The organism is Polaromonas sp. CG_23.6 (assembly GCF_029892315.1).
In the GTDB taxonomy this organism is placed as follows: Bacteria; Pseudomonadota; Gammaproteobacteria; order Burkholderiales; family Burkholderiaceae_C; genus Polaromonas.
The window spans coordinates 1364006-1419712 of sequence record NZ_JARXUY010000001.1 but is presented as its reverse complement, the minus strand read 5'-3'; the positions used below and the strand labels follow the sequence as shown (position 1 = coordinate 1419712).

59 protein-coding genes (2 of these 59 only partly in view) are annotated in these 55707 nt (G+C 60.2%); 39 read left to right on the top strand and 20 right to left on the bottom strand.

Annotated features, from left to right (window positions below):
- The 3 genes from H4V98_RS06755 to nadB form a co-directional block, all read left to right on the top strand.
- Nucleotides 1-61: the 3' end of a DUF3460 family protein gene (locus H4V98_RS06755; RefSeq protein ID WP_196861526.1), read on the top strand. The gene continues 158 nt to the left of window position 1, outside the view; 61 of the gene's 219 nt are visible here — the last part of the coding sequence; the start codon falls outside the window, past its left edge; the stop codon is at nucleotides 59-61.
- 105 nt (nucleotides 62-166) lie between these two features.
- Nucleotides 167-1051, top strand: a complete 885-nt coding sequence (locus tag H4V98_RS06750) for a ScpA family protein (RefSeq protein WP_231376495.1) — start codon at nucleotides 167-169, stop codon at nucleotides 1049-1051.
- Nucleotides 1052-1091: 40 nt separating this feature from the next.
- Entirely contained in the window at nucleotides 1092-2669 is a 1578-nt protein-coding gene (gene nadB, locus H4V98_RS06745) for an L-aspartate oxidase (RefSeq protein WP_196861525.1), read from the top strand.
- An 887-nt stretch (nucleotides 2670-3556) separates the two neighbouring features.
- Here nadB and H4V98_RS06740 read toward each other — a convergent pair.
- The 4 genes from H4V98_RS06740 to H4V98_RS06725 are packed head-to-tail and all read right to left on the bottom strand — an operon-like array spanning nucleotide 3557 to nucleotide 5998.
- Complete coding sequence (locus H4V98_RS06740) at nucleotides 3557-4042, bottom strand: DoxX family protein (RefSeq protein ID WP_196861524.1); 486 nt, start codon at nucleotides 4040-4042, stop codon at nucleotides 3557-3559.
- A complete protein-coding gene (locus H4V98_RS06735) occupies nucleotides 4039-4842 on the bottom strand; it encodes a DNA-binding domain-containing protein (protein WP_196861523.1) in 804 nt (267 codons plus the stop codon). Before H4V98_RS06735 ends, H4V98_RS06740 begins: the two co-directional genes overlap by 4 nt.
- Entirely contained in the window at nucleotides 4839-5693 is an 855-nt protein-coding gene (locus H4V98_RS06730) for a DUF692 domain-containing protein (protein WP_196861522.1), read from the bottom strand. Before H4V98_RS06730 ends, H4V98_RS06735 begins: the two co-directional genes overlap by 4 nt.
- 20 nt (nucleotides 5694-5713) lie before the next feature.
- Nucleotides 5714-5998: a DUF2282 domain-containing protein gene (locus tag H4V98_RS06725; RefSeq protein WP_196861521.1), complete on the bottom strand. Its 285-nt coding sequence runs from the start codon at nucleotides 5996-5998 to the stop codon at nucleotides 5714-5716.
- Between the two features lie 187 nt (nucleotides 5999-6185).
- Here H4V98_RS06725 and H4V98_RS06720 point away from each other — a divergent pair, with 187 nt between their 5' ends.
- The gene (locus tag H4V98_RS06720) at nucleotides 6186-6761 is read left to right on the top strand and encodes a sigma-70 family RNA polymerase sigma factor (RefSeq protein WP_196861520.1); all 576 of its coding nucleotides are present in this window, start codon (nucleotides 6186-6188) and stop codon (nucleotides 6759-6761) included.
- Nucleotides 6758-7399 (top strand): DUF1109 domain-containing protein, encoded by a 642-nt coding sequence (locus H4V98_RS06715; RefSeq protein WP_196861519.1) that lies wholly within the window; start codon nucleotides 6758-6760, stop codon nucleotides 7397-7399. Before H4V98_RS06720 ends, H4V98_RS06715 begins: the two co-directional genes overlap by 4 nt.
- A 121-nt stretch (nucleotides 7400-7520) precedes the next feature.
- Here the strand turns inward: H4V98_RS06715 and H4V98_RS06710 are convergent, their stop codons facing one another.
- Both H4V98_RS06710 and H4V98_RS06705 read right to left on the bottom strand, forming a co-directional pair.
- Entirely contained in the window at nucleotides 7521-8492 is a 972-nt protein-coding gene (locus H4V98_RS06710) for a tripartite tricarboxylate transporter substrate binding protein (RefSeq protein WP_280757359.1), read from the bottom strand.
- Between the two features lie 186 nt (nucleotides 8493-8678).
- On the bottom strand, nucleotides 8679-9155 hold the full coding sequence (locus H4V98_RS06705; RefSeq protein ID WP_196861517.1) for a MarR family transcriptional regulator: 477 nt from the start codon (nucleotides 9153-9155) through the stop codon (nucleotides 8679-8681).
- 205 nt (nucleotides 9156-9360) lie between these two features.
- Between H4V98_RS06705 and H4V98_RS06700 the strand changes: the two genes are divergently transcribed.
- The 14 genes from H4V98_RS06700 to H4V98_RS06635 all read left to right on the top strand — a co-directional run bounded on the left by H4V98_RS06700 (nucleotide 9361) and on the right by H4V98_RS06635 (nucleotide 24840).
- A complete protein-coding gene (locus H4V98_RS06700; protein ID WP_196861516.1) occupies nucleotides 9361-11052 on the top strand; it encodes an FAD-dependent monooxygenase in 1692 nt (563 codons plus the stop codon).
- A 14-nt stretch (nucleotides 11053-11066) separates the two neighbouring features.
- On the top strand, nucleotides 11067-11261 hold the full coding sequence (locus H4V98_RS06695; protein ID WP_196861515.1) for a DUF2783 domain-containing protein: 195 nt from the start codon (nucleotides 11067-11069) through the stop codon (nucleotides 11259-11261).
- Between the two features lie 49 nt (nucleotides 11262-11310).
- The gene (locus tag H4V98_RS06690) at nucleotides 11311-11850 is read left to right on the top strand and encodes a VOC family protein (RefSeq protein ID WP_196861514.1); all 540 of its coding nucleotides are present in this window, start codon (nucleotides 11311-11313) and stop codon (nucleotides 11848-11850) included.
- Nucleotides 11851-11855: 5 nt separating this feature from the next.
- Nucleotides 11856-13181 carry a fumarylacetoacetase gene (gene fahA / locus H4V98_RS06685; RefSeq protein WP_196861513.1) on the top strand — a complete coding sequence of 442 codons (1326 nt, stop codon included), beginning with the start codon at nucleotides 11856-11858 and terminating at the stop codon, nucleotides 13179-13181.
- Nucleotides 13182-13384: 203 nt separating this feature from the next.
- Nucleotides 13385-14056: a tRNA-uridine aminocarboxypropyltransferase gene (locus H4V98_RS06680; RefSeq protein ID WP_196861512.1), complete on the top strand. Its 672-nt coding sequence runs from the start codon at nucleotides 13385-13387 to the stop codon at nucleotides 14054-14056.
- A gap of 548 nt (nucleotides 14057-14604) precedes the next feature.
- Nucleotides 14605-15687, top strand: coding sequence for a beta-1,6-N-acetylglucosaminyltransferase (locus H4V98_RS06675; protein ID WP_196861511.1), 1083 nt, complete (start codon nucleotides 14605-14607; stop codon nucleotides 15685-15687).
- Nucleotides 15688-15738: 51 nt separating this feature from the next.
- Nucleotides 15739-16512 carry a glucose-1-phosphate cytidylyltransferase gene (rfbF, locus tag H4V98_RS06670; protein ID WP_196861510.1) on the top strand — a complete coding sequence of 258 codons (774 nt, stop codon included), beginning with the start codon at nucleotides 15739-15741 and terminating at the stop codon, nucleotides 16510-16512.
- A 45-nt stretch (nucleotides 16513-16557) separates the two neighbouring features.
- Complete coding sequence (gene rfbC / locus H4V98_RS06665) at nucleotides 16558-17103, top strand: dTDP-4-dehydrorhamnose 3,5-epimerase (protein WP_196861509.1); 546 nt, start codon at nucleotides 16558-16560, stop codon at nucleotides 17101-17103.
- Nucleotides 17100-18428: an NAD(P)-dependent oxidoreductase gene (locus H4V98_RS06660; protein ID WP_196861508.1), complete on the top strand. Its 1329-nt coding sequence runs from the start codon at nucleotides 17100-17102 to the stop codon at nucleotides 18426-18428. The genes rfbC and H4V98_RS06660 overlap by 4 nt, the downstream gene beginning before the upstream one ends.
- Entirely contained in the window at nucleotides 18425-19462 is a 1038-nt protein-coding gene (locus H4V98_RS06655; protein ID WP_196861507.1) for an SDR family oxidoreductase, read from the top strand. The genes H4V98_RS06660 and H4V98_RS06655 overlap by 4 nt, the downstream gene beginning before the upstream one ends.
- 525 nt (nucleotides 19463-19987) lie before the next feature.
- Nucleotides 19988-21583, top strand: a complete 1596-nt coding sequence (locus tag H4V98_RS06650) for an MBOAT family protein (RefSeq protein ID WP_196861506.1) — start codon at nucleotides 19988-19990, stop codon at nucleotides 21581-21583.
- 34 nt (nucleotides 21584-21617) lie between these two features.
- Nucleotides 21618-23543: an HAD-IIIC family phosphatase gene (locus H4V98_RS06645; protein WP_196861505.1), complete on the top strand. Its 1926-nt coding sequence runs from the start codon at nucleotides 21618-21620 to the stop codon at nucleotides 23541-23543.
- Entirely contained in the window at nucleotides 23540-23788 is a 249-nt protein-coding gene (locus H4V98_RS06640; protein WP_196861504.1) for an acyl carrier protein, read from the top strand. The genes H4V98_RS06645 and H4V98_RS06640 overlap by 4 nt, the downstream gene beginning before the upstream one ends.
- A 5-nt stretch (nucleotides 23789-23793) precedes the next feature.
- Nucleotides 23794-24840, top strand: a complete 1047-nt coding sequence (locus H4V98_RS06635) for a hypothetical protein (RefSeq protein WP_196861503.1) — start codon at nucleotides 23794-23796, stop codon at nucleotides 24838-24840.
- 32 nt (nucleotides 24841-24872) lie between these two features.
- On the opposite strand, the gene H4V98_RS06630 is transcribed toward H4V98_RS06635, so the two are convergent.
- The 3 genes from H4V98_RS06630 to nadC form a co-directional block, all read right to left on the bottom strand.
- Complete coding sequence (locus H4V98_RS06630; protein ID WP_280757358.1) at nucleotides 24873-26639, bottom strand: chorismate-binding protein; 1767 nt, start codon at nucleotides 26637-26639, stop codon at nucleotides 24873-24875.
- Nucleotides 26640-26784: 145 nt separating this feature from the next.
- Nucleotides 26785-27909 carry a quinolinate synthase NadA gene (gene nadA, locus H4V98_RS06625; RefSeq protein ID WP_280757357.1) on the bottom strand — a complete coding sequence of 375 codons (1125 nt, stop codon included), beginning with the start codon at nucleotides 27907-27909 and terminating at the stop codon, nucleotides 26785-26787.
- A complete protein-coding gene (gene nadC, locus H4V98_RS06620) occupies nucleotides 27906-28784 on the bottom strand; it encodes a carboxylating nicotinate-nucleotide diphosphorylase (RefSeq protein WP_280757356.1) in 879 nt (292 codons plus the stop codon). Before nadC ends, nadA begins: the two co-directional genes overlap by 4 nt.
- Before the next feature lie 158 nt (nucleotides 28785-28942).
- Between nadC and panD the strand changes: the two genes are divergently transcribed.
- The 9 genes from panD to H4V98_RS06575 all read left to right on the top strand — a co-directional run bounded on the left by panD (nucleotide 28943) and on the right by H4V98_RS06575 (nucleotide 37949).
- Entirely contained in the window at nucleotides 28943-29323 is a 381-nt protein-coding gene (panD, locus tag H4V98_RS06615; RefSeq protein WP_196861499.1) for an aspartate 1-decarboxylase, read from the top strand.
- 26 nt (nucleotides 29324-29349) lie between these two features.
- Complete coding sequence (bioA, locus tag H4V98_RS06610; protein WP_231374367.1) at nucleotides 29350-30696, top strand: adenosylmethionine--8-amino-7-oxononanoate transaminase; 1347 nt, start codon at nucleotides 29350-29352, stop codon at nucleotides 30694-30696.
- Nucleotides 30693-31370: a dethiobiotin synthase gene (gene bioD, locus H4V98_RS06605; protein WP_280757355.1), complete on the top strand. Its 678-nt coding sequence runs from the start codon at nucleotides 30693-30695 to the stop codon at nucleotides 31368-31370. The genes bioA and bioD overlap by 4 nt, the downstream gene beginning before the upstream one ends.
- Complete coding sequence (gene bioF, locus H4V98_RS06600; protein WP_196861498.1) at nucleotides 31367-32563, top strand: 8-amino-7-oxononanoate synthase; 1197 nt, start codon at nucleotides 31367-31369, stop codon at nucleotides 32561-32563. Before bioD ends, bioF begins: the two co-directional genes overlap by 4 nt.
- Before the next feature lie 398 nt (nucleotides 32564-32961).
- Nucleotides 32962-34203 carry a sodium:proton antiporter gene (locus H4V98_RS06595; protein WP_196861497.1) on the top strand — a complete coding sequence of 414 codons (1242 nt, stop codon included), beginning with the start codon at nucleotides 32962-32964 and terminating at the stop codon, nucleotides 34201-34203.
- A gap of 238 nt (nucleotides 34204-34441) precedes the next feature.
- A complete protein-coding gene (gene bioB / locus H4V98_RS06590; RefSeq protein ID WP_231374271.1) occupies nucleotides 34442-35464 on the top strand; it encodes a biotin synthase BioB in 1023 nt (340 codons plus the stop codon).
- Nucleotides 35465-35556: 92 nt separating this feature from the next.
- Nucleotides 35557-36471 carry a 3-methyl-2-oxobutanoate hydroxymethyltransferase gene (panB, locus tag H4V98_RS06585; RefSeq protein WP_196861496.1) on the top strand — a complete coding sequence of 305 codons (915 nt, stop codon included), beginning with the start codon at nucleotides 35557-35559 and terminating at the stop codon, nucleotides 36469-36471.
- 76 nt (nucleotides 36472-36547) lie between these two features.
- Complete coding sequence (panC, locus tag H4V98_RS06580; RefSeq protein WP_196861495.1) at nucleotides 36548-37399, top strand: pantoate--beta-alanine ligase; 852 nt, start codon at nucleotides 36548-36550, stop codon at nucleotides 37397-37399.
- Nucleotides 37400-37619: 220 nt separating this feature from the next.
- Entirely contained in the window at nucleotides 37620-37949 is a 330-nt protein-coding gene (locus tag H4V98_RS06575; RefSeq protein ID WP_196861494.1) for a cupin domain-containing protein, read from the top strand.
- 46 nt (nucleotides 37950-37995) lie between these two features.
- Here the strand turns inward: H4V98_RS06575 and H4V98_RS06570 are convergent, their stop codons facing one another.
- From H4V98_RS06570 to H4V98_RS06555, 4 genes are all read right to left on the bottom strand, one after another.
- On the bottom strand, nucleotides 37996-39087 hold the full coding sequence (locus H4V98_RS06570; protein ID WP_280757354.1) for an NAD(P)H-dependent glycerol-3-phosphate dehydrogenase: 1092 nt from the start codon (nucleotides 39085-39087) through the stop codon (nucleotides 37996-37998).
- 40 nt (nucleotides 39088-39127) lie between these two features.
- Nucleotides 39128-39595: a protein-export chaperone SecB gene (gene secB, locus H4V98_RS06565; protein ID WP_196861492.1), complete on the bottom strand. Its 468-nt coding sequence runs from the start codon at nucleotides 39593-39595 to the stop codon at nucleotides 39128-39130.
- Between the two features lie 141 nt (nucleotides 39596-39736).
- A complete protein-coding gene (gene grxC / locus H4V98_RS06560) occupies nucleotides 39737-40000 on the bottom strand; it encodes a glutaredoxin 3 (protein ID WP_196861491.1) in 264 nt (87 codons plus the stop codon).
- Between the two features lie 107 nt (nucleotides 40001-40107).
- Nucleotides 40108-40518, bottom strand: coding sequence for a rhodanese-like domain-containing protein (locus tag H4V98_RS06555; RefSeq protein ID WP_196861490.1), 411 nt, complete (start codon nucleotides 40516-40518; stop codon nucleotides 40108-40110).
- 121 nt (nucleotides 40519-40639) lie between these two features.
- Here H4V98_RS06555 and gpmA point away from each other — a divergent pair, with 121 nt between their 5' ends.
- The 3 genes from gpmA to H4V98_RS06540 all read left to right on the top strand — a co-directional run bounded on the left by gpmA (nucleotide 40640) and on the right by H4V98_RS06540 (nucleotide 43962).
- Nucleotides 40640-41392 (top strand): 2,3-diphosphoglycerate-dependent phosphoglycerate mutase, encoded by a 753-nt coding sequence (gene gpmA / locus H4V98_RS06550; protein ID WP_280757353.1) that lies wholly within the window; start codon nucleotides 40640-40642, stop codon nucleotides 41390-41392.
- A gap of 258 nt (nucleotides 41393-41650) precedes the next feature.
- Nucleotides 41651-43090 (top strand): S41 family peptidase, encoded by a 1440-nt coding sequence (locus tag H4V98_RS06545; protein ID WP_196861488.1) that lies wholly within the window; start codon nucleotides 41651-41653, stop codon nucleotides 43088-43090.
- Between the two features lie 110 nt (nucleotides 43091-43200).
- Nucleotides 43201-43962, top strand: coding sequence for a HesA/MoeB/ThiF family protein (locus tag H4V98_RS06540; protein WP_280757352.1), 762 nt, complete (start codon nucleotides 43201-43203; stop codon nucleotides 43960-43962).
- 177 nt (nucleotides 43963-44139) lie between these two features.
- Here H4V98_RS06540 and H4V98_RS06535 read toward each other — a convergent pair whose 3' ends face one another.
- A complete protein-coding gene (locus H4V98_RS06535; protein WP_196861486.1) occupies nucleotides 44140-46146 on the bottom strand; it encodes an AsmA family protein in 2007 nt (668 codons plus the stop codon).
- A gap of 360 nt (nucleotides 46147-46506) precedes the next feature.
- On the opposite strand from H4V98_RS06535, the gene H4V98_RS06530 reads away from it, so the two are divergent.
- The gene (locus H4V98_RS06530) at nucleotides 46507-46896 is read left to right on the top strand and encodes a response regulator (protein ID WP_196861485.1); all 390 of its coding nucleotides are present in this window, start codon (nucleotides 46507-46509) and stop codon (nucleotides 46894-46896) included.
- A 129-nt stretch (nucleotides 46897-47025) separates the two neighbouring features.
- On the opposite strand, the gene H4V98_RS06525 is transcribed toward H4V98_RS06530, so the two are convergent.
- Complete coding sequence (locus H4V98_RS06525; RefSeq protein WP_011800333.1) at nucleotides 47026-47658, bottom strand: response regulator transcription factor; 633 nt, start codon at nucleotides 47656-47658, stop codon at nucleotides 47026-47028.
- A 135-nt stretch (nucleotides 47659-47793) separates the two neighbouring features.
- Here H4V98_RS06525 and H4V98_RS06520 point away from each other — a divergent pair, with 135 nt between their 5' ends.
- The 7 genes from H4V98_RS06520 (at nucleotide 47794) to H4V98_RS06490 (ending at nucleotide 51836) form a co-directional block, all read left to right on the top strand.
- Nucleotides 47794-49134 (top strand): CHASE3 domain-containing protein, encoded by a 1341-nt coding sequence (locus H4V98_RS06520; RefSeq protein ID WP_196861484.1) that lies wholly within the window; start codon nucleotides 47794-47796, stop codon nucleotides 49132-49134.
- 204 nt (nucleotides 49135-49338) lie between these two features.
- Nucleotides 49339-49503, top strand: a complete 165-nt coding sequence (locus tag H4V98_RS06515) for a DUF1328 domain-containing protein (RefSeq protein WP_196861813.1) — start codon at nucleotides 49339-49341, stop codon at nucleotides 49501-49503.
- Between the two features lie 75 nt (nucleotides 49504-49578).
- Nucleotides 49579-49983 carry a DUF883 family protein gene (locus tag H4V98_RS06510; RefSeq protein ID WP_196861483.1) on the top strand — a complete coding sequence of 135 codons (405 nt, stop codon included), beginning with the start codon at nucleotides 49579-49581 and terminating at the stop codon, nucleotides 49981-49983.
- A gap of 52 nt (nucleotides 49984-50035) precedes the next feature.
- Nucleotides 50036-50401, top strand: a complete 366-nt coding sequence (locus H4V98_RS06505; protein ID WP_196861482.1) for a phage holin family protein — start codon at nucleotides 50036-50038, stop codon at nucleotides 50399-50401.
- A gap of 24 nt (nucleotides 50402-50425) precedes the next feature.
- Complete coding sequence (locus H4V98_RS06500; RefSeq protein ID WP_196861481.1) at nucleotides 50426-50887, top strand: hypothetical protein; 462 nt, start codon at nucleotides 50426-50428, stop codon at nucleotides 50885-50887.
- 5 nt (nucleotides 50888-50892) lie between these two features.
- Complete coding sequence (locus H4V98_RS06495; RefSeq protein ID WP_231374270.1) at nucleotides 50893-51426, top strand: ferritin-like domain-containing protein; 534 nt, start codon at nucleotides 50893-50895, stop codon at nucleotides 51424-51426.
- Nucleotides 51427-51521: 95 nt separating this feature from the next.
- Nucleotides 51522-51836, top strand: coding sequence for a BON domain-containing protein (locus H4V98_RS06490; RefSeq protein ID WP_196861479.1), 315 nt, complete (start codon nucleotides 51522-51524; stop codon nucleotides 51834-51836).
- 167 nt (nucleotides 51837-52003) lie between these two features.
- Here H4V98_RS06490 and H4V98_RS06485 read toward each other — a convergent pair whose 3' ends face one another.
- From H4V98_RS06485 to clsB, 5 genes are all read right to left on the bottom strand, one after another.
- Nucleotides 52004-52537 (bottom strand): BON domain-containing protein, encoded by a 534-nt coding sequence (locus H4V98_RS06485; RefSeq protein ID WP_231374361.1) that lies wholly within the window; start codon nucleotides 52535-52537, stop codon nucleotides 52004-52006.
- 283 nt (nucleotides 52538-52820) lie between these two features.
- Nucleotides 52821-53654, bottom strand: coding sequence for a DUF429 domain-containing protein (locus H4V98_RS06480; protein WP_196861478.1), 834 nt, complete (start codon nucleotides 53652-53654; stop codon nucleotides 52821-52823).
- Nucleotides 53655-53719: 65 nt separating this feature from the next.
- On the bottom strand, nucleotides 53720-54142 hold the full coding sequence (locus tag H4V98_RS06475) for a BLUF domain-containing protein (RefSeq protein ID WP_196861477.1): 423 nt from the start codon (nucleotides 54140-54142) through the stop codon (nucleotides 53720-53722).
- Nucleotides 54143-54145: 3 nt separating this feature from the next.
- Entirely contained in the window at nucleotides 54146-54868 is a 723-nt protein-coding gene (folE, locus tag H4V98_RS06470; RefSeq protein ID WP_196861476.1) for a GTP cyclohydrolase I, read from the bottom strand.
- Between the two features lie 149 nt (nucleotides 54869-55017).
- On the bottom strand, nucleotides 55018-55707 hold the 3' portion of the coding sequence (gene clsB, locus H4V98_RS06465) for a cardiolipin synthase ClsB (protein ID WP_280757351.1). Its footprint extends 546 nt past the window's final position; only the last 690 of its 1236 coding nucleotides appear in the window; the start codon falls outside the window, past its right edge; the stop codon is at nucleotides 55018-55020.

Genomic DNA, 55707 nt, shown 5'->3' with positions numbered 1-55707 from the left:
GGCGCGCGTGGCGCAGCAGGCCTATGTCTATGGCACCAGCGCGCACCCGAACGGCGACTGATTCCCGTATTTCGCATGGCGCCTTCAGCCGGCAGCCTACCGGCTGAAGCCAGCCTGTTTTCCATGGCGGCCAGCCCATGAACCGATTCCCCCCGCTGCTGCCCTGATGCTACCCATCCCCTCCTTGGCTATTCCCGTGCAGGAACCGCGCACCCCTGGCGACGCGCCCCTGCCCACAGCGGTCAACCCTGAACCGCCGGGACTGATCGACCCGGTCGCGCTGGCGCGGCTGTATGGCGAACCGATGTTCGCCATGCCCAAGGACCTGTACATTCCGCCCGATGCGCTGAAGGTCTTTCTCGAAGCCTTTGAAGGCCCGCTGGACCTGCTGCTGTACCTGATCCGCAAGCAGAATTTCAATATTCTCGACATTCCGATGGCGGCGGTGACGCGGCAGTACCTGGCCTATGTCGATGAAATCCGCGCCACCAACCTGGAGCTGGCGGCCGAATACCTCTTGATGGCCGCGATGCTGATCGAGATCAAGTCGCGCATGCTGCTGCCGCCGCGCAAGGCCGCCGAAGGCCCGGAGGCCGACGACCCGCGCGCCGAGCTGGTGCGGCGCCTGCTGGAATACGAGCGCATCAAGCTCGCCGCGCACCGGTTGAACACCCTGCCGCAACGCGGCCGCGATTTTGCCGTGGCGCAGGTGCATGTGGAGCAATCCACCGAGCCGCGCCTGCCCGACGTGACGCTGGTCGATTTGCAGGAAGCGTGGCAGGGCATCGTCAAACGCGCCAAACTGGTCCAGCACCATGTCATCAGCCGCGAAGAACTCTCGGTGCGCGAGCACATGAGCATCGTGCTGCGCCGGCTGCAGGGCCGCAAGTTCCTGGAGTTCGAGGAACTGTTCGATGCTTCGCGCGGCATGCCGGTGCTGGTCGTCACCTTCATCGCGCTGCTGGAGCTGGCCAAGGAATGCCTGCTGGAAATCACCCAGGCCGAATCCTTTGCGCCGATCTATGTCCGGCTGGCCTACACGCCCGCGTGATGCTTAACCCCACCCTCAACGTCTTCAACCCGGCTCTGCAATGACACATGATTTTGATGTTTTGATCGTCGGCAGCGGCTTGGCCGGCTTGAGCGCCGCGCTGCATCTGGCGCCCACGCACCGGGTGGCCGTGATCACCAAGCGCAGCGTCAGCGACGGCGCCAGCGGCTGGGCGCAGGGCGGCATTGCCGCCGTGCTGGCCGACGGCGACAGCTTCGACGCGCATGTGCAGGACACGCTGGTGGCCGGCGCCGGCCTGTGCGACCTGGCCGCCACGCGCTTTGTGGTCGAAAACGCGCCCGGTGCGATTGCCTGGCTGCGCGCGCTGGGCGTGCCGTTTTCGCTGGAAGACGGCGAATTGCACCTGACGCGCGAAGGCGGTCACGGCGCGCGGCGCATTGCCCATGTCACCGACGCCACCGGCGCGGCCGTGCAGCGCACGCTGATCGACGTGGTGCGGCAAACGCCGGGCGTCACGCTGTTCGAGCAGCACACGCTGGTCGATGTGATCACCGCGCGCAAGCTCGGCTTGCCGGGCGCGCAGCGCTGCCTGGGCCTGTACGCGCTGGACGACGCCACCGACGAAGTGCTGACCTTTCGTGCGCCGCAAACCATCCTGGCCACTGGCGGCGCCGGTAAGGTCTACCTCTACACCACCAACCCCGACACTGCCACCGGCGACGGCATCGCGGCCGCCTGGCGCGCCGGCTGCCGGGTGGGCAACATGGAGTTCATCCAGTTCCACCCGACCTGCCTGTACCACCCGCATGCCAAGTCGTACCTGATCAGCGAAGCCGTGCGCGGCGAAGGCGGACAGTTAAAACTGCCCGATGGCACGCGTTTCATGCTGGACCACGACGCGCGCGCCGAACTGGCGCCGCGCGACGTGGTGGCACGGGCCATCGACTTCGAGATGAAAAAACGCGGCCTGGACTGCGTGCTGCTCGACATCTCGCACCAGAGCCCGGCGTTTTTGCATGAGCACTTCCCCAACATTCTGGCGAAATGTGCCGAGCTGGGCATCGACATCACGACCCAGCCGATTCCCGTGGTGCCGGCCGCGCACTACACCTGCGGCGGCGTGCTGACCGATTTGGCCGGCCGCACCGACCTGCCAGGCCTGTTCGCCGTGGGCGAGACGGCCTGCACCGGCCTGCACGGCGCCAACCGGCTGGCGAGCAATTCACTGCTCGAATGCATGGTGTTTGCGCAGGCTGCCGCCCAGGCGATTGGTGCCGCACCCGCCGCGCCAGCGGCCAAGGTGCCGCGCTGGGACGACAGCCGCGTGACGGACGCCGACGAATGCGTGGTGATCTCGCACAACTGGGACGAGCTGCGCCGCTTCATGTGGGACTATGTCGGCATCGTTCGAACCAACAAGCGGCTGGAGCGCGCGGCGCACCGCATCACGCTGCTGCAGGCCGAGATCCAGGAGTTCTATGCCAATTTCCATGTGACGCGTGACCTGCTGGAGTTGCGCAACCTGGTGCAGGTGGCCGACCTGATCGTGCGCTCGGCGCAGCTGCGGCGCGAAAGCCGGGGCCTGCATTTCAGCCGCGACTACCCCGACATGGCGGCGCCGGCGGCGGCCACCATTCTGGTGCCGCCCGTGGCCTGATCCTGTCTGGGGGGGGTCTTGCTTGACGGAGCACGCGATTGCGTTTTCAGTCTTGGGGCTTTGGGGCTTTGGGGCTTTGGGTGGGTTCTTCTGTGGATTGAGGGGTGAGCGCCTTCCCGGCGGGGGTAACTTTCTTTTCTGGCAAAAAGGAAAGTCACCAAAGAAAGTTGCCTGTGAAAGCGGGAGCGGGTTGGAGCTGAACGCTCCGACGGGCCAACGCTTCGCTAGGCCCTGGGCATGTAGGATGTGGCCTGGAGGGCATTCGCCGTCACTGGCTGGTGCTACCTTTCCCTCGCCAACAGCTTCACGCTCTGCTTGATCTGCATTGCTTGCGCGGCGCGGGTTGCTGTCTGCTGCCAGCCACGCCATTTTTTCTTCCTTGTCCGCTGGATCTGGTCAGCAGGCCAGCCGCTGTTGTACAACGATGGGCCTTTTGCCTGTCCGCTGTTAGCCCCATGACATGCCTTGACTGAGTAAAAAAGCAAGAAACTGCCAGCAGTGTTTGAAGTGCAAAGAAACGATCAGGCAGAGCGTGAAGCTGTTGGCGAACGAGCGGTAGCACCAGCCAGAGACCGCCCTGGCCGCCTGCCCGTAGCTCCAGGTGCCCAGGGCCTAGCGAAGCGTTGGCCCGTCGGAGCGTTCAGCTCCAACCCGCTCCCGCTTCCCAAGGCAACTTTCTTTGGTGACTTTCTTTTTTGCCAGAAAAGAAAGTTACCCCCGCCGGGAAGGCGCTCACCCCTCAATCCACAGAAGAACCCACCCAAAGCCAAAGGAAAAAACAGCGCTCAAACCGGAATCGCCAGCAGTTACTTTTATTAAAAAAATAGGGCTTATCCGCACATCCTTATTGCATTTTCAGCTATTTTTTTAATAGCAAACGAGCCAGCCTACCGAATCCGCAGCCACCGGTCCAACGACAGCGTTCCAGCGCCACGCCCGACCAGGTAAAGCAGCAAACCGGCCCAGGACAGGTGCGTTGCCCAGGCGTCGGGATAGACAAACACCTGGATCACCAGCGTCATGCCCAGCAGCGCCAGGGCGGACAGGCGGGTAAACAGGCCCAGCACCAGCAGCAAGGGGAACAGGTGTTCGGCCCAGGCTGCCAAATTCGCGGCGATTTCGAACGGCACCAGCGGCACCTGGTACTCGTACTGGAACAGTGAATAGGCGCTGTCGTTGACCGTCAGCCAGCCATCCACCTTGGTGCGGCCGGACAGGAAAAAGATGGCGGCGATGGCAATCCGGTTCACCAGCGCCAGAGCATCGTGCGGCACCAGGCGGGTAAGCCCGCCGGCCAGGCTGTGCCAGAGGCCACGCAGCCCGGTGGGTTCGGGACGGGTGACGGCGGTCGTCGTGGACAAAACGGGGTTCATGTCAGCTCCTGATGGTTCGGGGTGGGATATGTCCGGGCGCTGCAAAAAGCACCCGCCTGCAGCAACGCGGTCATCAGTTGCTCCAGGTCGCAGTCGGCCTGCCGGGCCAGCGCTGCATCCGCTGCCAGTGCCAGCGGACGTCCGGCGGCACAGGCATCCAGAAATGCGCAGCCGCCCGCGTCCAGCGCGGTCCAGACAACGTCGCCCTCCGGCCGGGTCAGCAGCGCGCCCTCGCCGATCCAGTCCAGCGCATCGTCACTGTCCATGCCTTGCGGGACGTCCTGCCGGTTGCGCTGCCAGAGGGTATAGATGGGCTGGTCTTCAAACCAGGCCCAGCGCGCAGCCGGGTGTGGTTGAAGCACCAGTTCGCCCAAGCCTTCCGGCGGCGCATCCGCCAGCGCGGAGGGCGCCAGTGCCGGGGCATCTGCCGCCACATGCGCTTCGGTCCAGAAACGGTCGAGCCGGGCCACGCCGGCCAGGTAGGGCAAGTCTGCCGCCGGTGCAAAGCCTGCCAGGAAACCGGGGAAATCCGCGCCATACACCAGCAGCCGGGTATCGACAGGCGGTTGTGCGCGCGCATGCAGGGCGGCAGCGGCGCGGAACCAGTCCTCGCCCACCAGCCGCAACACCGCCGGGTAGTTGGCTTGCAGCGCATCGATGCAGCCCCTGACAACGGTGTTGCGGTACACCGCAAAGCCGGGCTGGTCCGTCAGGTCGCGCAAGTGGTCGGGCACTGCATCGGGCAATGTCCATAGCGCCTCGGCAAAGCGGTCCTGGAAACTTGACAGTTCGGTGCTCATGGCACCAACGCCTCTTTTTCGTGCGGCTGGCCCTGCAGCAGCGCCTGCGCCTGCCGGCGTTCGGCCAGCAGTTCGGCGAAAGGCGGCAACTGGTCATCACGCTCGATCAGCGTCGGGCGCGGGCCGATGCGCGCAATCAGGCGCTCATACAGCGCCCATACCTTGGGCGAAACCGGCGCATCGTGCGAATCCACCAGCAGCGCCTGGCCCAGCACGGGGTCGGGCGTGTGGCCCGCCAAGTGGATTTCCATCACCTCGTCGCCGGGAAAAGCGTCGATATAGGCCTCGGCGCAAGTCCCCAGATTGCTGGCGCTGAGGTACACATTGTTCACGTCGAGCAGCAGGCCGCAGCCGCTGCGGCGCGCGAGTTCCTGCAAAAAATCAACCTCGTCCCAGGCATGGCCTTCGATGCGCAGGTAGTGGGACGGGTTTTCAATGGCGATGCGCCGCCCCAGCGCATCCTGGGTGCGGGCAATGTTGCCGGCCACGCGCAGCAAGGCCGCCTGCGTGCGGGCAAAAGGAAGCAGGTCGGGCAGGTAACTGCCGCGCCAGGCCGACCAGGCCAGGTGCTCGGACACCAGCGCCGGCTCGATGCGGTCCGCCAGTGCGGCCAGCCACGCCAGGTGGGCCGCGTCAGGCGGTGCATCGGCCGCCAGCGAGAGCGACACGCCATGCAGCGACAGCGGATGCCGGGACCGGATGGCGTCGAGCCAGGCCAGCCTCGGGCCACCGGCCACCGCATAGTTTTCCGGATGCACCTCGAACCACAGCCCGGCGTCATCGCAGGTCAGGGCCTCGTCGAAATGCGCGGGCTTCAGGCTCAGGCCGGCGCTTGGTCGGGCGGCATTCACGGGGTGCGTCCTGACGACGCTCAGGCCTTGATGGCGTTGAGCGAGCCCATGCCCTTGGGCGTCTTGATGGTGGTGCAGGTACCGGCAGGCACCTGCTTCCAGGCATTGCCCTGGTAGTCCACTTTCGACGTGCCGGCGCAGGTGGTGCCGGGTCCGGCGGCGCAGTCGTTCTTGCCGGCCAGGGAAACGCCGAAACATTTTTCCATGGCTGGCTTGGCGTCCATGGGCTTGTTCTGGGCAATGGCGGCACCCGAGGCGAGCGCGGCAAGGGCCAGGGTGCTGAGTGCGATGGAACGGATGATCATGAGAGTAGCTCCGGTTGATGACAAAGGGTTGAACAGGCAGGCAGCGCGGGTGGCGCGGGTCTGCGGACCTGGCGGAAGGACTCCGCTACAGTCTGCCCAGTAGTTCGGCGCAACCCGGCCGCTGGTTACACACCAGCGAATCTTTTTTTAAACTATTTTTTTATCGACGCTGTAACCCAAAGCCTGCATGGACCGAATACAAGAAAGAGACCGCCGGTTCACCGACACCGAAATCCGGTTACGCGGCCTGATGCTGCAAGGCCTGGAAGGCGATGCAGCGGCCTACCACCAGTTCCTGAAAGCATTGAGCGCACACCTGCGGGCTTATTTCCGGAAGCGGCTGTTCCAGCGAACCGATGAAGTGGAAGATATCGTGCAAGACACCCTGATCGCGGTGCACAACCAGCGACACACCTACCGAACCGACCAGCCCCTGACCGCCTGGGTGCATGCAATTGCACGCTACAAGCTGATCGACCTGCTGCGCGCCCGGGCCTCGGGCGAGTCGCTGAACGTTCCGCTGGACGACGAGCTGGAACTGTTTGCCGCGTCCGACACCGAAGCCAGGGAGGCAAAAAGAGACCTCGACGCGCTGCTGGCCGGGCTGCCCGACCGCCAGCGCCTGCCTATCGTGCATGTCAAGATCGAAGGCCTGTCCGTGGTCGAGGCGGCACAGCTGACCGGCATGTCGGAGTCGGCCATCAAGATCGGCGTGCACCGGGGCCTGAAGGCGCTGGCCGCCAAAATCAGGGGAATTGCATGAAAACCGATGAACTTGTCAGCCTCCTGTCGGCCGGGGTCGCGCCGGTGCCGGCCAACAGCGTCGGCCGGCGCTTTGCGCTGGCCATGGGCTGGGGCCTGCCAGGCGCGATGCTGCTGCTGGTCATGGTCCTGGGCATTCGCCCTGGCCTGGCCGAAGAGGCCGGCACGCTGATGTTCTGGCTCAAGCCGGGCTTTGCGGCCGCGCTGGCGCTGGCCGGGCTGGTCGCCGCCGAGCGGCTGGCCCGCCCCGGCATGCGGCTGGGACGGGTGAATGCCGCGCTGGCCCTGCCGGTGGTGCTGCTGTGGCTGATCGCTGCGCTGGCGCTGGTCAATGCAGCGCCGCCGCAGCGCGCCGGGCTGATTCTGGGCGAGACATGGAAAAGCTGCCCCTTCAACATCGCGCTGCTCTCGCTGCCGCTGTTCGCGTCCACGCTGTGGGCGCTCAAGGGCCTGGCGCCGACACGCCTGGCGCTGGCCGGGGCCAGTGCTGGCCTGCTGTCCGGAGCGCTGGGCGCGCTGGTGTATTCGCTGCACTGCCCGGAATCGGCCGCGCCCTTTCTGGCGGTCTGGTACGTTCTGGGCATTGCGATTCCGACGCTGGCCGGCGCGCTGCTGGGGCCGCGCGTGCTGCGCTGGTAAGCGCGGTTGCGCAGAAGCTGGCAGTCAGGTCAAGCGCTGCCTTATAAGCCAAATCTGCCTTCAGCGCTTTCCTCAGTTGCATCTACAGCTCTGCTTTTTATAGCAAAACAAGCTTGCCGTTTCAATCCAGCCGGATATTGCTGGCACGAATCACCTTGGCCCATTTTTCGCGCTCGGCTTTGGCATAGGCATCCATTTGCGCCGGCGTGCTGGGTATTGCTTCCAGCCCCAGCGTCTGGAAGCGCGCCTTGACCTCGGTAGAGTCCAGCGCCGCCAGCAAGGCCTTGCTTAGCGCGTTCACAGCTTCGGGCGGCGTGGCGGCAGGCACCACCAACCCTTGCCAGGCATAGGCTTCAAAGCCCTTCAAGCCCTGTTCGGCCAGCGTCGGCAGGGTGCTGAAGGTGGCAATGCGCTTTGGGCTGGCAACGCCAATGGCCACCAGCCGGCCGGACTGGATGTGCTGGTAGCCGCTGGCGGTGTCGACGAACATCATCGGCACCTGGCCGCCAATCACGTCCTGCACTGCCGGAGCCGCACCCCGGTAGCCCACATGCACCATCTTGAGCCCGCTGCGTTCGCGGAACAATTCGGTCGCCAGGTGGTGCGGACTGCCGGCGCCCGGCGTGGCGAAGTTCACGCCATCGGGCTGCTTTTTAGCCCAAACCATGAACTCGGTCAGGTTCTTGGCCGGCACACCCGGGTTGACCACCAGGATCAGCGGGAAGCGGGCCATCAGGCCGACCGGCGTGAAGTCTTTGTCGACGTTGTAGCTGAGCTTTGAATACAGCGCCGGGTTGGCCGCCATGGTGGCCGTGTCGCCGGTCAGCATGACATAGCCGTCGGGCCTGGCCTTGGCGGCATAGTCGGCGCCAATGTTGGTGGCCGCGCCGGGCTTGTTGTTGATGATGATGGGCTGGCCCAGCGTCCGGCTCATGGGCAGCGACAAAATTCGGGCCACCACGTCCGAGCCGCCGCCTGCCGGGTAGGGAACCACCCATTCGATGGATTTTTCCGGATACGCTGCAACTGCTGCCAGCGGCAAGGCCAGCAGGGCGACGCTGATCCAGCGGCGCAGGGTGCGGGGGTAGTGCATGAAAACTCCAGTGATGTCAGGTCATTCAGATCAGGAAAATCTGCACCGTTTCAGCGAAGGAATGCATCACCGGGCAGACAAGGCAGGCCGATGATAGAAAAATATGGTTGCGCTCACAACTGGGGTATGTACTCACCCTGAAGCCGGTTTCACTGGGGAATAAGCCCATGTCGCGCCTCTCCCATTTCACTTATCAGCGCCTGTATCGCCCTCAACCGCCGTTCGCGCATGGGCAACCAGCCGGTCGAGCAAATTGTCGAGTTGCCCGCGCTCTGCGGCATTCAGGCATGAAACGATTTCTTCATTGCGCCGGCCGATGACGCGCATCAGGCGCTCGCACACCACCTCGCCCGCCGTTGTCAGGGTCAGCAATACGCCACGCCCGTCGGTGATGCTGGCCTGTTTCAACACCAGGCCCTGGTCGACCAGCGACTGGGCGGCGCGGCTGGCCTGGCCCTTGTCCAGGTTGGCCCGATAGGCCAGGTGCTTGATCGACAGCGGCGTGAAACTCCCAATGGCCGACAGACAGCGCCCTTCGCTCAAGGCAATGCCCGCATCGCTCAGGTAAGCGCTTTGGGTGAGCCGGTCGGTGAGCTTGGACAGCGTGTGCAGCCGGTGGGTGAACATGCGTTCGAGAGAAATCGAATCAGGTGGGGAGGACATCGCAGCGCCAGACGTTCAGAAAAAATGGTCAACGAATCACTATACGTGAGGCCAGCCGCCGCTGCCTGACGGGGGCATCAAGCCACGCCAGCGTCCGAAAAACCTGAGTCAAACAACAGGGTAATTACCGAGGTCGATATTGTTAAAGCCTTCAATAATGGTTGTATACGCAACCAGTTAGCATCATCAGCGCACCCAAACCTCCATGCACCAACCCGCCACCCAAGCCCGCCCGTCGATTTATTACCACTACCAGGTGTTCAAAGCGTGGCTGCCCTCGGCGCATGCAGCGCAGAGCCGCCAACAGGTGGTGATTGCCGGCGCCGGCCCGGCCGGCATGGTGACGGCGCTGGAACTGGCCCGTCTGGGCGTGGCCAGCGTGGTATTGACGCCAGAATTGCAGGTCTCGCAGGGCAGCCGCGCCATCGTGTTCACCCGCCGCTCCATGGAAATCCTGCAGCAGGTGGGCGTGGCCGGCCGCATGAGCGAAAACGGCCTGCCCTGGCGCTTCGGCAACTCCTACTACCGGGGTCAGCGCGTGTTCCGCATGGAAGCGCCGCACGACGCGGACGACCGTTTCTTTCCAATGCTCAACATCCAGCAGCAGTACCTGGAGGAATACCTGATCGACGCCTGCCAGGCCAGCCCGCTGATTGACCTGCGCTGGGGCAACAAGGTCGTCGGCGTGGCGCAGGCGCCCGGCCTGGCCCGCGTGAGCATCGATACGCCCGAAGGCCCCTACACCTTGGAAACCGACTGGCTGGTGGCCGCCGACGGGGGCCGGTCCGACATTCGCGCGGCCCTGAAGCTGCAGATGGAAGGCTCGTCGTATGAGGGCCTGTTCGTCATCGCCGACATCCGTATCGACCTGCCGCTGCCCACCGAGCGCCTGGCTTATTTCGACCCCGAATGGAACCCCGGCAACACCATCCTGATGCACCGCGAGCCGCACGGCATCTGGCGCGTGGACTACCAGCTGCCACCCGGCGAAACGCCCGAGCAGGCGCTCAGACCGGCGTCGCTCAAGAGACGCATCGATGCGCAGCTGGCCATGATCGGCCACGCCGGCACGCCGTGGGAAATGGACTGGAATTCAGTCTATTCAGCCCGTACGCTGACATTGCCAGATTATGTTCAGGGCCGCGTGGTCTTCACCGGCGACGCGGCGCACCTGCTGCCGATCTTCGGCGTGCGCGGCGCGAACACGGCGTTTCAAGACGCGCAATCGTTAGGCTGGCACCTGGCCTTTGTCGTGCGCGGTCTGGCAAGCGACAAGCTGCTGGCCAGCCACAGCGCCGAGCGCGTCGGCGCGGCGCGCGAGATCATCGACGAAGCGGGCAAGAGCACGCGCTTCATGGCGCCGCCGAGCCGGGGCTTTCGGCTGCTGCGCGATGCGGTGCTGTCGCTGTCGCTGACAGAGGCATTCGTGCGGCCGCTTTATCACTGGCGCACCTCGCGTCCGCACGCGTACAGCGGCTCAATGCTGAACAGCCGGGGCGACGACAACGCTTTGTTCAGTTCGGGACCAGCCCACGGCGCGCCGCCGCAAAACATTCGCCTGGCGCCCGACGACTTTTTGCTCGACCACCTGGGCGGCGGCTTTGAGCTGCTGTACTTCACGCAGGAAGCGGCGATTCCCGAAGCTTTGCGGCAGGTGATCGCGGCCACCCGCGCCCGGGGTGTGCCTCTCAGGGTGACAGCCGTGGGCGCCACGCAGCCCGTGGACGGCGCCGACCTGACGCTGGCAGACGCCGACGGCCACTTCCGCCAGCGCTACGGCGTGCAGGCCAGTGGCGCCGCCTTCCTGCTGCGGCCCGACCAGCATGTCTGCGCGCGCTGGCTGACGCTGGACGCCACGCGCCTGCAAGCCGCCTTTAACATCGCCCTGCCCCAGTGAACCGGATTGCCTCCATGACTGCCCACAAAAATACCCTGCCCCTTGCCGGTCTGGAAACCGTGTACGACGCCCTGGCGAGCGCCATTGACCAGGCCGGTCCTGGCAAGACCGAACTGTTTTTGGTAAAACTGGCCTTGCTCAATGCCAACGCACTGGCCGATGCCCGGCTGTTTGAAACCCATGTTCAGGCCGCGCTTCGCGACCTGTGACACTTGTGCAAGCCTGTCACCCCCTGACAACCCAACGTTTGAGGTCATCATGAACATCCAGAAAATCCACCACGTCGCCTACCGCTGCAAGGACGCCAAGCAAACCGTCGAGTGGTACGGCAAGTACCTGGACATGAAATTCATCCTGGCGATTGCCGAGAACGAAGTGCCCTCGACCAAGGCGCCCGAACCGTACATGCATGTTTTTCTCGATGCCGGCAATGGCAATGTGCTGGCTTTTTTCGAGCTGCCGACCCAGCCGCCCATGGGCCGCGACCCCAACACCCCCGAGTGGACGCAGCACCTGGCGCTGCAGGTTGAATCGATGGACGCCCTGATGGACGCCAAGGCCCGGCTGGAGGCCGGCGGCATTGACGTGCTGGGCCCGACGGACCACACCATTTTCAAGTCCATTTACTTCTTTGACCCGAGCGGCCACCGGCTGGAGTTGTGCGCCAACACCGGCACGCCGAAAATGGCGAAGATGCTCGACGAGGCCAAGTGGGACATGCTCAACGAATGGGCCGTGACCAAGAAAGCGCCCCAGCATGCGCGCTGGATGCATGACGGCAGCATGGCCGGACAATAAAGCCCATGACAACCCTGACGCCACTCGACGAAACCCACGACACGGCGCTGCGCAGCTGGCTCGCGTCCGCCCACCAGGCGGGCACCGACTTTCCGATCCAGAACCTGCCGTTCGCGGTCTTTCGCCGCCAGGGCACGCTTGAGGCCTTTCGCGGCGGCGTGGCCATCGGCGACCAGATCCTGGACCTGGCGGCACTGGCAGCAACTGGGGTGTTCAGCGGCGAGGCGGCCATGGCGGCGCAGGCGGGCGCGCAGGACACGCTCAATGCCCTGATGGCATTGGGCGCTGACGCCTGGCATGCCCTGCGCCTGGCGCTGTCACGCGCCTTGCGAGAGGGCGCAGCCGAACAGGCCGTGCTGGCCGCTTGCCTGGTGCCGCAGTCCAAAGCCGAATACGGCCTGCCGGCACGCATCGGCGACTACACCGATTTTTATACCTCGGTACACCACGCCACCAACATTGGCCGTCAGTTTCGCCCCGACAACCCGCTGCTGCCGAACTACAAATGGGTGCCCATTGGCTACCATGGCCGGGCTTCGAGCATTGGTGTGTCCGGCCAAAGCTTTCACCGCCCCGTGGGCCAGACGCTGCCGCCCGGCGCCACGCAACCGGTGTTCGGCGCAAGCAAGAAGCTGGACATCGAACTCGAACTGGGCATTTTTATCGGCTCTGGCAATGCGCTCGGCGAGCCGGTTTCCATCATGCAGGCCGAAGCCCATGTGTTCGGCCTCTGCCTGCTGAACGACTGGTCGGCGCGTGACCTGCAGGCCTGGGAATACCAGCCGCTCGGGCCTTTCCTGTCGAAGAACTTCGCCACCACGATTTCCCCGTGGATCGTGACGCTCGAAGCGCTGGCGCCTTACCGCACCGCCTTCGTGCGCCCTGAAGCAGACCCGCAGCCCCTGCCCTACCTGGACTCCGAGGCGAACCGCCAGCAAGGCGCGCTCGACATCCAGCTGCAGGTCGGCCTGCTGACACCCAGGATGCGCGAAGCCGGCCAGACTAACGCCACGATTTGCCGCACCAGCTACCGCCATGCCTACTGGACCGTGGCGCAGCTGGTGACGCACCACACGGTCAACGGCTGCAACCTGCAGCCCGGCGATCTGTTCGGCAGCGGCACGCTGTCGGGCCCGACGCTCGACCAGGCCGGTGCGCTGATCGAGCTGACCACCGGCGGCAAGCACCCGCTGCTGCTCCCCAATGGCGAAAGCCGCAGCTACCTGGAAGACGGTGACGCCGTGGTGATTCACGGCTGGTGCGAAAAAGCCGGCGCCGCACGCATCGGCTTTGGCGAATGCCGGGGAACCGTGCTGCCGGCGCGCAGCTGAAAGGCGACAGGATGCGGACTGCATTCCCTGCCCCGGACTTGATCCTGGTCCCGATGACAGAGGTTATGTTTTGTGCGGCAACCTGAAAAGTGACCTGCGTAGTCTCTCTTTTATTAATTAAATAAGGCTAAAGCGCACGTCCAGCCTCTACCTATAGCTCTCTTTTTGATAGTGAATAAGTTGCGCCACGCACAAACCTGCCCATGACACCCACCCCCCGCAAACGCCTGGCCTGCGCCATTTGCCTGCGCCCGCAAAGCGCCTGCATCTGCCGCTGGGCCACGCCTGTCGAGCATCCGGTCGAGGTGCTGATCCTGCAGCATCCGCTGGAAGTGGACAACCCCAAGGGCACTGCGCGGCTGCTGCACCTGAGCCTGCCGGGCAGCCGGCTGGTGACGGGCGAGGTGTTCGATGACCTGCCCGCCCTGCTGGCCGATCCGCCAGGCACCGGAGGCGCCCCGGGCAGCGCGAAGCTCAACCTGCTGCTTTACCCGGAAACGCCGCAACACCAGACGCCAGGCATTACGCCCAGGCAGCTTGCCCCGGGCGACCTGGACGATCCTGCCCGACTGCGGCTGGTCGTACTGGACGGCACCTGGCGCAAGAGCCTCAAGATGCTGTACGCCAACCCGCTGCTGCAGCAACTGCCGCGCCTGGCATTGCAGGACGTCGGGGCGTCGCATTACCTGATCCGCAAGGCGCACCGGCCCGAACAGCTTTCAACACTGGAGGCGACCTGCGCAGCACTCGCCCAGTTGCACGCGAACGCCGGACGGCTCCAGCCCTTGCTCGCTGCTTTCGATGGCTTTGTCGCCCAGCAGATGGATTTGCGTCGGCTGCGCGGCGCCGGCAGCCCGCGCATGCCGAATTTTTGAAGCAATCGGGCATTTCACCTCACCCTGAGGTGTTTTTTGCTATTTTTTCAATAGCAAGTTTCGCCGGTTTGCAATGGCTTTAATGTGGCATCCAGGGTCAAATTTCGCCCTTGCCAAGACTGCCGTTGGCAACTGCCGCATCACACGGCTGACGCCAGGTGTAAGTTACCTGCTTTTTTCGAAACAACCTTGATTGCGTATCACCTGGGCGATGAACATCCACGGTTTGATGTCAAACGATTGCCATCGGCTTTCCGACGTGAATTCAAGCAGCGGATGAGAATCTTCCTCCCCGGAAATGGTTGTTTTTGAAATTGTCAATAGTCCATTTATGAGACCTGATTAGTCCGTTCATGAGATTGACGACTTTTACTGTTTTCGCAAACACTTAAGCCAATCAACAAATCTTCACGAATTAGGCAAAAACGTAATGCACCGACCCGCAATTTCAGGCATCAGATTGAACGGATTTGTTAATGCAACGACATGCCTGGCAGACCTACGGACCGCTCTTTGAATCCCCAAAAGCCGTCAACAAACACTAAAAAATGAAACCCAATATTGTTTTTCTGGTGATGTCTGCAGTTGGCAAGCCAGAAACGCTTGACCAACTGGCGCATTCACTGGCACCCCATACGGTGCTGGTTCACCATGATTTTTCCCAGACGCCGGACTTTGTGCTGACCGCACCGAACGTCCGGTTTGTCCCGGATCCCAAGCGCACGGGTTGGGCTTTCTTCGGGTTTGTAGACGGGATTTTCCACTCCATGAAGTACGCACTGGCCAACCTGGAGTTTGACTATCTTCAGTTGCTCAGCCCGAGTTGCCTGCCCATCAAATCCATTGAAGCTTTCGAGACACACATCTCGGGCCGCGAGGAAGCCCATTTTGACTGCATTGACCTGTTTGCCGACCAGGACGCACTGATGTCGGTTGGCTACAGAGCCCTGACGCCTGAAAAATCGTTACGCCACCGGATCGTGCGGCGACTGGGCAATGCCTACTTTGACGCGGCAAGTGGCCGACGCGACGAGGCCGGTATCTGGCTGCACAGTGGCGGCAAGAAAAGCATTCTGGCGCTGGTGGCGCTGGGCTTGTTCAAGGCGCTCAGCCGGCCATCGATCGGGCAGCATATTTTCAACGAGAAATTCCGGCCTTATTACGGCTCGACCTGGTTCGGTGCCAGTCGCCACGTCGTGGCCGCCATGCTGGAAAAATTCCTGCATCCCGGCGTTCGCGACTATTTCAGCCGGCTGTGCATTGCCGACGAGTTCCTGATTCCCACCTTGCTGATGCATGTCGCACCCGCCAAGGGTCCGATGAACCATTACATCCAGCGATTCGACCATGCGCACCCGGGAAGAATCGACGAACAGGCCATGGAGCAACTCAAGGCCACGCCCGCTTTTTTTGCCCGCAAGTTCCCCGACGATCCGGCCGCGCCGATTCGTGTGCGGGTGCTGGCTGAACTGGTAGGCAGCGAATTGCCTTTTCAGAGTCTCGAAAAGGCAGCCGAAATACCGCAGGACATCAGCGCTTTGACGCCACCTGGCACGACAGCATCTGTCAGCCAGTCAGCAGACGGCAATTTTCTGGCCGGAATGTTTGGCCAGGGCAAGGTTGCGCACTAGGGGCAAGCCGCCCCGTGCGCTTACAACAACATTAACAAAAGGGAAATTAAAATGCAGGCATTGATTCTGGCCGGTGGACTGGGAACGCGCATCAGCGAGGAAAGCGCCGTTCGCCCCAAGCCCATGGTCGAGATTGGCGGCAGGCCGATCATCTGGCACATCATGAAGATGTACATGGCGCACGGCGTAAGCGACTTCGTGATCTGCTGCGGCTACAAAGGCCACCTGATCAAGCAGTTTTTCCGTGACTACGCCATGGACGGGGCCGACATCACCTTTGACATGCGCGACAGCACCACGACCATGCTTCGCACCTCGACCGAGCCGTGGAAGGTCACGCTGGTCGATACCGGACTGGACACGATGACCGGCGGGCGCATCCGGCGCGCGGCACGTTACCTGAACGACGGGCCGTTCTGCTGCACGTACGGCGACGGCGTCAGCGATGTGGACATCACCAAGCTGATCGCCTTCCACCGTGAGCAAAATGTGCTGGCAACAGTGACGGCAGTGCAGCCGCCAGGCCGCTTCGGCGCCTTCAACCTGCATGCCGACAACGCGCTGGTGCCGAGTTTCAAGGAAAAGCCGGGCGGCGACGGTGCCTGGATCAACGGCGGCTTTTTTGTGCTCGACCGAACAGTGGTCGAACTGATCGAAGGCGACGACACCATCTGGGAACGCGGTCCCATGGAGCACCTGGCCGCCCACCACCAGATGGCCGCCTTTCGCCACGAAGGCTTCTGGCAGCCGATGGACACGCTGCGCGACAAGCAGACGCTCGAATCCCTGTGGGCTGCGGACAAGGCACCCTGGAAATCCTGGTGAGTGCGGACTTCCGATTTTTTATACCCCTGTTTTTCAAGGCAACCCATGATTTTCACTAAAACCGCGCTGTCTGGCGCGACCCTCGTCGACATGGAGCGGCGCGAAGATGCGCGCGGCTATTTCGGCCGCACTTATTGCGAACGCGAGTTCGAGGCCAATGGCCTGCCGACCCGCATGGTGCAGACCAACATGTCGCTGACACGCCGGGCGGGCACCCTGCGCGGCATGCACTACCAGATGGCGCCGAATGCCGAGGACAAGCTGGTGCGCTGCGTGCAGGGCGCGATCTGGGACGCGATTGTCGATATTCGCCCCGAGTCGCCCACCTACTGCCAGTGGATCGGCGTGGAACTGAGTGAAGCCAATGGCCGCATGCTGCTGGTGCCCAAGGGCTTTGCCCATGGTTTTGTCACGCTGACAGACGATGCGGCCGTCACCTACCAGGTGTCGGCCTTCTACACGCCGCAGTCCGAACGCGGCGCCCGGCATAACGACCCGGCGTTCGGCATCGCCTGGCCGGTGCCGGTGATCGACATGTCCGACAAGGACCGCAGTTGGCCCGCCTTCGTGGCCGAAGGAGTGGCGGCATGATCATTGTTGACACCGCCCTGGCGCAAAGGGCACGCGAAGGACGGCCGATCCGCGTCGGATTGATCGGCGCCGGATTCATGGCACGCGGCGTGGCGCTGCAGATTGCCCTGTCGGTGCCCGGCATGCGCGTGGCCGCCATTGCCAACCGCACGCTCGAAGGTGCCCGGCGCGCCTACCGCGAGGCCGATGTTTCAGGCGTTTGCGTCGTCGAGACGGTCACCCAGCTGGAACGCGCCATCGAGTCCGGCGTGCCGGCCATCACCGAAGACGCCATGCTGCTGTGCCGCGCCGCTGGCATCGACGCGATCATCGAAGTCACCGGCACCATCGAGCATGCTGCGCATGTGACCCTCGAAGCCATTGCCCACCGCAAGCATGTCGTGCTGATGAATGCCGAGATCGACGGGACCATCGGCCCCATCCTGAAAACCTATGCCGACCGCGCCGGCGTGGTGCTGACCACCGCCGACGGCGACCAGCCGGGCGTGATGATGAATTTGTACCGCTTTGTCAAAGGCATTGGCGTCAAGCCGGTGATGTGCGGCAACATCAAGGGGCTGCACGACCCCTACCGCAACCCGACCACACAGGAAGGCTTTGCCCGGCAGTGGGGCCAGAATCCGGCCATGGTCACGTCGTTCGCCGACGGCACCAAGATCTCGTTCGAGAACGCCATCGTCGCCAACGGCACCGGCATGCGGGTCGGCCAGCGCGGCATGTACGGCCCCACCGTCGCCCCCGGCACGCCCATTCAGGAGGTCGCCGAGCGCTACCCGCTCGAAGCCATGATTGAAGGCCCGGGCATCGTTGACTATGTTGTCGGTGCCATGCCCGGCCCTGGCGTGTTCGTGCTGGGCACGCACGACCATCCGCAGCAAAAGCATTATTTGTCGCTCTACAAGCTGGGCAACGGACCGCTCTACTGCTTCTACACGCCCTACCACCTGTGCCATTTCGAGGTGCCCAACACCGTCGCGCGGGCCGTGCTCTTCCAGGACGCCGCGCTGTCCCCGCTGGGCGCACCCTGCGTCGAAGTGCTGGCCACGGCCAAGATCGACCTGAAGGCGGGTGAGTCCATTGACGGCCTGGGCGGCTACATGACGTACGGCCTGGCTGAAAACGCCGACACCGCCCGGTCGCAAAACCTGCTGCCCATCGGCCTGGCCGAAGGCTGCACCCTGAAGCGCGATGTGCCCAAGGACGCACTGCTCACGTTTGACGATGTCGAACTGCCGCAGAACCGGCTGTGCGACCAGCTCTGGCGTGAACAGATGGCGCGCTTCTTCCCCGAATACTCAGAAACCTCCTCAGGAGAAAACAAATGAAACTGCTCGTCACTGGCGTCGAAGGCTATATCGGCTGCCTGCTCGCCCCTTTTCTTCAGGCTCGCGGCCATGAAATCGTCGGCCTGGACACTGGCTACTACCGGGACGGCTGGCTGTTCAGTGACAGCCAGCTGGTGCCGGGTTTCCCGCGCACCGTCAACCGCGACATCCGCAACATCCAGGCCGAAGACCTCGAGGGCATTGACGCGGTCGTGCACCTGGCCGAACTGTCCAATGATCCGCTGGGCGAAAACGTTCCGGAACTCACCTTCCAGATCAACCACCAGGCCTCGGTGCGGCTGGCCGAACTCGCCAAGGCGGCGGGTGCCAAGCGCTTTGTCTACACCTCGTCCTGCAGCGTCTATGGCGTGTCCACCGGCGACGAGCCCATGACCGAGCTGTCGCCGACCAATCCGCAGACGGCCTATGCGAAATGCAAGACACTGGTCGAGCGCGACGTGATGGCGCTGGCCTCGCCGGATTTTTCGCCGACCTTCCTGCGCAACGCGACCGCTTACGGCGCCTCGCCACGGATGCGCTTTGACATCGTGCTGAACAACCTCTGCGGCATAGCCGCGACCACCGGCAAGATCGTCATGACCAGCGACGGCACGCCGTGGCGTCCCCTGGTGCATGTGCTCGACATCTGCCAGGCCGTGGCCAGCGCGCTGGAAGCGCCGCAGGATGCAATCCACAACGAGATCTTCAACGTCGGCCATGACGAGGACAACTACCAGGTCCGTGAAATCGCCCAGATCGTCGCTGACGTCTATCCAGGCTGCGAGTTGAGCTTTGGCCAGGCAGGCGGCGACAACCGCAGCTACCGCGTCAGCTTTGCCAAGATCCATGAAAAGCTGCACGGTTTTCAGTGCGCCTGGGACGCACGCAAGGGCGCGCAGCAACTGCATGATATTTACGAGCGCATCGGCATCGACGCTGCCACATTCAGTGCGCGGCCCTTCACCCGGCTCAAGCAGCTCAAGTACCTGAGCGCGACGGGACAGATTGACGACCGGTTTTTCTGGAAGTATTGAAAACTTCAGGTGCTGGCCGAATTTCCGGCCAGCACCTGAAATGCACTCCACCAGCCTGTTCGGTTACTTGAACAGGCTGTTTGTTTTTAACGGACACCCAGCCTTCAAAACCAACTCTCAAGCCCTGCATTTGCTAAAAATTCCTTGATAAAGACATGCAAAACAGTACGTTCGGGCTATCGGCATGCGCTACTACCCACGCTTTTGAAGCGTACAGTTACACCATGCAAATACGCGGCAACAAATCCTCCACCACGGCAGCCCTGTGTCGCGGCCGCGAGTTACCACGCGGCTATTTTTGCTCAGTGACGCCGCCTTAGGTTGTTACCCCTTGCGTCACGCGCCTTGCGTTTCTCACGGAACGCCTTGCCACTGCGTGACTTGAGACATTTCATTACCCCCCCTGCTGATCTCTGAATTTTTTCGGTCTGCCTTTGCGCGTTCGTTTTTCGCGAACGACTGGCCTACCTAACTTCATCAATTGCTGCGCGGTCAACCCAGCGCCGTTTCCCCAAGGAGACTGCAGTGCTTTTCAACTCTGCCATTTTTATTGCCGGATTCCTGCCCCTGGTGCTACTGGGATTTTTTTTGCTGGCAGGCATGGGCCAGCAGCGACTGGCGGGCGTCTGGCTGACGATTGCATCGCTGGTGTTTTATGGCTGGTGGAACCCGGGCTATGTGCCGCTGCTGGTGGGCAGCATGGCCTTCAATTACCTGCTGGGCGGCTACCTGCTCAAGCGCCCGTCCCGGGTTGCGCTGGTGCTGGGAGTCATGGCCAATCTTTTATTGCTTGGCTATTACAAGTACACCGGTTTTCTGGTGCGCACGCTTGACCAGGCCACTGGCCTGGGCTGGTCGATGAACGAGATTGTGCTGCCGCTGGCCATTTCGTTTTTCACCTTCCAGCAGATCGCCTACCTGGTCGATGCCCACGACGGCGCGGTCGTGGAACACGATTTCCTGAGCTATAGCCTGTTCATGACCTTTTTTCCACAGCTGATCGCAGGCCCCATCACGCATCACCGCGAAATGCTCGACCAGTTCCGCGATCCTGCCCATTTCCGGCCCCGGCTGGACAACATCGCCTTGGGCTCCACGCTGTTTTTGCTGGGACTGTTCAAGAAGGTCATCCTGGCCGACCCGCTGGGGGAGACTGCGTCCCCGGTCTTTGCCGCCGCTGCCGGTGGCATGGCGCTTTCGATGCATGACGCCTGGGCCGGTGCGCTGAGCTATACCCTGCAGATCTATTTCGATTTTTCCGGCTACACCGACATGGCCATCGGACTGGGCCTGCTGTTTGGCATCAGCCTGCCGGCCAACTTCGACAGCCCCTTCAAGGCGCGCAACGTGATCGAATTCTGGTCGCGCTGGCACATGACGCTGACGCGCTTTCTGACCGCCTATATCTACAACCCCATTGTGCTGCGGGTCACCCGTGCCCGGATGGCGGCGGGCAAGCCGCCGCCGCGCCGGGGCAAGATGACAGGGGGTACCTTTTTTGCGCTGGTCGCCTACCCAACCTCGCTGACGATGTTCATCTCGGGCGTCTGGCACGGTGCCGGCTGGCAGTTCGTGGTGTTCGGGCTGCTGCACGGTTTTTACCTCGTGGTGGCCCATGGCTGGCGGGCATTCAAGGCGACACGCGGCTGGAAGCTCGACAGCGAAGTTGCCTGGCACCGGGCCAGCGCTGTACTGCTGACTTTTTTATGCGTGGTCGTCGCCATGGTGTTTTTTCGTGCGGCCGACGTGCCCGCTGCACTGTCCGTGCTGGCTGGGATGACCGGCTTGAGCAACACGGTGCCGGTGGTCGATGCCTTCATCGCGCCCATGGTGAACCTCACGCTGCTGCAATCGCTCGGCCAGATCGCGCGCTCCGATTTCACGCCTATCGCGTTGCTGATGGTGTTTGTCTGGAGTTTGCCGAACACCCAGCAATGGATGCGCCACTACCGCACCGCACTCAACTGGCGGCCGCGCGAACACTGGCTGGAAAAGTCGCTGTCCGTCATCACTTGGCGCCCTGCGCCTGCCATCGGCATTGCTGTCGGCGTGCTCGGCTTCTTTGCGCTGGCCCGCGCATTTTCGGCCGCGCCTACCGAGTTTCTTTATTTCCAATTCTGACCTTCCTTCAGACCTTCACCCGGAGCAATTTTCAGTGGACTCACTTTTCTGGCTTGTGCAACATCCCGACCTCGGCGCAGCCATCAGCCAAGCGCGACAAGAGGCAGACCCGGCGGTGCGCCTGGCGCTGGCGGCCCGTCTGGCCGGATTCCAGCGCGACTTCACCCTGACGGGCCGCCTGGACCGCCTGGCCGCCGAAGGGCTTGCCAGCTTGGCTGAGGAAAAAACCCAGCACCCCAGCGGCTTCACGCTGCTGCGCATGGCGATCCTGGCATCGCACACCGTAGACCACCTGCTGCCGGCCATCCGCGTGGCCGGGCTGCAGCGCCGGCTGGCCCTCTCGACCTGGCTGGCGCCCTACGGACAGTACCGGCAGGCGCTGCTGGCAGGCAATGCCGAACTGGCCGACTTTGCGCCGCAGGTGGTGGTGCTGGCGCTGGACGCCCGCGACGCACCGCTGCAGTTGCCGCTGAACGCCTCCGAGGCCGAAGTCGCCGCCGCCGTCGAAGCCCGTGTCGACGAATTGCGGCTGTTGTGGCGCCAGGCGCGCGAGCGCCATGCCGCCCAGGTGGTGCAGCAGACCCTGGTGCCCGCCGACCCGCCGGTCTTCGGGTCTTTTGAAGGGCTGGTTCCGGCCGCGCCGCATGCGGTGATTGAGCGGCTCAACGCCGGCATTCGCGCCGCAGCGCGGCAGGACGGCGTATTGCTGCTCGACCTCGCCTGGACAGCGGCGCAGGGCGGTCACGGGCAGGGCATCGCCGACCCGGTCCGCTGGCACCAGGCCAAGCAGCTGGTCAGCCCGACCTTAGCGCCGGTCTACGGCGACCTGCTGGCGCGCATTGCCGCTGCCGTGGCTGGCCTGTCGCGCAAATGCCTGGTGCTCGACCTGGACAACACGCTGTGGGGCGGCGTGATCGGTGATGACGGCCTGGACGGCATCCGCCTGGGCCAGGGAAACCCGACCGGCGAGGCGTATCTGGCCTTTCAGCGCTACGCCGGCCTGCTGGCGCAGCGCGGCATCATTTTGGCGGTGTGCAGCAAGAACGACGCGGCCGTGGCCGAGGCAGGATTTGCTCATCCGGAAATGGCGCTCCGGCGCGCCGACATTGCAGCCTTTGTCGCCAACTGGGACGACAAGGCAGGCAACCTGCGCCGTATCGCTGGCATGCTCGACATCGGTCTGGACAGCTTGGTGTTTGTCGACGATAACCCAGCTGAGCGGGACATCGTCAGGCGCGAGCTGCCCGAAGTCGCTGTGCCGGAACTGCCCGAGGACGTGTCCGGCTACCCCTCCTGCCTTGCTGCAGCCGGCTATTTCGAGCCCGTGTCCTTCACGCTGGACGACGCCGCGCGTGGACGCAGCTATGCGCTGAACGCCGAACGCAAAGCGGCGCTGGGCGAGTCCACCGACATCGCCGGCTATCTGCGCGGCCTGGACATGACGCTGACCGCCGCACCGGTCGGCAAGGCCGAACTGCCGCGCGTGACGCAGCTGATCAACAAGACCAACCAGTTCAACCTGACCACGCGCCGTTACACCGAAGCCGAGGTAGCACAACTCGCCGGCGACCCGCAAGCGGTGGCGCTGGCGCTGCGCCTGTCAGACAAGTTTGGCGACAACGGCCTGATCAGCGTGCTGCTGGCGCGGCCCGATGCGGGCTTGCTGCCTGACGAGCTGCTAATTGACACCTGGCTCATGAGCTGCCGCGTGCTCGGCCGGCAGGTTGAGGAAGCTGTGCTGGGCGTGTTGGCGGCTGCGGCAGCGCAGCGTGGCAAAAAGGCGCTGATCGGCCAATACCGCGCCACGCCGCGCAACGGCATGGTCGCCGGGCATTACCAACGGCTGGGTTTTGTGGCGCGGCCGGCACCGCAAGGCACTGATCCGGGCTCGACCTTCTGGCAGTATGCGCTGACATCGAACCTTCCTTCCACACACTTTATCAAGGTGAACAACACATGACCGAAACAGAAATCCTGCACACGTTGAACCAAGTCTTCAGGGATGTGTTCGACAACGATGACATTGCACTGACCACCAAAACCACGGCCGAAGACATTGAAGGCTGGGACAGCCAGGCGCACGTCAACCTGATCGTCGCGGCCGAAGTGCGCTTTGGCATCCGCTTTCGAACTGCGGAGCTGGAGTCACTGCACGATGTAGGTCAGTTTGCCCAGCTGATCCAGACCAAGCTGGCGGGACGCTGACCGCCATGGCCCAAATCGCGAAAAAATTCAACACGAACAGGCCTGACGCGTCAACAGACACCAACGCCGGCAACGCAGCCGCTGCGCCGGCATTCGCCTTCAGGCGTTACCTGGCTTTTGTTCTGCTCGGCGTGTCTGGCGCACTGGCGGCGTTTTACGGCGCGCTGCTTATGCTCCAGTCCACTGACAACCTGCCGCCGCCGGCCTTTGCCAACTCGCTTTGCATCGATGAGAAGCTCTCTTTCATGCGCGAGCAACCGGCAGGGTCGCCGAATCTGCTGGTTATCGGCTCCTCGGTCGCGTGGCGCCATTTTGATGGTGCAACCGTGGCCAGCCAGTCAAAAGGCGTCCTCAAGCCGCTCAACGGCGCTTTTTGCGGCCTGCATGTCAACCAGTCGGCATTCACCGCCAACTGGTTGCTCGACCGCCTGCCGTCCATCCGGCAAGTGGTGCTGATCGCGGCGCCGCAAGATTTTTCTGAATGCAGCATCAACCGACAGGCAATTTTCAACCGGCAGGATGCAGACGACTACGTCTATGGCGGTGCCTCGCCATGGCCCTACTACCTGCGGTATTTTTCGCCGGTATCGCTGATGGGCAACGCACGTCGGGTCAAGGCCCGGCGCGCCAACCTCGTTGAGCTTGATCCGCTGGTTTTCACCGCCTATGGCGATGGTCCGCTCAAGACCGCAGACAGCCTGCTTGGAATGGGCTATGGGCAGTCCAAGCCGCTGGACCCCACGTGTTTTCAGGCACTGGAATCCCTGGCGCAACGCCTGCAAAAGGAAGGACGGCCATTCACCGTGGTGTCCTCGCCCCTTCATCCTGACTGGAAGACCACGGAAGACGCCAGCGGCGAGTTTATCAACGACTTCGACGCCAGGCTCGTCCAATCGTTGAAGGCTACCTCTGCCCGCTTCTGGGACGCTGACTCGGAATTGAAAACCTCGAACGCGGCGTTCACAGACGCCCTTCATCTGCGCTGGTCAGCGGCGCAGGACTTTTCTATAGCGCTGGCAAAACAGCTTTTACCTGCCCATTCTTCCCAATAAGCCTTGACGCTTTTTGCGCGGCTGGCCGGCGATCAGGCAAGTTCGGCTGACAGCCAGCCGCGCAGGCTGTTGACAAAAGCCCAAGCCTTTACACACGGCAGGTCGTCCAGCCGAACCACCGACTCAACCATCTGGCCCGCCTGCAGTGCCAGCGCCCGGCCCACGCCGGGCAGCAGCCCGCAGGCCAGCGGCGGCGTGACCCAGCGGTCATCCATCAACATCGCCAGGTTGCCGCGCGTGCATTCGGTGATTTCGCGCTGTTCATTCCACAGCACGGTGTCAAAAACATCAGGCACGGTGGGCGTGAAGGCGTTGTAATGGGCGCGCCGCGTGGTCTTGAAGCGCACAAATTCACTCTGCGCGTCGATGAGCGGACTGGCAGCGAGTTGCAGACGGACGCGGGCGGGTGAGGAGTCCATGGCAAAGGCTTCGGCATGGGCCTGGCCTCGGGCATTGAGTAGCAAGCGCACGCGCCACAGGCCTTGCGGATGCGCTTGCGCCAACGCGTCCAGGCAACGCTGCACGATGGCCGCATTCCACAAATAGCCGAAGTGCGCTGCGGCGCCGGCCATCCGCGCCAGATGCGCGGCGGCATGGCGCAGCTGGCCGTTTTCAAGCGCCAAGGTTTCCAGCAGGTCGAAACTCTGGCTGGCGCGCTCCAGAAATTTGCGCTTGTCGCGCCACTCCTGCCATTCGGCGTCAGGCAGCGCGCTGGAGGTAATGCCGCTGCCAATGCCGCAGCGCAGCCCGTCGCCCCGGACGATGACGGTGCGGATCGGCACGTTGAACGTGGCCCGGATGCCCTGCCCCGGCTCAGCTGGCCGCACGACGCCGATGGCGCCGCAGTACACGCCGCGCGGCCCGGCTTCCAGCGCGCGGATCATCTGCATGGCGCGCACCTTGGGCGCGCCAGTGACCGAGCCGCAGGGAAACAGCGCGCCGAACACGTCGGCCAGCGTGGTGCCGGCGCGGGTTGTGGCCTGCACGTCTGACGTCATCTGCCACACGCTGGGCAATCCTTCGGTGTGAAACAGTCGCGGCACCCGCACGCTGAAAGGCTGGGCGATGCGCGAGATGTCGTTGCGCAGCAGGTCCACGATCATGACGTTTTCGGCGCGCTCCTTGGGCGATGCACGCAGGGCGTCGGCCTGGGCGGCGTCAGCTTCTGGCGTGGCGCCGCGCGCGGCCGTGCCTTTCATGGGCCGGGCCAGGATGCTGCCGTTTTGCCAGTCAAAAAACAGTTCGGGTGACACCGACAGCAGTTGCTCATCGCCGGTGTCGATGAAGGCCGCGTAGCCACCGGGTTGGGCGCGCTGCAGGGCGGCGAACAGGGCCGGCGCCGCGCCTGCTTCGGGTTCGCCAGCCCACCCGCCCAAGTGCGGCGCGGTCAGGTTCACCTGGTACAGCTCGCCGGCGGCAATGGCTTGCTGAATGTGCGCCACGGCCGCGTCAAACGCCGGGCGCGGGCAGGTGTCACGCCATTCAACGCGGGCGCTGGCGACGACGTTGTCGTCTTCAGGCCAGGACAAGGGCGCGTCATGCACGGCAAACCAGGCCAGCGGGCCATCGGCCGGATGCACGGCCAGCGCGGTGTCAAACGCCGGGGCGGCTTCGTAGCGCAGGTAGCCGATGCACCAGCGGCCCTGCTCGGCGGCGGCCTGTACGGCGTCGAGTACGGCGCGCACCTCGTGCGGCGCATGCGCCACCAGCACGGCGCGCGGCGCGCCAAAGGCATGGCGCAGGCGCGGCGCGGCGCTGTCGTCGGGGTTGGAAAAGTCTATACGGGCAGAAATATGCATCAAATCAGCCTTTTGCGCTTGCTGGTATTGCGCAAGCAGCTATTAAAAAAGTAGCATTAAGGGCTTAGGCACCGCTGGCCCTCGCCCCCAACCCGTTTTAACAGGGAGAGGGGGTAGAACCGGAGCGTCAGAATTTGCCCAAGTCTCAAGCCGCGCCGATGTTCGGCACCAGCCCGGCGGTGGGCTGGCCGCTTTTGAGCGCGGCCGTGAAGGCCAGCATGCGGTCAATCGGCAGGCGGGCGCGCAGGCCGAGCGCCGGGTCGATGTGGACTTCGTTCGCGCCGGTTTCCAGCACCTGCGCCAGCCCGGCCAGAGAGTTCATCGCCATCCACGGGCAGTGCGCGCAGCTTTTGCAGGTGGCGCTGTTGCCGGCTGTGGGCGCTTCGATGAAGACCTTGCCGGGGTTCAGCGTGCGCAGCTTGTGCATCATGCCGTTGTCGGTGGCGACGATGAATTCGGGCGCGTCGATTTCGCGCGCCGCTTTCAAAATGGCCGAGGTCGAGCCGACCGCGTCGGCCAGCGCCACCACATCGAGCGGCGATTCCGGATGCACCAGCACCTTGGCCAGCGGGTGCGCCTGCATCAACGCCTGCAGCTCGAAGGCCTTGAACTCGTCATGCACGATGCACGCGCCGTTCCACATCACCATGTCGGCGCCGGTCTCGCGCTGGATGTAGCCGCCCAGGTGCCGGTCGGGCGCCCAGAGGATTTTCTGGCCGCTTTCCTTGAGGGCGCGAACAATGTCCAGCGCGCAGCTCGACGTGACGACCCAGTCGGCCCGCGCCTTGACGGCTGCGCTGGTGTTGGCATACACCACCACCGCGCGGTCAGGGTGCGCGTCGCAAAAGGCGCTGAATTCGTCAATCGGGCAGCCCAGGTCGAGCGAACAAGTGGCGTCCAGGTCGGGCATCAGCACGCGCTTTTCGGGCGACAAAATCCTGGCGGTTTCGCCCATGAAGCGAACGCCCGACACCACCAGCGTCTGCGCCGCATGGTCGCGCCCGAAGCGCGCCATTTCCAGCGAATCGCTGACCAGCCCGCCGGTTTCCTCGGCCAGGTCCTGCAGGTCGGGGTGCACATAGAAGTGCGACACCATGACGGCGTTTTTGGCTTCCAGCAGGCTGCGGATACGGTCTTTCAGCGCCGCCCGCTCGGCCTGCGTTGGCTCGACCGGCACGCGCGCCCAGGCATGGCGGGTCGTGCAAAGGGCTGATTCGGGCAGTGGCTGCTCGTAGCCGACATGGATGCGGGAAATGACGGAAGTATTCATCGCTCGCCCCCTTGCAGCGCAACCATGCGCATTGAAAAATCAACCGCCTGCACGTCCTTGGTCAAGGTGCCAATCGAAATACGGTCAACACCGGTTTCTGCCAGCGCGCGCAGGCCCGTCAGCGTGACGCCGCCCGAAATTTCCAGAATCGCCCGGCCAGCGTTCAGACGCACGGCTTCCTGAAGCGTGGCGATGTCCATGTTGTCGAGCAGCACCATGCGCGCGCCGGCGTCCAGCGCCTGGCCCAGCTGGTCCAGGTTTTCCACCTCGATCTCGACAAAATCAGCCTGCGCGGCGATCAGCCCGGCCTGCTGCATCACCTGCGCAATGCCGCCGGCTGCCGCAATATGGTTTTCCTTGATCAGCACAGCGTCATACAGACCAATCCGGTGGTTGGTGCCGCCGCCAGCCAGCACCGCGTATTTTTGCGCCAGTCGCAGCCCGGGCAGCGTCTTGCGGGTATCGACAATGCTGGCTTGGGTGCCCGCCACCTGGGCGACATACGTCGCGGTCTTGGTGGCGACTGCGCTTAAAAGCTGCAAAAAATTCAGCGCCGTGCGCTCGGCCGACAGCAGCGCGCGCGCCTGGCCGTGCATTTCCACCACCACCTGGTTGGGCGCGCAGTGTTCGCCGTCGCGCACCTGCCAGACGATGCGGGCCTGCGGGTCCAGCTGCCGGATGGCGGCCTCGAACCAGGCCGTGCCGCACAGCACCGCGCTTTCTCGCGCCAGCACCCGGGCATGCGCCTGGCGGGCCGGATCGATCAGCGCGGCCGTCAAGTCGCCACTGCCAATGTCTTCTGCCAGCGCGCGCGCCACATCGGCCACCGCCAGCGTGGCTACCGAATCCGCATTGAAATCAAAGGACTTTGTCATAAGCAACCGGGTAAAAAAGGCAACTGAAAGTGCACTTATATAATTAATAATCAAAAATCTATTGACCACCAGTCCAAATGTTACCGCTCTTGAAGGGCGCTCTGGGGACGGTGGATTGCCAACACCCTGGGCCCGCTGGCTTTACTCCTCTTTCCATCATGTTCAGAACCCTGCTCAAATCCAAAATCCACCGCGCCGCCGTGACCCACTGCGAGCTCAATTACGAGGGTTCCTGCGCCATCGACGAAGACCTGCTGGACGCTGCCAACCTGGGCGAAAATGAACAGGTACACATCTGGAACATCAACAACGGCGAGCGTTTCATCACCTACGCGATCCGTGCCGAACGCGGCAGCCGCATCATTTCGGTCAACGGCTCGGCAGCGCGCCGCGCGTGCGTGGGCGACCTGGTCATCATTGCCGCCTTTGCGCAGGTTGAAGAACAGGAAGTCGCCGGGTTCAGCCCCAAGCTGGTGTTCGTCAACCCGGACAACCGCATCAAGGAAGAACGCTCGACCATTGCGGTCCAGATGGCTTGATTCAGCCGCTTACCGTAGAGTTTTCGATGGACAACGCCTTGATGATCCAGCGCAGCCTGCGCCATGTGTGGCACCCGTGCACGCAAATGAAGCTGCACGAAACGCAGCCGCTGGTGCCGATTGCCCGGGCCGAAGGTGTCTGGCTGTATGACCTGGAAGGCCGGCGCTACCTGGACGGCATCAGTTCCTGGTGGGTCAACCTGTTTGGCCACAGCCATCCGCACATCAAGGCTGCCCTGGTAGACCAGCTGGACCGGCTCGACCATGTCATGCTGGCCGGTTTCACGCACACGCCGGTGGTCGAACTGTCAGAGCGGCTGGGCGCGCTGACCGGACTGGGCCATGCCTTTTACGGCAGCGACGGCGCCAGCGCCACCGAAATCGCCCTGAAGATGAGCGCGCATTACTGGCGCAACACCGGCCGGCCCGAAAAATGCAGGTTTATCGGCCTGGCGGGCGGCTACCACGGCGAAACCGTGGGCGCACTGGCGGTGACCGATATCGCGATATTCCGCGAAGCCTATGCGCCGCTGGTGCGGCTGGCCGCCACCGTGCCCAGCCCCGATGCGCGCGCCGCCCTGTCCGGCGAAACGCCTGCTGACGCAGCCCGGCGCGCGGCGGCAGGTCTGAAGGACTGGCTGGAACAGCACCATGCCCAGACCGCCGCGCTGATCCTGGAGCCGATGGTGCAGTGCGCCGCCGGCATGGCGATGTATGACGCGGCCTACCTGCGCGAAGCGCGCGCCCTGTGCGACCGCTACGAGGTGCACCTGATTGCCGACGAAATTGCCACCGGCTTTGGCCGCACCGGCACGATGTTCGCGCACCAGCAGGCCGGCATCCGGCCCGACTTCATCTGCCTGTCCAAAGGGCTGACCGGCGGCACGCTGCCCCTGTCGGCCGTGCTGACCACCGACACGGTGTACGACGCGTTTTACGACGACGACGTGGCCCGGGGGTTTCTGCATTCGCACTCCTACACCGGCAACCCGCTGGCCTGCCGCGCCGCGCTGGCGACGCTCGAATTGTTTGACCAGACCGACGTGCTGGCCAAAAACGCCGATCTGGCCTTGAAACTGGACCAGGCTTTCGCACCGCTGACGCACCATCCATCGGTCAGGAATGCACGCCGGCTGGGCATGATCTGGGCCTGGGACATTGACGAAGGCTTTGACGGCGCCCCCCCGCAGCCCGGGTTTGCCACCCGCTACGCACAGCAGGCCATGGCGCAAGGCGTGGTGTTGCGCCCCATAGGCAACACGATTTACGCCATGCCGCCTTATGTGCTGGATGCGCAAACCACGGCGCATCTGGCGAACGCCGCACTGGCCGCATTGCAGGCCACGCTGGCCGAAAAAGGCGATGCGCTTTGAAAACGCTGTCGCTGTTCGTCACTGGCACCGACACCGGCGTGGGCAAAACGCGGGTCAGCACTGCCCTGCTGCAAGCCTTGTCAGCCCACCATTCACGCGTCGTGGGCATGAAGCCGGTGGCGGCCGGCACCGAACTCATCAACGGCGTGATGAGCAATGAAGACGTGGTCGCCCTGCGTGCCGCGTCCACCTGCGCCGTGCCGCCCGAACTCGACAACCCGGTGCTGCTGCCAGACCCGGTGTCGCCGCACATCGCGGCTGCGCGCGCAGGCGTAAAAATTGATATCGCCCACCTGGTGGCCTGTCACCGCGCATTGGAGACGTTGGCCGACGCCGTGGTGGTCGAAGGCGCGGGCGGTTTTCTGGTGCCGCTGTCAGACCTTGAGACCGGCGCCGACCTGGCGCAGGCGCTGGCCTTGCCGGTGGTGCTGGTGGTCGGCCTGCGGCTGGGCTGCCTGAACCACGCGCTATTGACGCTGGAGGCCATCCAGGCGCGCGGCTTGACGCTGGCCGGCTGGGTCGCCAACCACGTCGATCCAGCCATGCTGGCGCAGCAGGACAACCTCGCTTTCCTGCGGCAAAAGATCCAGGCGCCGCTGCTGGCAACCATTCCTTACCAGCGCGTGCCCGACCCGGACGCGCTGAGATTCAACCTTCCCCTGGAATGGCAATGACCAATTCGTGGCTTGACGAATTTCCGGCCCGCGTGGCCGAACTGGACCAAAACCACCTGCGCCGCCAGCGCCGAGTGGTCACGCCTGAAAGCGGAGCCCGCCTGAAGGTGAACGGACAAAGCATGCTGGCTTTTTGCAGCAACGACTACCTCGGCCTGGCCACGCACCCAGCACTGGTGCAGGCGGCCTGCGACGCCGCCCAGGCTTATGGCGTGGGTTCCGGCGGCTCGCCGCTGGTCAGCGGCCACAGCGCGGCCAATGCGGCGCTGGAGCAGGAACTGGCCGCCTTCGTGGGCCTGGAGCGGGCGTTGTATTTTTATGCCGGTTATGCCACCAACACCGGCATCATTCCGGCGCTGGTCGCAAGCGGCGACGCAATTTTTTCGGATGCGCTGAACCATGCCTGCCTGATTGACGGCGCCCGTCTGTCGCGCGCGCAGATTCACCCCTATGCGCATGCCGACCTGGCCGCGCTGGCGCGTGAACTGGCGCAAAGCAGCGCCCGGCGCAAGCTGGTCATCAGCGATGCGGTGTTCAGCATGGATGGCGACAGTGCCGACATCACCGGCCTGCTGGCGCTGTGCGAACGCCACGACGCCCTGCTGCTGCTCGACGATGCCCACGGTTTCGGCGTGCTGGGCCCGCAAGGCCGGGGCAGCCTGGCCGCCGCCGGACTCATCGGGCCGAAGGCTTCGCGCCGCGTGCTCTACATGGCGACGCTGGGCAAGGCCGCCGGTGTGGCGGGCGCCTTCGTGGCAGGGCATGACGCGCTGGTTGAATGGCTGCTGCAAAAAACCCGCAGCTATATTTTTGCCACCGCTGCCCCGGCGCTTCTGGCCAGCGCCTTGCGCACCAGCCTCCAGCTGATTGAGCGCGAAGACTGGCGGCGCAGCCATCTGCAACAGCTGATCACGCGCCTGCGCAGCGGCTTGAGTGCCGGGCTGCAGGGCAGTGGCTGGAAGCTGTCCGACTCCCAAACCGCCATCCAGCCGCTGCTGATTGGCCGCAATGACGAGGCACTGGCGGTGATGGACGGCCTGCGCCTGCGCGGCATCTGGGTGCCAGCAATTCGCCCGCCCACCGTGCCCGAGGGAACGGCCCGTCTGCGCATTGCCCTGTCGGCAGCCCATACCGAAACCGATGTGGACCAGCTGCTTGAAGCCCTGACCACGCTGGCCAAACCGTTGCGCTGAAGCCGTCCCCGACCCGGACTCAGCCAAGTTCCAAAATCCATTTTTCACAAAAAAACAGACGCTTGACACTTTCGCAGCAAAAACCATCACTTTGCACCGCCACAGTGCAGCCGCAGCGCCAGCGCTGAAAACCGGCGCCGAACGCTGGCGTGTTGACGCCACCGGAGAACTGTTTAACCGGCTCTTCCCCGGTCAAGGCCTTTTTTTGAAACCATTTTTTTTACTGTCGTCCATGCCCAGAATCTCGCTTGAAACCGACCTCGACCGCGCTGCGGCAGGCTGCCGGGTCATGATGGCCGCCTTGCCCCGGCAAAAGAGCGCAAGCCCTCAGTGCGCTTGCCAGCGGCCTGCTGCGCTGTCAACATGACCACTGCTTTTGATCTTGACTGACCTGCACCATGCTTGACATTGCCGCCGCCTGCCTCGTCATCACCGCCCTGCTGTCCTGGCTGAACCAGCGCTTCGTCAAGCTGCCCACCACCATCGGCGTGATGGTGATTGCGCTGGTGCTCTCGCTGTCCATTGCCGGCCTGGACGCGCTGGACTGGGTGCGGGTGCTGCGGCGCTATGAGGAATCGCTGATCCGCTCAATCGACTTTTCAGAAGTGCTGATGCAGGGCATGCTGTCGCTGCTGCTGTTTGCCGGCGCAATGCATGTCGACCTGAGCCAGCTCAAGGCCCATCGCTGGCCGGTGGCCATCCTGGCGCTGGTCGGTACGCTGATCTCCACCGGGCTGGTGGGTGGCGGCGTGTGGCTGGCAATGCCCTGGCTCGGACTGCCGCTGAGCCTGACGCACTGCCTGCTGTTTGGTGCGCTGATCTCGCCCACCGACCCGATTGCCGTCATGGGCATCCTGAAGTCAGCCGGCGCACCCAAGAACCTGGAACTGGTGATTGCCGGCGAATCCCTGTTCAACGACGGCGTGGGCGTGGTCGTTTTTGCGCTGCTGCTGCAAATGCTGGTCAGCGGCAGCACGCCCACGGCAGGCGAAGCGGGCATGCTGCTGCTGCGCGAGGCAGGTGGCGGCATGGTCTTTGGACTGGTGCTGGGTTATGTGACCTACCGTTTGCTCAAGAGTGTGGACGATTACCAGGTCGAAGTGTTGCTGACGCTGGCGGCCGTCATGGGCGGCTACGCGCTGGCCAGCCACCTGCATGTCTCCGGCCCGCTGGCGATGGTCGCCGCCGGACTCGTTGTGGGCAACCAGGGCCGCGCCCTGGCCATGTCGGACACCACGCGCCGCTATGTCGACATGTTCTGGGAGTTGATTGACGGCATCCTGAACGCCGTGCTGTTTGTGCTGATCGGCATGGAAGTGCTGCTGTTCAGCCTGTCCACCTCGCTGCTGTTGGGCGGCGCGGTGGCTATCGTGGTGACGCTTGTGGCGCGGCTGCTGACGGCCGGACTGACGGCAGGCATGTTTGGAAAGCGTTTTGGCCTGCCGCGGGGTTCCTGGAAAGTGCTGACCTGGGGCGGCCTGCGCGGCGGCATTTCGGTGGCACTGGCGCTGTCGCTGCCCGCCGGGCCCGAACGCTACACCGTGCTGGCGCTAACATACTGCGTGGTCGTGTTCTCGATTCTGGTACAGGGTTTGAGCATTGCCCGTGTGGTGCGCAGCACCCTGCGCAGTGCACCTTGAGCCCTCATGACGATTGCCCCCGACACGGACGCCTGTTGCTGAATTACGCGCGGATGAAAGAATTTGCATCACCTGCAGGACGACACCGGCCAAAGCTGGCGGCGCATCGCCCTGTTGACCGCCCAGGCCGCAATCGAGGTGACTCGCTGCGGCCGCCTTGAGCAGCCTTGGCCAAACCATCTCACCCCCGGCACGGAATAAATCCCGCAACCCATTTTTTCAAGAAAGAAAACCATTCATGAACACCACCGCAGCACAAACCATCACCCTGCACCGCCCCAATCCGGCGGCAGCGCCCACCCCGAAAACCGGCCCCGAACGCTGGAGCGTTGACGCCATCGAGGCGCTGTTCAACCTGCCGTTCCCCGAGTTGATGCACCAGGCGCAAACCGTGCACCGCGCGCATTTCGACCCGACGCAGGTTGAATTTGCCACGCTGCTGTCGGTCAAGACCGGCGGCTGCGCCGAAGATTGCGGCTACTGCCCACAAGCCGCCCGTTACGACACCGGCGTCGAAGCCAGCAAGCTGATGGAGCCCGCTGAAGTGCTGGCCGCCGCCAAACTCGCGCAAGCCGCTGGCGCCACGCGCTTTTGCATGGGTGCCGCCTGGCGTTCGCCCAAAGAGCGCGACATTGAAAAAGTCGCCGAACTGATCCGCACTGTCAAGGCACTGGGGCTGGAAACCTGCGCCACGCTGGGCATGCTCGAAGACGGCCAGGCGCAAACATTGCAAGACGCGGGGCTCGACTACTACAACCACAACCTGGACAGTGCGCCCGATTTCTATGGCGACATCATCACCACGCGCAACTACCAGGACCGGCTCGACACGCTCGCCCGCGTGCGCAGCGCCGGCGTTAAGGTCTGCTGCGGCGGCATTGTCGGCATGGGCGAAACCCGCCGCCAGCGTGCCGGCCTGGTGGCCGAACTGGCCAACCTCACGCCTTACCCGGAATCGGTGCCCATCAACAACCTGGTGAAAATCGAAGGCACGCCGCTGGCCGATCAGGCCGACCTGGATCCGTTCGAATTTGTGCGCACCATTGCCGTCGCGCGCATCACCATGCCCACCGCACGGGTGCGCCTGTCGGCTGGCCGCCAGCAAATGGGTGACGCGGTGCAGGCGCTGTGTTTCCTGGCCGGCGCCAACTCGATTTTTTACGGCGACAAGCTGCTGGTCACCGGCAACCCCGACACCGACGCCGATGTCACGCTGCTTGAGCGGCTGGGCATGCGCCGTTCGGCGCCGCAAGCGGCTTGAGCTGATCTACCCGGGGGCCTTCTGGCACGGCCAGAGGCCCGAGTTCACCAGCCGCCAGCGGATTAAACTTCCGCTCATTCAGGAGAGCGCCCATGACCCCCGCCAATGCAGCCACGGCAACGTCCACAGTCCCCGCAGCCACGCCTTACGGCACGCTGCCACCGGCGTCCAGCCCTTCGGCGCGCAAGCCCATGAGCCTGCCGCGCCTGCGCGAAATGCACGCCCACGGCGACAAGATCACCATGCTCACCGCTTACGACGCCACCTTTGCCGCCGTGGCGGACGCCGCCGGCGTCGAATGCATCCTGGTCGGCGACTCGCTCGGCATGGTGTGCCAGGGGTTGTCGAGCACCGTCGGCGTGACGCTGGAAACCATGCGCCACCACACCGAATGCGTGGCCAACGGCCTGCGCCGCGCGCAAGGCGTGGCCTGGCTGATTGGCGACCTGCCCTTTGGCAGCTACCACGAATCAAAAGAGCAGGCGCTGCGCAGCGCGGTGGTGCTCATGCAGGCCGGCGCGCACATGGTCAAGTTGGAGGGCGGCGGCTGGACCACGGAAACGGTGCGTTTTCTGGTCGAACGCGGCATACCGGTCTGCGCCCACCTGGGCCTGACGCCGCAAACCGTGCATGCGCTGGGCGGCTACCGCGTCCAGGGCAAGACCGAGGAATCAGCCACGCAGCTGCGCCGCGAAGCCGGCGCGTTGCAGGACGCGGGCGCGTCGATGCTGGTGCTGGAAATGGTGCCGGCGGCGCTGTCACTGGAGGTCACGCAACTGTTGACGCACTGCCCGACCATCGGCATTGGCGCGGGCAACGGCACGTCGGGCCAGGTGCTGGTGCTGCACGACATGCTGGGCATGAACCTGGGCAAGATGGCCAAGTTCGTGCGCAACTTCATGGACGGCGACAGCAACAAAAGCGCCAGCGTGCGCGGCGCCATGGAAGCCTATGTGCAGGCCGTGAAAGACGGCAGCTTTCCGGACAATGCCGTTCACGCCTGGTAGCCGCCCGGTTTTTTACGCGCCTCCAGCCTGCTAAATTCAGACCCGCCACCCCAGGCCTTTTCCAGGGAATAAAAAAATGCACATCGTCCACACCATCGCGGATTTGCGCGCGCAACTCAGCAACTTCAGACGCCCTGCCTTTGTGCCCACCATGGGCAACTTGCATGCCGGCCATATCGCGCTGGTCAAAGAAGCCAGGCCGCTGGGCGATGTCACCGTGTCCAGCATTTTTGTCAACCGCCTGCAGTTCGCGCCGCATGAAGACTTTGACAGCTACCCGCGCACGCTTGATGCGGACGCCCAGCGGCTTGAAGCAGCGGGCTGCGACGTGCTGTTTGCCCCGCGTGAAAAAGACCTGTACCCCGAACCGCAAACTTTCAAGGTGCATCCGGCCACCGATTTGAGCGACATGCTGGAAGGCCATTTCAGGCCCGGCTTTTTCATTGGCGTGAGCACCGTGGTGATGAAGCTGTTTTCCTGTGTTTTTGCCGGCATGCCGGGCGGCGTCGCGGCCTTTGGCAAGAAGGACTACCAGCAGGTCATGGTGGTGCGCCGAATGGTCCAGCAGTTTGCCCTGCCCATCGAGATTCTGGCCGGCGAAACGCAGCGTGCCGACGACGGGCTGGCCCTGTCGTCGCGCAACAGCTACCTCACGCCCGAGCAGCGGCAAGAAGCGGTGCATCTTTCGCAAGCCTTGCGCGTATTGGGCGAAGCTGCGCGAGCGGCGCCCGGCGTGCCCGACCTGGCCGCACTGGAGGCCCAGGCCCTGCAGGCGCTGGCGCGGCGCGGCTGGAAGCCCGACTACCTCACGGTACGCCGCCGCGCCGACCTGATGCTCCCGCAAGGCCCGCTGGGCAATGTGCCGCTGGTCGTGCTGGGCGCGGCCAAGCTGGGCAACACCCGGCTGATCGACAACCTGGAAATTTGAACCGAAACATAGCCGGACCTGCAGCAGCACGGAAATGTACTCACTCCTTTTTGTATAGCAGCTTGTAAAAGCTGGCCGTGCGCAAGAGATCTTTTTTAAAAAATTTTTTCCGGTACGGGCATGGCACATCTGCGCCGTCCATCGGTGCCTGCGCACTGCCATCTGAGCGTGATGTATAAACCGGTCAAAGGCAATCCTGCCGCTTACAAGGAGCTTCACCATGGCCATTGCACACGCCGCCCCCGGACAACTGGTTGACGTTCAGCCGCTGGGCAACCAGTTGTCTGAATCACGCAATGTCGCGCTGTTCAAGACCGATGAGCTGGAAGTCATTCGCCTGGTCATGCCGGCGGGAAAAACCATGCCGTCACACTGGGTCAAGGGCGAAGTCACGATTCACTGCCTGGAAGGAGAGATCGGCCTGACGGCGGGCGGACAAACCCGGCAGATGAAGGCCGGCCAGCTGGTCTGGCTCCAAGGCGGTGTGGACCATGCGCTGACGGCGGTGCTCGACTCGTCGCTGCTGCTGACCATCGTGCTTCGAAAATAATAATAAAAAACGCCTTCCCCGCAACAAGGACGGGCGCTTTCAGCTATCAATCCAATAGCAAATCAAGTTCAGTTGTCGGCTCGCGCTCCATCAGCAGCGCAACCGCCTCGGCTGCTTGGAGCCGGCCATCGAGCAAATCCACCACGCTTTGCGCAATCGGCATTTCCACACCCAGGCTGGCAGCGCGCTGCACCACAGTGCGGGCGCAGTAAACGCCTTCGGCCACATGGCCTAGCGACGTCAACACTTCACCCAGGGATTTGCCCTGCGCCAGCAAAAGGCCCACCTTGCGGTTGCGGCTCAAGTCGCCGGTGGCCGTCAGGACCAGGTCGCCCAGACCCGACAAACCGGTAAAGGTCTCGGGACGCGCACCGAGCGCCACGCCCAGGCGCATCATTTCAGCAAGTCCACGGGTAATGAGGGCGGCTCTGGCGTTAAAGCCCAGTTGCAGGCCATCGCACAGCCCGGCTGCAATCGCCATGACGTTCTTGACGGCCCCGCCAACCTCGACACCGATCAGGTCGTCGCTGGCATACACCCGCAGGCTGGGGCTGTGAAAGGCGGCCACCAGCGCATCACGCACTTCGGCGTGTTCACTGGCAGCAACCAGCGCCGTTGGCTGCTCACGTGCCACCTCCAGCGCGAAACTCGGGCCGCTGAGCACGCCCGCTCTCAAATCAGGCGCCACCTGTGCGCGGACCTCATGCACCATCAGGCCAAAAGGCGTTGAAGGAGACGCTGGCGCCGACGCCGACGCCGACGCCGACGCCGCAGATTCTGTCAAAACCGGCGCTTCAAGGCCCTTGCTGAGCCAAGCCACCGGCACTTGCGCATGCCTGAGTTGCAGCAGCATGCTGCGCGCGGCTGCCACTGGCCCGGCCAGGATGATCAGGTCTTGCCCTTTGACCACCTCGGCCAGCGACATGCCATTGCCGCCTTGCAAGCGCAGGCTGGACGGCAGGGCAATGTCGGGAAGGTAATGGGTATTGATCCGCTCGGCCTGCAAGGCCTGGAGCTGAACCGGATTGCGCGCCCACAGAGTGACTTCATGCCTGAGCACTCCGGCATCGGCAGCACCTGCAGCGTTGACGGCCAGCGCCGTGCCCCACGCACCTGCGCCCAATACGACAATTTTCATGCCGGCCGGGGCGCGTGGCCCAGGTTCACACGCTGCGCCATCAGACGATGATTTGTGGAGCTTCAGCCGAGGCCATCACGGCTTCGGCCTGCTGCTGCTCGTACATCGCCTGGAAATTGATTTCCGCCAGGTGCACCGGCGGGAAGCCGCCGCGCTGGATGATGTCCGCCACGTTGCCGCGCAGGTAGGGGTAGACGATTTGCGGGCAGGCAATGCCCATCAATGCACCCATCTGTTCGTTGGGCACATTGCGAATTTCAAAAATGCCGGCCTGCTTGGCTTCGACCATAAACACGGTCTTGTCCTCGATCTTGGTGTGCACGGTGGCCGTCACGGTGATTTCAAACAGGCCGTCAGCCACTGGCTTGGCATCGACACCGAGCTGGATCTCGACAGCAGGTTGCTCTTGGTTGAGCAGGATTTCTGGCGAATTTGGCTGCTCCAGCGACATGTCCTTGAGGTAAACGCGCTGGATCTGGAATACGGGGTCAAGATTTTCTTCGGCCATTGAGATCTTTCGTGAGGGTGTTTAAAAAACGTTGGGATGCGCAAGCCCCTGCGCTGTTCGCGCGGGACAGGGCTTGGGCAAAGGCCATTCGAGGTGGATTATCTCAGGGACTTGGCCCTGTTAAAAACGCCAGCCGGGGTTTCAGGCGGCGTCTGCCAGCAGCGACTCCAAGCCGCCACGGTCGTCCAAAGCCATCAAATCGTCGCAGCCACCGACATGCGTGGAACCAATGAAAATTTGCGGCACGGTGCGCCGGCCTGTGATCTGCATCATTTGCTGGCGTTCGCCCGGCACCAGGTCAACCCGGATTTCATCGAGCACGGCGACGCCGCGCTCCTTGAGCAATTGTTTGGCCTGGATGCAGTACGGGCAGGAGCCGGTGGTGTAAATCTTGACGGTTTGCATGGTTTTCCTGTGGTGCGGCGTCGCGGCAGGCGCGGCGTCCGATGGGTGTGATCAATGCCAGCGCCGAGCGACGACAGCGCTCAAGCAGGCAAGAAAAAGACGCTTTATCAGGCTTTCTCTAAGGGTAGGTTAGCGTCTTTCCAGGCTTTGAGCCCGCCGCCCAAAGATTGGGCTTGGTCGTAACCGAGCTTTTTGGCGGTGGCCACGGCCCGGCTGGAGCGTGCACCAGTCGCGCAAACAAGGATCAAGGGCAAGGCCTTGTTCTTGACGACCGAGGGCAACTTGGCTTCCAGGTCGGCCAGGGGGATGTTCTTGGCGCCGGTCACATGGCCGGCGGCAAATTCGGCAGGCTCACAAATGTCCACCACCACGGCCTTTTCACGGTTGATGAGCTGCACTGCCCCGCTGGCGTTGAGTGCGCCAGCATTCATGCTGCCCGCAATCAGTGGCCAGACCAGCATGCCGCCCGAGGCAATGGCTATCGAAATCAGCATCCAGTTATCAATCAGAAATTTCACGTAAACCCTTTGTATGTTTTTCACTTGAAGGCTGATTTTAGAATGGGGGCACAAGTTCGCCCCAAAGCCGGCTTTTAAATTTCACCTTTGTGCTTTTCATTTCTTCCAAAACATCACTGCCATGTACAAACTCGTGCTCATCCGCCACGGCGAATCAACCTGGAACCTGGACAACCGATTCACCGGCTGGACCGATGTCGACCTGACCGAAACCGGCATCGCCCAAGCCAAGAATGCCGGCCAACTGCTAAAGGCCGAAGGTTACGACTTCGACATCGCCTACACCAGCGTGCTCAAGCGCGCCACGCGCACGCTTTGGCATGTGCTGGATGAAATGGACCAGACCTGGCTGCCCGTGGTGCACAGCTGGCGTTTGAACGAGCGGCATTACGGCGACTTGCAGGGCTTGAACAAGTCCGAAACGGCCAAGAAGTTTGGTGACGAGCAGGTGCTGGTCTGGCGCCGCAGCTACGACACGCCACCGCCGCCGCTGGCAGCCAGCGACGCCCGCAGCGAGCACGGCGACCGGCGTTACGCCAAGCTGCTGCCAGGCCAGGTGCCACTGACTGAATGCCTCAAGGACACGGTCGAACGCGTGCTTCCTTTCTGGAACGAAGCCATGGCGCCTGCCATCAATGCAGGCAAGCGCCTGGTGGTGGCCGCACACGGCAACTCGATTCGTGCACTGGTGAAATACCTCGACAACATTTCCGACAGTGAGATCGTGGGCCTGAATATTCCCAACGGCATACCGCTGGTTTATGAGCTGGACGAGAACCTCAAGCCACTGCGCAGCTACTATTTGGGCGACAGCGAAGCAGTCGCCAAAGCTGCAGCGGCCGTTGCCGCGCAAGGCAAGGCCGCCTCAGTCTAGAACGCCGCTGGACAAGCCGAACAATGGACGGGGGGTTGGGCAGGAAACCATGGTTCCCAAATGCCCCTTGCCAGACCCATGACGCCTGTTGTCTGCAATGATGCGGCATTGCACCTCGTAAAAGGCGCGTCTTTCCGTACATTTGGTTGTTATTGTCCTGCCGCTTATGGAACTGCAGCTAGACATATGTATCCAAGGTGTATATTGCTTCTCACAAAAAAGGAGCGTGGACTCCTTCAACAGGCTTAGGAAAATCTAATGGGTCAGAAGCTAAAAATTGCCGGATGGATTTCAATCGGTGTGGTGGCAGGCGCCCTCACCACAGTGCAGCTGCAGGCGGTTGCGCGAGCGGGCATGGCGCCCTTGCCACTCGAAGAACTGCAGCAACTCGCGGCTGTCTTTGGCATGGTCAAGACTGACTATGTCGAGCCCGTGGATGAAAAGAAACTGATCACCGATGCCATCTCGGGCATGGTCGCCAGCCTTGATCCGCATTCGGTGTATTTCGACAAGAAATCCTACAAGGAATTTCGCGAAGGCACGTCAGGGCGTTTCGTTGGCGTTGGCATCGAAATCACCCAGGAGGATGGACTGGTCAAGGTGGTGTCACCGATTGAAGGCTCCCCTGCCGACCGCGCCGGACTCAAACCGAATGACCTGATTACCCGCATTGATGACACCGCCGTCAAGGGACTGAGCCTGAACGATGCCGTGAAAAAAATGCGGGGCGAGCCGCAAACCAAGGTCATGCTGACGATTTTTCGCAAAGACGAAAGTCGCACGTTCCCGGTCAGTATCACGCGTGAAGAAATTCGCACACAGTCGGTTCGCAGCAAGGTGGTTGAGCCAGGCTATGCCTGGATTCGCCTGAGCCAGTTCCAGGACCGGACAGTGGACGACTTTGTTACCAAAATTGAACAGATTTACAAAGAGGAGCCCAAGTTGAAGGGCATGGTGCTCGACCTGCGCAATGACCCGGGCGGTCTTCTGGACGCGGCCGTGGCCATATCGGCAGCATTTTTGCCTGACAACGTGACCGTGGTTACCACCAACGGCCAGCTGGCCGAAAGCAAGTCGGTCTACAAGGCCTCGCCAGAGTTCTACCAGCGGCGTAGCGGAGTCGATCCGCTCAAACGCCTGCCCGCGGCCCTCAAGACCGTGCCGCTCGTGGTGCTGGTGAATGAGGGTTCCGCCTCGGCCAGCGAAATTGTGGCGGGTGCCCTTCAGGACTACAAGCGTGCCACCATCATGGGCACCCAGACCTTTGGCAAGGGCTCGGTGCAGACGGTACGGCCTCTGGGCCCTGACACCGGCATCAAGCTGACCACGGCACGCTATTACACGCCCAGCGGCAAATCAATCCAGGCGCGCGGCATCGTGCCAGACGTGCTGATCGATGAAACGGCAGAAGGCAGTCCTTTTGCAGCACTGCGCACCCGTGAAGCCGACCTGGAAAAACACCTCAACAGTGGCCAGGGTGCAGAAGTCAAGGACCCGGGCCGTGAAAAAGCCCGTGAGGAAGCGCTCAAACGCCTTGAGGAAGAAGCCAAGAAAACGCCTGAGCAGCGTCGCCTCCCCGAACTGGGCAGCGACAAGGACTTCCCGTTGGCCCAGGCCATCAACCAGCTTAAGGGACGTCCAGTGCTCGTCAGCAAGACAGCGGTCGTCGAACCTAAAAACGAGAAAAAAGACAACTAGGCAACCGGTTCGTCCAGTCCAGGCAAAGCCCGTCCCTTTCCGGACGGGCTTTGCTTTTCCGCTCCCGAACGTCATGCCATCCAGCGGCTTTTTTTGAAATTTCCAGCATCATGAATGACGATCAGCTGCTCCGCTACTCGCGCCATATTTTGCTCGACGAGATAGACATCGAAGGGCAACAAAAACTTCTCGACGCGCACGTGCTGGTCATTGGCGCGGGGGGATTGGGCTCGCCGGTCGCGCTTTATCTTGGCAGCGCTGGTGTCGGCCGTATCACGATGGTTGACGATGACCGTGTCGATGTCACCAACCTTCAACGTCAGATTGCCCACACGGTGTCGCGAATCGGCGAGTTCAAAGCGTTGTCGGTGGTGCAGGCCGTCGCTGCCGTGAACCCGGATGTCAAAGTCGTCCCGGTGATGCAAAGAGCGGACGACGCCCTGCTAGACCACTTGGTCCCTCAAGCAGATTTGGTACTTGATTGCACCGACAACTTCAAAACCCGACACACTATTAATCGTGCCTGCGTCAGGCACCACAAGCCGCTGGTTTCAGGCGCGGCCATCCGGTTCGACGGTCAAATCTCGGTCTATGACGCCAGGTTTCCTGACTCTCCATGCTATGCATGCATTTTTCCTGAATCAGACCTGCCCGAAGAAATCAGTTGCGCCACCATGGGCGTGTTTGCACCGCTCGTCGGTATCGTGGGCGCGATGCAAGCCGCCGAGGCCTTGAAGTTGCTGTGTGGCATCGGGCAGGCGTTGACGGGCCGGCTTTTAATGCTTGATGGCAAAAGCATGGAGTGGCACCAGATGATGCTGGGGCGCAATGAAGAATGCGCAGTCTGCGGAAATGCAGACAAAAGAATTTGACGGGTTAGTGCGCGTCAGCATTCACTGACAAACTAATTTTTACATCAAATAAGCCGTTACCGCTTTCTGGACATGCGCTACAAGCTATCAATTAAATAGCAATTTTCTATGGGTGCAATTGACTTTCAAACGGTGTGACCATTTAATGAAAACCGCTTGTCAGGCTGCACCCTATCCTTACTTTTTGCCACTTGCTGCTGCGGGCTGCGCAGCTTTGGACAGAACCGCGGCACAGTCGGCGTCTTCTCCCGGTCCGGTTTCCACCGTCGCCGCCAGCGCCAGCAAAGGGTTGATGGCCGCCAGAACCAGCGCAATGCCAACCCTTCCTGCAAGTGCAGAGGCTTCTGGTCCTGCTGTCGTTTTGGCAAATGTACCGCCGATCCGCAGCGGCGAACGCAGGCTCAGAATACTCACATCCTTGGGTTGTGGTTTGAACAAAAGATCAAGCGTTTCGTTAGCCAAACTGATTTTGCCCTGCCCCGTAATGAGGGTGTCGCTGGTGTCGAGCACGATGGCGCGGCTGGTCATCAAACCCTGTTTCACATCAAAAGCCGCTGCCGCACAGCGCAACTGCACGGTTTCGTCGCCACGCACCAAAAACTTGATCACTTCACCACCGTCGAGGCCCATAAACTCCAGCAAGATATTGCTGATCTCGCCCTTTCCCATAAGAATTGCCACGTCACCTGATGCAGACCCCAGCATTTGCGCCACTGAATTGCCTCGGCCAGTCAAGTTGAATTGCCCGCTGAACTTGCCAAAACCTGTCTTGGTGTTTTCCACGGTAGGAAAAAGCTGGTTCAGTTGCAAAGCCCGCACATCCAGCCGGGTAGTGATGGCCGCTGGCGCAACGGTCGAGTCGATTTGAATGGTGCCTGCCACTGACCCTCCGGCAACGCCAAGCGAAACGGGATCCAGTTGCAGAACTCCGGCATTCAGCTTGACGTGAACAGAGCCTTTATCAAGCGGCAATTCCTTGACATGCCGGATATCGGCGGCAGAGTAGGTGACGTCCGCATTCATGGCATTAAGTTTGGTCGCATCCAGTGGGGTACGAGGCAATACTTTGCCTGAGGCGACTCCGGCTGGCTCGGGTTTTTTGTTTGCAGCAGACAGCGCTGCTTTGCTGACTGTTGAAGTGCTGGCGGACTTTGCTTTTGCGGTTGAAAGATCAGAAGGCATCATGCCGATGACCGGCGCCAGATCTGCAAAATCCATGATTTTTGATTGCACCTTGCCTGTCAGCTTTGGCACCGCTGAAGACTGGTCAAAACTCAAGGCACCACTCAGGTCAGATTTCCCCAGCAGCCCCTCAATCTGGCTAACCGCCCATATCTTCTCTTTCTTGTCCAGCTTTCCACTCAATTTGTAGGGTGGCGTGGCAGGCAGGACGACACCAAGCAGACCGAAAAGATCATCAAGATTTTCACCTTGAAGGTTAAAAGTTGCATCGATGCCCGCCAAGGTTGACAGATCATCAAGCGAGCCCTTGGCTTGAAGACGAGTTTTTCCGGCAACAACGTTGACTTCTACAGGAAAGGGAGCCCTGTAATCCTTGCTAAACTGCAAAGCACCACCCGTGCGTCCATTGGCAGCGAATACACCATTGTTCCATCGTCCCGTTGCCTTGAAGCTCAGAGGCAAGTCGTTACCGGATTCAGAAGCCAACGAAAATCGGATATTAAGATCAGCGCCTTGAGCTTTCGCAAGGTAACTGACACTGCCCTGATCCACAATAAAGGAGCCAATTTGCGGTGCAGTCCCTTTCTCCGATGTGTCGTGCGAAAAGGCCCACGTTCTTTGGCCATCGGGCTGACTCTGCAAGCCAATCCGGGGTTGCGTCAGCCTGATGTTTGGCAACACAACTTTTCCCCTCAGGAGGGGCAGCAGTTTGATGTCAAATTCTGCAGCATCTGCCTTGAGAAGGTAAGGGTCATTGGCCCATTCTGGATTTGCAATTTCGATCCCTTCTGCGCTCACCCTGGTCGTAAAACCCAGATTTACCGACAGATGGCGGGTAATCTCAAAACGCCTGCCAAGCTGATCCGAAACATAACGGTTGACGGGTCCGCGGAGAAGATCCCACGGAAACAGGGATAGCACCAGCACCCCAATGATCAAAAAGATGACTATGCCAGCCATCCAGTAACGAAGGTGTAGAGATTTGATAAAGTGGTTTTTCATGCGTTGGCAACGGATGCAGTCATCTTTCAGATTCAACCAGCAATGACCGAAAATTCAAAAGATCGGTCACACAACTGAGGCGAAGATACCCGAAATACAACGCGACTATCGTTGCGCTGCATAGTTTTTCGAAGTCGGCGAATGCAATGAAAAACTGTGGGTATGAGCCTACACAATCATCACGCTCAAGCGTCGAAAATACCTTACAGGTACAAACAAAAGCGACTGGCACAATCGTGCGTAAAATCAAAGATACATTAGGAAACAAGACGCGTCGGCATTACCGGCTCTTGCTGGCCGCATTGGAGGACTTTTTGCAACTCACAGCGAAGTCCTCCTTCCGTTAACTGGATATGAGCCGTGAGATTGAAAACATACATCGTAGAAGACAACCCTACCATTCGTGAAAACCTGATTGGTACGCTGGAGGAACTTGCATGTGTGATCGCAGTGGGAACGGCTGAAACCGAAAACGATGGCAAAGCCTGGTTGAATGCCAATCGGGAAGATTGGGACCTGGCAATTGTCGATTTGTTTTTGAAGCAAGGCAGCGGTTTGGGTATTCTGGCAGCATGCAAAGACCGTCTTTCTTCCCAAAAAGTGGTGGTTCTCAGCAATTACGCCACAACAGATATCCGCCAGAGATGCGCTCAGTTGGGTGTTGACGCAGTCTTTGACAAATCCAACGAAATTGACGCACTCGTGGACTACTGCTTGCAACAAAACAAGGATCTCGATGCCAAAAACTGAGCATCCTCAGATGAGCTTGTGAACTCCCAGGGTTGTTTTCTTCTCCCCTGAAAGAGTTCTCACCGCAAAAAGCGGTTGACTATTCAGCACACCCACATTGTGACAACCATCAATTGACGTCTCGACGAATCAATCGATCAGCTTGTTTTTGAGGGCGTAGTAGGTTAAGTCGCTGTTGGATGCCAGACTCATTTTTTCCATCACTCGGGTACGGTAGGTGCTCACCGTTTTGACGCTAAGTGAAAGAGCCTTGGCGATATCCCCTGCCGTTTCGCCTTTGGCAAGCTTAAGGAAAACCTGAAATTCTCTTTCCGACAGTTGCTCGTGCGCTGCGACGTCTTTTGGACGGTTCAATTGTTGTGCAAGCAATTCCGCCACTGCGGCGGTAATGTAGCGCTTGCCCAGAGAAATCACACGAATGGCATCGACAATTTCTGAGGGATCGCATTCCTTGTTGAGGTAACCACTGGCGCCTTGACGAATCAGGTTGACGGCGTAATGCTCTTCCGGATAGCCGCTTAAGATCAGAATTCCGACGTCAGGTGCTTTTGCACGAATCATCGCCAATGCATCAATTCCGCTCTGGCCTGGCATGGACAGGTCCATGACGAGTATGTCCAGTTCAACATTGCGAACCAAATCAATTGCTTCACGCCCACTTGCCGCCTCGCCGACAACACGCAAGTCCACCTGATCCGAAAAAAACTGCTTCAGTCCCGACCGCACAATGGCATGGTCATCCACAATTCCAATTTTTATCATGTCACTATCTTTCTATAAAACCTGCGCTGTCCGGAAAATTTGCCAAAAAACAGCCACGAGGCAAAAACGACTGTCTTGATTATCACTGCTCATTATTGACGAGTTATCCACAGCAGTACCGAACAGGAGTTAGTCTTGAAAAAATTTTCTGCGTTGAAAACCGCCATCAGCTTGCCTCTTGCCATTCTGGCGGCCGCATTCATGATTTTCATCAACGAAACGAGTTTCCAGCAATCAACCCAGGCTGTCAGCAACATGGAGAAAGCTCAACAGACACGCACTGCCATTACCGGTTTGGTGCGGCAAGTTCTGGATGCTGAAACCGGGCAGCGCGGGTATTTGTTGACAGGCGACGCCCGCTACCTGGAGCCTTACAGTGTTGCAGTAGGTGATATTACTAAGAACCTGGACGAATTGCAGCAGATTTTTGTTTCGCAACCAGCGCTGATAGACGAGTTTGACACCTTGTCGCGTCACGTGTCACGCAAGATGGCCGAAATGGACCTGAGTGTGCGCATGCGCAAGGAGGGCAATGACGATGGCTGGAAGTTTGTGTTGACCACCGACGTAGGCAAGGAAGAAATGGAAGCCATCCGAAATCAATCTAACAAGTTGCACGCCAGCAGCATTCAGCAGATGGAACAGGGCCAGGCACAAGTCAGGAAAGCGCTGCAGCTTTCGCGCATAGGCATTGCGACGACTGCACTTGTCGGATTGCTTGCTTTCTACATGTACCTCATGCAAAACAAGGCACTGCTGGCTTCGGGTCAACGCGAGCAAAAAATGCTGGAGCGTGAAAGGGACTTGCTGGAAAAACAGGTCAGGGAGCGAACGGCAAGTCTTGCCGAACTGGCAACCCATCTGCAAAACGTGCGCGAAGACGAGCGTGGACATCTGGCGCGAGAACTTCACGATGAACTTGGCGCGCTCCTGACGGCCGCCAAACTTGATGTCGCACGACTGAAATCACGGCTTGCTGACAATCTGCCAGAAGCCTTGGAGCGGCTTGAACATCTAACCAGCACACTCAACACGGGCATCGCGTTGAAAAGACGCATTGTTGAAGACCTTCGGCCATCTTCACTTTCCCATCTGGGTCTGGTGGCATCGCTTGAAATTCTGGCGCGGGAGTTTGAGGAAAGATCAGGACTGTTGATCACCACAGACTTGGAAGCCGTTGAACTCGGCGGCTCAGCCCAATTGACCGTTTACCGATTGGTCCAGGAATCCTTGACCAATATTGCCAAATATGCCGATGCCATCCAAGTTGAAATCAGCATGCACAACTTTGACAGTTTCATCACGGTCGATGTGAAGGACAACGGCAAAGGCTTCAAACTGGAAAGTATCGGCCCAGGCAGTCACGGACTAGCCGGTATGCGTCACCGAGTAGAAGCTGCAGGTGGAAAGCTCACGGTAGCCAGCGCTGAAAACAAAGGCACTCAAGTGGGTGCGGTTTTACCAAAATCTCATTGAGCTACTGAAAAAGCAAGTCCAGCGCAAAATTCTTGAAACAGTCTCGAGTTACAAATCATCGTCCTTTTCCTACAGGGCATTACCCTAGACCCTGACAGGGGTTTAGGCCCCAAGCCGATGGAACAAAAATGACTTCAAGAAGAAGCTATAGGGAACCATAAAGAAGCACTTTTCATGTGCCAAGCCGATATGAAGGGAAATCAAATGTTGCACTATTCCGTTGTTTTTTTAGTGATTGCATTAATCGCTGCAGTGTTCGGTTTTGGCGGAATTGCGGCAGGGGCTGTGGAAATTGCCAAAATTCTTTTCTTTCTGTTCGCTATCATGGCGATTGTCAGCTTTGTCATAAGCCTGATCAAGAAAAACTAGCGCAAAGGCAGATCGGCTACAAAGCCCTGACCTTTTATCTTCTAATTCATCACTTACTCATCAAGGAAAAAAGACATGAACACTAACAGCCCTTCCAACATAGCGCGCGATGCAGTTCCTTCAATGCAAAAAACTTCAGAGGACATGATGAACTCAGCAGGTAAAGCTATCGAATCTACGCGCGAGCATGCGAACCAAGCGCTTGACAAGGCAGAAAACAAAGTTCGTGAACTTCGCGGCAGTGTTGACCCCATGGTTGAAATGCTAGCCGCCAAGGCTCAAAAAATGGCTCGCCAGAGTTTGGATGTAGCCTCTGAAGCCAAAGAACGTGCTGAAAAATCACTCAGGCATGCAGCAGATGCCACCACCCGTTACGTTTCGGAACAACCCATGCAATCGGTTCTGATTGCTGCAGCGGTTGGCGCTGCAGTAGCACTGCTGGTTTCAACATCTCGCCAGCGCAATCAAAACCGCTATTAAATCTTTTGCCCACTACGCCTGTTTTTAACTGACGCACCACCTATCCTCACATATGCTGCATCCTCTTTTTTCGACGATTGTGCAAAGACCTGATCTGGTCGTAGATCATCTTTCTGCGTACGGATCGCTGTTTCACAAGGAAGCAACCAGCGCAGGCTCTGATCTGGTGAAGCGAGCAGTGGCGGGCATAGTGGCTATTTTGGCTTTCGTTATTTTTCTTTTACTCTTTGGAACGGCGTTGATGCTGGGGTTTGTGCAAAACCAGTTCCACTGGGTTCTGGTGGCTGTACCTGCTGTTGCTCTGATACTTGCCGTCATTGGTGCCTTAATTGCTTCCAAGCCTTTCAAAAGTGAGCGTTTTCCTGAGTTGAAAGCCCAAATTGACAGCGATGCCCAAGCATTGCGCACAGCGTCCTGAATTACATTACCAAAAGAATACGGTATGGCCTCTCTTCCTATCGAACTTACGCCTCAAGAACGTTTGGCTATCAGTCGAAAGGCTATCGTCAGGCATATGAACCGTCACCATCCAGCTGCGGATCAGAGGCTTGAAAAAGACGCTAACCATGTCGATGGGAATGCCACTGAAATAGTTTCATCTGAACGCAATATGTTCAGCAAACTAAAGTTTGCAGCTCGAATGTGGTGGCACCGCCATCCAGCCAGCTCGGCAGTCGAACTTGCAAGTCCTCTTTTGAGGGAATATGCAAGTGCCCATCCCTTCAAACTGATTGGTATTTCTGCTGCTACAGGTGTCGCACTGGTGATCGCCAGGCCATGGCGCATGATGTCCGCAAGTGCTCTTCTGGTAGCAGCGGTCAAATCTTCGGGTTTGTCAAACACGCTGTTAACCATGCTGACTTCTTTTACTCGCACATCTGATACTACCGATACAACATTATGAATAACATGACTAACTCCACCAATGAATTGAGCCTTGATGAATCGGCACTCGATGCCGTTCGATCAAGTCTTGATCAGGGCGCTGTAACTCCTGCATATGGACCGCATCGCGAAGCCATCGTCAAGCTCCTCAATGATGCCTTGGCAACTGAACTGGTATGTGTACTGCGTTACAAGCGGCATCACTTTATGGCAAGCGGCCTTACTTCGCCTCACATTGCTGCAGAGTTTATGGTGCATGCCACCGAAGAATCAGCACACGCCGACCGCATTGCCCAGCGCATCGTGCAGCTGGGCGGTGAACCAGACTTTTCACCCTCTACCCTTCTCCAGCGCAGCCATGCAGATTACGACGAATCTAACGATTTGAAAACCATGGTGAAGGTTAATCTGATCGCAGAGCGGATTGCAGTGGAAGCCTATCGCCAGATGATTTCATTGCTGGCGGACAAAGATCCCACGACACGAAGAATGCTTGAAGACATACTGGCAGAGGAAGAAGAGCATGCAGACGAGCTCAAGGACTGGCTTGATATTTAAATTTTCAGGCGCTGGTCGATAGGCGTGGTGCCGTTAATCGACAGGCATTTAAACTTTGCACCAACCTAAATAAATCAAATCGAAGAGGAAACCCTATGAAATACGTTCGCGCAATTGCATTTGCAGCCTTGGCTGGTATCACCATTATTGGCAGTGGCTGCGCTGTTGGTCGGGGTCAGCAGACCGCAGGTTCTTATGTTGACGACGCAGCCATCACCACTTCCGTCAAGGCAAAGTTTGCTGAAGACAAGACCGTTTCCGCAACTTCCATCAGCGTTGAAACACTGAACGGCACGGTTCAACTCTCCGGATTTGCTAAGTCTACTGCTGAAAAAATGCAGGCTGAGAGTATTGCCCGTGGCGTAAGCAACGTCAGGAGCGTTCGCAACGACATTGTCGTACGTCCTTAATCGATTTACGCTGCTCTTAATAGCAGCGCTAAATAAGCAGGCAAGAGAAGATCTCCGTGCCTGCTTTTTTATTTCTTAAATATTTAAAACTATCGCATCAATTCTTTTGGACTGCTGGTTCCGGAAAATTTTCCATGTCTTATGGTTATTCAGTGGCAGGTACGCGATCAATTAACTTTGACAGTCAATTGATTGTCAACCGACTGAACGCCATTGAAAGTTTTGGCAATTGCAGATGCCCTTTCACGTACTGCGTCGCTAGGCACTTGGCCTTTCAACACCACAGCGCCATCTTTTGTGTCGACATTGATCCTGAAAAGTTTGATTTCGGCGTCTTTTAGCAATTCGGCTGAAATGGCAGTGCTAATGACCATGTCATCCATTTTATTAATGGCAGTATTGGCTACCTCTTTGGTAGAAGATTTGGCATTTTCTGTAGCCTTTTTTAGTGCATCGCCTGCATTGGCAAAGGCCGCTTCTGTTTTGGCTTTCATGTCGCCGCTTGATTGCTCGCCTTGCACTCCTAGCTCTTCTGCAACTTTTTCCGTTTTGCTAATTACTGCGTCAAGTTTTTGGCCAGGCGTTCGAGTGTCAGCGGGCTTGTTACAACCACTTAAAGCTATTGCAATGACTAGTGACATAACAGCGGATATCCATATTTTCATCCAAGAAATAATAGGCAAAGTATTGAGAAAATGCATTTTTTTCACGATACATCCTTTTTATCGAGCAAAAATTTCAGAAAGAACAATAGCCAAATTGACGTTGCATGCCTGCCAACCGCCTGTATACATGTCGCTGATTATTTTTTTGCAAAATACAAAATACAAAAAACAAAAAACAAGTATTCAAGTTTTATGAAAATTGTCCAGTACTATAAACCCATTTCATATTAATGGGAAGTTCCAACGCATTCAGGATATATAGCCATTATCGATTGCCAATTAACTTAATGAAATCATTTTCGCCAACCTATAACTATATTCAAGCCGTCACAATCCATCCTTCCAGCGTATCCATATCAGCAGGCAAACCATACAAAGGTGCTCCTTGCCGTGCTGCCCATGCAGCTTGCATCAGACACAACACAGCATCCAGGTTGTCGCCACTTCCATCATCGACCAAAGCATCACGTTGCGCATGGCTGACCTTCAAACGCAGACCCAGTCGGGTTTGCCCATGCTCCAATGCAGTGATCAGATCTTTGCGTGCAATCAGCCGTTCCGGCGTCTGCTTGATCCTGTCATCACTTTTATAAGACCGATGTCCCAATGCCTCGCGAGCGAGCAAACCCGGATAGCCTTCCAGCGCTATACGTCCGATGTCGCCGGGATGAAGGCCGGGGATGTGAACGCTTGCAGCAACAAGCCGTGGAGTGCCGGCGTGAAGCATGAAAGCCACCGGTGGGTTAACCCACTTCATGGATGGGCTCGCGCCAGAAGGCAAGTCAGTAGCACGATGGGCAAATTTTTTCCCGATGGGACGTGCATCGCAAAATGCTGCAAACGTGTTGCGAATCTCAAGTCGGCTCAGACTGGCATAGTGATTTATCGACTCGAGCCACTGGGTAGGCCAGCCCATATGCATCACCAGTTCGCGAGGCAAACCGAACGGGAAATCAAACGCGCCAAGCCAGTGGCGGTCTTGACATAACCAATTATCGAACTCTTGAAGTGAATCGAGACGCTCAAGACCCGATAGAAGAACACGACCGTTCGAAGCGGTTCCTGAAGCCATCACAATCGGTTTGCGTTTGCTGGGGCTGGATGAAAAATCGCAACCCACCAATAATTCGGGAATCAAGTTTGACTTACTCATCCTGTCATTAAGCCGCTGAACATATTTGACTCAGGATTAACGCGCACTGCCTGACAAACTATTTTTCAGGCACGACCAATGATGGAAGCGGTAGCCATCAGTTCTTCAAGCAGAGCCATCGACACCTTGCCAGATGCAGCATAGGGATCAAGTTCGGCCCTCTCGGAATATTTCAACAAGATGGAATGGTTTAACTTGAGCAAGTTGACCGTTCCCATGGTCCATCCGCCAAAACGGCGTTCCGAAATTTCCTGAAAATCTAGAAGCACCACATCTTTATGACGCGGGTCTTTCAAGATATGCCCGTACAGTTCACTCACAGCCGTCCGTCCGCCTTCAATAGCCTGCAAGAAAATCCCGCCACCATAGCAAAGGATTCCAGTAATCCCGAGTGCAGGGTTGTATAGGCGGGAGTGTGAGAGGATGCTGGAAACGGCTTCATCGCCCATATCCACCGCGCGACTCGCATAAAGTAAACGAACCAGCATGGGTTAACCTTTTCTGGGAATAAGTGCGAGGAATTCGCGACGCAAGGTCGAGTCTTTGAGGAACACGCCACGCATAACCGAGTTGATCATTTTACTGTCCATGTCCTTAACGCCGCGCCAAGCCATGCAGTAATGGCTTGCCTCCATAACGATGGCCAAGCCGTCAGGCTGGGTTTTTTCCATGATCAGGTCAGCCAATTGCACCACCGCTTCTTCCTGAATCTGCGGACGGCCCATCACCCATTCGGCCAGGCGTGCGTATTTGGACAAGCCAATAACATTGGTATGTTCGTTTGGCATGACACCAATCCATATCTTGCCGATCACCGGGCAAAAATGGTGGGAACAGGCACTGCGGACCGTAATGGGCCCAACGATCATCAACTCGTTAAGATGCTCGGCATTGGGAAACTCGGTAATGCTCGGCGCCGCTACATAGCGCCCGTTGAAGACTTCGTTCAGGTACATCTTGGCAACCCGGCGTGCGGTGTTGCCCGTGTTGTGGTCACCCACAGTGTCGATCACCAGACTGTCAAGAACGCCCTGCATCTTGACTTCCACCTCATCGAGCAGGCCGGCCAATTCGCCAGGCTCAATGAATCCGGAAATGTTGTCGTTGGCGTGGAAACGTTTCTTCGCCTGAACCAGGCGTTCGCGTATCTTGACGGAAACTGGCGTTCCCTCGTCTGTCACATCCTGAAGATTAGTAGTAATTTTCATAAGCATGCCGGATATTACCAGCCCTCTTTAAACATGGCCTGAATTTAGAAAAATAAGGTCTTGACGATCAAGCGCTTTACTGTAAAGCGAAGTTAGCTATGAATTAAATAGCAAATTGGATTTCAATGATGACTTTACGTTATTTGTTTTTTATTTCAATAGCGCTGCCCGGTCAGTGTCAAGGCCAAACGCATCAGTGGATAAGCTATCCATCCCTGAATACGTTGGCCCAAGGGTCGCCGTCTATAAACCGCAGGGTCTATGCGCACCCCGTGGTGCGTGACCGCCTCGTGCAGGCAAGCGCTGAGTTCGGCGGCAAAGACACGGTCCTCAATCACTATATTGGCTTCTCGGGCCAGCAAAAGGCTTAGGGGGTCAAGGTTTGACGAGCCGACGGTGGCCCAGTGCCCGTCGACTACCGCCACTTTGGCATGCAAAAAACTGGTGGAGTATTCATGAATCTCGACACCCGCGGCCAACAAGGCTCCATATACCGGCCGGGCGGCATGGTACTGCATGAAGTATTCATATTTACCCTGCAGCAGCAAGGTCACGTGCACACCGCGTCTTGCAGCCTTCATCAGCGCCCGGCGTAACTTGCCGCCAGGTAAAAAATAAGCATTGGCAATGATGATTTCCCGACGTGCCTGGCCAATGGACTTTCGATAGGCCATTTCAATGCTGTGGCGGTTGCGCAGATTGTCGCGCAGGACCAGCGCTGCCTTGGGACGTGAACTGCCACCCATATTGGGAAAACGCAAATTCCCAGGACGCGCAAGCAGCTTTGCATTTGTGCGTCCACCATAACCTGCGGCCTTGAATTTCTCCCAGGCTTCGTTTAAATG

Coding starts and splice junctions, on each gene's coding strand:
- fahA (WP_196861513.1), top strand. CDS start 11,856: ATGACAACCCTGACGCCACTCGACGAAACCCACGACACGGCGCTGCGC.
- bioB (WP_231374271.1), top strand. CDS start 34,442: ATGAACACCACCGCAGCACAAACCATCACCCTGCACCGCCCCAATCCG.
- bioA (WP_231374367.1), top strand. CDS start 29,350: ATGGACAACGCCTTGATGATCCAGCGCAGCCTGCGCCATGTGTGGCAC.
- bioF (WP_196861498.1), top strand. CDS start 31,367: ATGACCAATTCGTGGCTTGACGAATTTCCGGCCCGCGTGGCCGAACTG.
- H4V98_RS06490 (WP_196861479.1), top strand. CDS start 51,522: ATGAAATACGTTCGCGCAATTGCATTTGCAGCCTTGGCTGGTATCACC.
- H4V98_RS06660 (WP_196861508.1), top strand. CDS start 17,100: ATGATCATTGTTGACACCGCCCTGGCGCAAAGGGCACGCGAAGGACGG.
- H4V98_RS06485 (WP_231374361.1), bottom strand. CDS start 52,537: ATGCATTTTCTCAATACTTTGCCTATTATTTCTTGGATGAAAATATGG.
- panB (WP_196861496.1), top strand. CDS start 35,557: ATGACCCCCGCCAATGCAGCCACGGCAACGTCCACAGTCCCCGCAGCC.
- H4V98_RS06525 (WP_011800333.1), bottom strand. CDS start 47,658: ATGATAAAAATTGGAATTGTGGATGACCATGCCATTGTGCGGTCGGGA.
- H4V98_RS06545 (WP_196861488.1), top strand. CDS start 41,651: ATGGGTCAGAAGCTAAAAATTGCCGGATGGATTTCAATCGGTGTGGTG.
- H4V98_RS06740 (WP_196861524.1), bottom strand. CDS start 4,042: ATGAACCCCGTTTTGTCCACGACGACCGCCGTCACCCGTCCCGAACCC.
- H4V98_RS06680 (WP_196861512.1), top strand. CDS start 13,385: ATGACACCCACCCCCCGCAAACGCCTGGCCTGCGCCATTTGCCTGCGC.
- H4V98_RS06570 (WP_280757354.1), bottom strand. CDS start 39,087: ATGAAAATTGTCGTATTGGGCGCAGGTGCGTGGGGCACGGCGCTGGCC.
- H4V98_RS06500 (WP_196861481.1), top strand. CDS start 50,426: ATGGCCTCTCTTCCTATCGAACTTACGCCTCAAGAACGTTTGGCTATC.
- rfbF (WP_196861510.1), top strand. CDS start 15,739: ATGCAGGCATTGATTCTGGCCGGTGGACTGGGAACGCGCATCAGCGAG.
- rfbC (WP_196861509.1), top strand. CDS start 16,558: ATGATTTTCACTAAAACCGCGCTGTCTGGCGCGACCCTCGTCGACATG.
- panC (WP_196861495.1), top strand. CDS start 36,548: ATGCACATCGTCCACACCATCGCGGATTTGCGCGCGCAACTCAGCAAC.
- H4V98_RS06715 (WP_196861519.1), top strand. CDS start 6,758: ATGAAAACCGATGAACTTGTCAGCCTCCTGTCGGCCGGGGTCGCGCCG.
- grxC (WP_196861491.1), bottom strand. CDS start 40,000: ATGCAAACCGTCAAGATTTACACCACCGGCTCCTGCCCGTACTGCATC.
- gpmA (WP_280757353.1), top strand. CDS start 40,640: ATGTACAAACTCGTGCTCATCCGCCACGGCGAATCAACCTGGAACCTG.
- secB (WP_196861492.1), bottom strand. CDS start 39,595: ATGGCCGAAGAAAATCTTGACCCCGTATTCCAGATCCAGCGCGTTTAC.
- H4V98_RS06630 (WP_280757358.1), bottom strand. CDS start 26,639: ATGCATATTTCTGCCCGTATAGACTTTTCCAACCCCGACGACAGCGCC.
- H4V98_RS06720 (WP_196861520.1), top strand. CDS start 6,186: ATGGACCGAATACAAGAAAGAGACCGCCGGTTCACCGACACCGAAATC.
- H4V98_RS06515 (WP_196861813.1), top strand. CDS start 49,339: ATGTTGCACTATTCCGTTGTTTTTTTAGTGATTGCATTAATCGCTGCA.
- nadA (WP_280757357.1), bottom strand. CDS start 27,909: ATGAATACTTCCGTCATTTCCCGCATCCATGTCGGCTACGAGCAGCCA.
- folE (WP_196861476.1), bottom strand. CDS start 54,868: ATGCTTATGAAAATTACTACTAATCTTCAGGATGTGACAGACGAGGGA.
- H4V98_RS06675 (WP_196861511.1), top strand. CDS start 14,605: ATGAAACCCAATATTGTTTTTCTGGTGATGTCTGCAGTTGGCAAGCCA.
- H4V98_RS06725 (WP_196861521.1), bottom strand. CDS start 5,998: ATGATCATCCGTTCCATCGCACTCAGCACCCTGGCCCTTGCCGCGCTC.
- H4V98_RS06735 (WP_196861523.1), bottom strand. CDS start 4,842: ATGAGCACCGAACTGTCAAGTTTCCAGGACCGCTTTGCCGAGGCGCTA.
- H4V98_RS06575 (WP_196861494.1), top strand. CDS start 37,620: ATGGCCATTGCACACGCCGCCCCCGGACAACTGGTTGACGTTCAGCCG.
- H4V98_RS06750 (WP_231376495.1), top strand. CDS start 167: ATGCTACCCATCCCCTCCTTGGCTATTCCCGTGCAGGAACCGCGCACC.
- H4V98_RS06705 (WP_196861517.1), bottom strand. CDS start 9,155: ATGTCCTCCCCACCTGATTCGATTTCTCTCGAACGCATGTTCACCCAC.
- H4V98_RS06535 (WP_196861486.1), bottom strand. CDS start 46,146: ATGAAAAACCACTTTATCAAATCTCTACACCTTCGTTACTGGATGGCT.
- panD (WP_196861499.1), top strand. CDS start 28,943: ATGTTCAGAACCCTGCTCAAATCCAAAATCCACCGCGCCGCCGTGACC.
- H4V98_RS06640 (WP_196861504.1), top strand. CDS start 23,540: ATGACCGAAACAGAAATCCTGCACACGTTGAACCAAGTCTTCAGGGAT.
- H4V98_RS06475 (WP_196861477.1), bottom strand. CDS start 54,142: ATGCTGGTTCGTTTACTTTATGCGAGTCGCGCGGTGGATATGGGCGAT.
- H4V98_RS06510 (WP_196861483.1), top strand. CDS start 49,579: ATGAACACTAACAGCCCTTCCAACATAGCGCGCGATGCAGTTCCTTCA.
- H4V98_RS06700 (WP_196861516.1), top strand. CDS start 9,361: ATGCACCAACCCGCCACCCAAGCCCGCCCGTCGATTTATTACCACTAC.
- H4V98_RS06495 (WP_231374270.1), top strand. CDS start 50,893: ATGACTAACTCCACCAATGAATTGAGCCTTGATGAATCGGCACTCGAT.
- H4V98_RS06690 (WP_196861514.1), top strand. CDS start 11,311: ATGAACATCCAGAAAATCCACCACGTCGCCTACCGCTGCAAGGACGCC.
- nadC (WP_280757356.1), bottom strand. CDS start 28,784: ATGACAAAGTCCTTTGATTTCAATGCGGATTCGGTAGCCACGCTGGCG.
- H4V98_RS06635 (WP_196861503.1), top strand. CDS start 23,794: ATGGCCCAAATCGCGAAAAAATTCAACACGAACAGGCCTGACGCGTCA.
- H4V98_RS06595 (WP_196861497.1), top strand. CDS start 32,962: ATGCTTGACATTGCCGCCGCCTGCCTCGTCATCACCGCCCTGCTGTCC.
- H4V98_RS06505 (WP_196861482.1), top strand. CDS start 50,036: ATGCTGCATCCTCTTTTTTCGACGATTGTGCAAAGACCTGATCTGGTC.
- H4V98_RS06480 (WP_196861478.1), bottom strand. CDS start 53,654: ATGAGTAAGTCAAACTTGATTCCCGAATTATTGGTGGGTTGCGATTTT.
- H4V98_RS06540 (WP_280757352.1), top strand. CDS start 43,201: ATGAATGACGATCAGCTGCTCCGCTACTCGCGCCATATTTTGCTCGAC.
- nadB (WP_196861525.1), top strand. CDS start 1,092: ATGACACATGATTTTGATGTTTTGATCGTCGGCAGCGGCTTGGCCGGC.
- H4V98_RS06655 (WP_196861507.1), top strand. CDS start 18,425: ATGAAACTGCTCGTCACTGGCGTCGAAGGCTATATCGGCTGCCTGCTC.
- H4V98_RS06695 (WP_196861515.1), top strand. CDS start 11,067: ATGACTGCCCACAAAAATACCCTGCCCCTTGCCGGTCTGGAAACCGTG.
- H4V98_RS06710 (WP_280757359.1), bottom strand. CDS start 8,492: ATGCACTACCCCCGCACCCTGCGCCGCTGGATCAGCGTCGCCCTGCTG.